This is a genomic window from Paraburkholderia sp. RL17-381-BIF-C (assembly GCF_046026435.1).
Classification (GTDB): Bacteria; Pseudomonadota; Gammaproteobacteria; order Burkholderiales; family Burkholderiaceae; genus Paraburkholderia.
Genome location: NZ_JARESX010000010.1, coordinates 1 through 56,094 on the forward strand (window position 1 = coordinate 1; position 56,094 = coordinate 56,094).

General features: G+C 63.9%; 55 protein-coding genes (1 of these 55 only partly in view). 19 read left to right on the forward strand and 36 right to left on the reverse strand.

Annotated features, from left to right (window positions below):
- Positions 1-585 precede the first annotated feature (585 nt).
- Positions 586-852: a DUF4148 domain-containing protein gene (locus P0D70_RS09010; RefSeq protein ID WP_408184176.1), complete on the reverse strand. Its 267-nt coding sequence runs from the start codon at positions 850-852 to the stop codon at positions 586-588.
- 733 nt (positions 853-1,585) lie between these two features.
- Positions 1,586-2,434: a metallophosphoesterase gene (locus P0D70_RS09015; RefSeq protein ID WP_408184177.1), complete on the reverse strand. Its 849-nt coding sequence runs from the start codon at positions 2,432-2,434 to the stop codon at positions 1,586-1,588.
- Positions 2,435-3,034: 600 nt separating this feature from the next.
- Here P0D70_RS09015 and P0D70_RS09020 point away from each other — a divergent pair.
- The 3 genes from P0D70_RS09020 (at position 3,035) to P0D70_RS09030 (ending at position 4,553) form a co-directional block, all read left to right on the forward strand.
- Complete coding sequence (locus P0D70_RS09020; protein WP_408184178.1) at positions 3,035-3,478, forward strand: hypothetical protein; 444 nt, start codon at positions 3,035-3,037, stop codon at positions 3,476-3,478.
- A 488-nt stretch (positions 3,479-3,966) separates the two neighbouring features.
- The gene (locus P0D70_RS09025) at positions 3,967-4,248 is read left to right on the forward strand and encodes an ElaB/YgaM/YqjD family protein (RefSeq protein ID WP_408184179.1); all 282 of its coding nucleotides are present in this window, start codon (positions 3,967-3,969) and stop codon (positions 4,246-4,248) included.
- A gap of 29 nt (positions 4,249-4,277) precedes the next feature.
- Positions 4,278-4,553 carry a GlsB/YeaQ/YmgE family stress response membrane protein gene (locus tag P0D70_RS09030; RefSeq protein ID WP_408184180.1) on the forward strand — a complete coding sequence of 92 codons (276 nt, stop codon included), beginning with the start codon at positions 4,278-4,280 and terminating at the stop codon, positions 4,551-4,553.
- Positions 4,554-5,238: 685 nt separating this feature from the next.
- Here P0D70_RS09030 and P0D70_RS09035 read toward each other — a convergent pair.
- A complete protein-coding gene (locus tag P0D70_RS09035; RefSeq protein ID WP_408184257.1) occupies positions 5,239-5,880 on the reverse strand; it encodes a YajG family lipoprotein in 642 nt (213 codons plus the stop codon).
- Between the two features lie 838 nt (positions 5,881-6,718).
- On the opposite strand from P0D70_RS09035, the gene P0D70_RS09040 reads away from it, so the two are divergent.
- Positions 6,719-8,311: a methyl-accepting chemotaxis protein gene (locus tag P0D70_RS09040; RefSeq protein WP_408184181.1), complete on the forward strand. Its 1,593-nt coding sequence runs from the start codon at positions 6,719-6,721 to the stop codon at positions 8,309-8,311.
- A 115-nt stretch (positions 8,312-8,426) separates the two neighbouring features.
- On the opposite strand, the gene P0D70_RS09045 is transcribed toward P0D70_RS09040, so the two are convergent.
- The gene (locus tag P0D70_RS09045; RefSeq protein ID WP_408184182.1) at positions 8,427-9,332 is read right to left on the reverse strand and encodes a LysR family transcriptional regulator; all 906 of its coding nucleotides are present in this window, start codon (positions 9,330-9,332) and stop codon (positions 8,427-8,429) included.
- A gap of 281 nt (positions 9,333-9,613) precedes the next feature.
- On the opposite strand from P0D70_RS09045, the gene P0D70_RS09050 reads away from it, so the two are divergent.
- On the forward strand, positions 9,614-9,904 hold the full coding sequence (locus P0D70_RS09050) for a DUF1330 domain-containing protein (protein WP_408184183.1): 291 nt from the start codon (positions 9,614-9,616) through the stop codon (positions 9,902-9,904).
- 173 nt (positions 9,905-10,077) lie between these two features.
- On the opposite strand, the gene gph is transcribed toward P0D70_RS09050, so the two are convergent.
- The 5 genes from gph to P0D70_RS09075 form a co-directional block, all read right to left on the reverse strand.
- Complete coding sequence (gene gph / locus P0D70_RS09055; RefSeq protein WP_408184184.1) at positions 10,078-10,806, reverse strand: phosphoglycolate phosphatase; 729 nt, start codon at positions 10,804-10,806, stop codon at positions 10,078-10,080.
- A gap of 2 nt (positions 10,807-10,808) precedes the next feature.
- Positions 10,809-11,573 carry an HAD family hydrolase gene (locus P0D70_RS09060; RefSeq protein WP_408184185.1) on the reverse strand — a complete coding sequence of 255 codons (765 nt, stop codon included), beginning with the start codon at positions 11,571-11,573 and terminating at the stop codon, positions 10,809-10,811.
- 165 nt (positions 11,574-11,738) lie between these two features.
- Positions 11,739-12,161 (reverse strand): ExbD/TolR family protein, encoded by a 423-nt coding sequence (locus P0D70_RS09065; protein ID WP_408184186.1) that lies wholly within the window; start codon positions 12,159-12,161, stop codon positions 11,739-11,741.
- Complete coding sequence (locus P0D70_RS09070; RefSeq protein ID WP_408184187.1) at positions 12,152-12,955, reverse strand: MotA/TolQ/ExbB proton channel family protein; 804 nt, start codon at positions 12,953-12,955, stop codon at positions 12,152-12,154. Before P0D70_RS09070 ends, P0D70_RS09065 begins: the two co-directional genes overlap by 10 nt.
- Before the next feature lie 27 nt (positions 12,956-12,982).
- Positions 12,983-13,747: an energy transducer TonB gene (locus P0D70_RS09075; protein ID WP_408184188.1), complete on the reverse strand. Its 765-nt coding sequence runs from the start codon at positions 13,745-13,747 to the stop codon at positions 12,983-12,985.
- Positions 13,748-13,962: 215 nt separating this feature from the next.
- Here P0D70_RS09075 and P0D70_RS09080 point away from each other — a divergent pair, with 215 nt between their 5' ends.
- Positions 13,963-15,093, forward strand: a complete 1,131-nt coding sequence (locus P0D70_RS09080) for a YVTN family beta-propeller repeat protein (RefSeq protein WP_408184189.1) — start codon at positions 13,963-13,965, stop codon at positions 15,091-15,093.
- Positions 15,094-15,146: 53 nt separating this feature from the next.
- Here P0D70_RS09080 and P0D70_RS09085 read toward each other — a convergent pair whose 3' ends face one another.
- Positions 15,147-17,513: a TonB-dependent receptor gene (locus P0D70_RS09085; protein ID WP_408184190.1), complete on the reverse strand. Its 2,367-nt coding sequence runs from the start codon at positions 17,511-17,513 to the stop codon at positions 15,147-15,149.
- 219 nt (positions 17,514-17,732) lie between these two features.
- Here P0D70_RS09085 and P0D70_RS09090 point away from each other — a divergent pair, with 219 nt between their 5' ends.
- On the forward strand, positions 17,733-18,743 hold the full coding sequence (locus P0D70_RS09090) for a histidine kinase (RefSeq protein ID WP_408184191.1): 1,011 nt from the start codon (positions 17,733-17,735) through the stop codon (positions 18,741-18,743).
- On the opposite strand, the gene P0D70_RS09095 is transcribed toward P0D70_RS09090, so the two are convergent.
- The 12 genes from P0D70_RS09095 to P0D70_RS09150 all read right to left on the reverse strand — a co-directional run bounded on the left by P0D70_RS09095 (position 18,713) and on the right by P0D70_RS09150 (position 30,226).
- Positions 18,713-19,375, reverse strand: coding sequence for a response regulator (locus P0D70_RS09095; RefSeq protein WP_091803612.1), 663 nt, complete (start codon positions 19,373-19,375; stop codon positions 18,713-18,715). The genes P0D70_RS09090 and P0D70_RS09095 overlap by 31 nt on opposite strands.
- Before the next feature lie 2 nt (positions 19,376-19,377).
- A complete protein-coding gene (pqqE, locus tag P0D70_RS09100; RefSeq protein WP_408184192.1) occupies positions 19,378-20,592 on the reverse strand; it encodes a pyrroloquinoline quinone biosynthesis protein PqqE in 1,215 nt (404 codons plus the stop codon).
- A 4-nt stretch (positions 20,593-20,596) separates the two neighbouring features.
- Complete coding sequence (pqqD, locus tag P0D70_RS09105; RefSeq protein WP_408184193.1) at positions 20,597-20,887, reverse strand: pyrroloquinoline quinone biosynthesis peptide chaperone PqqD; 291 nt, start codon at positions 20,885-20,887, stop codon at positions 20,597-20,599.
- Complete coding sequence (gene pqqC / locus P0D70_RS09110; RefSeq protein WP_408184194.1) at positions 20,884-21,636, reverse strand: pyrroloquinoline-quinone synthase PqqC; 753 nt, start codon at positions 21,634-21,636, stop codon at positions 20,884-20,886. Before pqqC ends, pqqD begins: the two co-directional genes overlap by 4 nt.
- Before the next feature lie 76 nt (positions 21,637-21,712).
- Complete coding sequence (pqqB, locus tag P0D70_RS09115) at positions 21,713-22,633, reverse strand: pyrroloquinoline quinone biosynthesis protein PqqB (RefSeq protein ID WP_091803603.1); 921 nt, start codon at positions 22,631-22,633, stop codon at positions 21,713-21,715.
- Positions 22,630-23,643, reverse strand: a complete 1,014-nt coding sequence (locus P0D70_RS09120; RefSeq protein WP_408184195.1) for an alpha/beta fold hydrolase — start codon at positions 23,641-23,643, stop codon at positions 22,630-22,632. Before P0D70_RS09120 ends, pqqB begins: the two co-directional genes overlap by 4 nt.
- Positions 23,640-24,206, reverse strand: coding sequence for a cytochrome b (locus P0D70_RS09125; RefSeq protein ID WP_408184196.1), 567 nt, complete (start codon positions 24,204-24,206; stop codon positions 23,640-23,642). The genes P0D70_RS09120 and P0D70_RS09125 overlap by 4 nt, the downstream gene beginning before the upstream one ends.
- Positions 24,207-24,284: 78 nt before the next feature.
- Positions 24,285-25,130, reverse strand: a complete 846-nt coding sequence (locus P0D70_RS09130) for a formylmethanofuran dehydrogenase subunit C (protein ID WP_408184197.1) — start codon at positions 25,128-25,130, stop codon at positions 24,285-24,287.
- Positions 25,127-26,086, reverse strand: a complete 960-nt coding sequence (gene fhcD, locus P0D70_RS09135; protein ID WP_408184198.1) for a formylmethanofuran--tetrahydromethanopterin N-formyltransferase — start codon at positions 26,084-26,086, stop codon at positions 25,127-25,129. Before fhcD ends, P0D70_RS09130 begins: the two co-directional genes overlap by 4 nt.
- 21 nt (positions 26,087-26,107) lie before the next feature.
- On the reverse strand, positions 26,108-27,808 hold the full coding sequence (locus tag P0D70_RS09140) for a formylmethanofuran dehydrogenase subunit A (RefSeq protein ID WP_408184199.1): 1,701 nt from the start codon (positions 27,806-27,808) through the stop codon (positions 26,108-26,110).
- Positions 27,805-29,181 (reverse strand): molybdopterin-binding domain-containing protein, encoded by a 1,377-nt coding sequence (locus tag P0D70_RS09145; protein WP_408184258.1) that lies wholly within the window; start codon positions 29,179-29,181, stop codon positions 27,805-27,807. The genes P0D70_RS09140 and P0D70_RS09145 overlap by 4 nt, the downstream gene beginning before the upstream one ends.
- A 286-nt stretch (positions 29,182-29,467) precedes the next feature.
- Complete coding sequence (locus P0D70_RS09150; protein ID WP_091803582.1) at positions 29,468-30,226, reverse strand: HisA/HisF-related TIM barrel protein; 759 nt, start codon at positions 30,224-30,226, stop codon at positions 29,468-29,470.
- Positions 30,227-30,240: 14 nt separating this feature from the next.
- On the opposite strand from P0D70_RS09150, the gene P0D70_RS09155 reads away from it, so the two are divergent.
- The 3 genes from P0D70_RS09155 (at position 30,241) to P0D70_RS09165 (ending at position 33,199) form a co-directional block, all read left to right on the forward strand.
- Positions 30,241-31,320 carry an ATP-grasp domain-containing protein gene (locus P0D70_RS09155; protein ID WP_408184200.1) on the forward strand — a complete coding sequence of 360 codons (1,080 nt, stop codon included), beginning with the start codon at positions 30,241-30,243 and terminating at the stop codon, positions 31,318-31,320.
- Entirely contained in the window at positions 31,317-32,456 is a 1,140-nt protein-coding gene (locus P0D70_RS09160; protein WP_408184201.1) for a hydantoinase/oxoprolinase family protein, read from the forward strand. The genes P0D70_RS09155 and P0D70_RS09160 overlap by 4 nt, the downstream gene beginning before the upstream one ends.
- A 152-nt stretch (positions 32,457-32,608) precedes the next feature.
- On the forward strand, positions 32,609-33,199 hold the full coding sequence (locus P0D70_RS09165) for an amino acid kinase family protein (protein ID WP_091803572.1): 591 nt from the start codon (positions 32,609-32,611) through the stop codon (positions 33,197-33,199).
- A gap of 90 nt (positions 33,200-33,289) precedes the next feature.
- Here the strand turns inward: P0D70_RS09165 and P0D70_RS09170 are convergent, their stop codons facing one another.
- The 3 genes from P0D70_RS09170 to pqqA form a co-directional block, all read right to left on the reverse strand.
- The gene (locus P0D70_RS09170; protein WP_408184202.1) at positions 33,290-34,033 is read right to left on the reverse strand and encodes a (5-formylfuran-3-yl)methyl phosphate synthase; all 744 of its coding nucleotides are present in this window, start codon (positions 34,031-34,033) and stop codon (positions 33,290-33,292) included.
- A gap of 26 nt (positions 34,034-34,059) precedes the next feature.
- Positions 34,060-34,659 (reverse strand): DUF447 domain-containing protein, encoded by a 600-nt coding sequence (locus P0D70_RS09175; RefSeq protein WP_408184203.1) that lies wholly within the window; start codon positions 34,657-34,659, stop codon positions 34,060-34,062.
- A 101-nt stretch (positions 34,660-34,760) separates the two neighbouring features.
- The gene (gene pqqA, locus P0D70_RS09180; protein ID WP_013342881.1) at positions 34,761-34,835 is read right to left on the reverse strand and encodes a pyrroloquinoline quinone precursor peptide PqqA; all 75 of its coding nucleotides are present in this window, start codon (positions 34,833-34,835) and stop codon (positions 34,761-34,763) included.
- Between the two features lie 473 nt (positions 34,836-35,308).
- Between pqqA and P0D70_RS09185 the strand changes: the two genes are divergently transcribed.
- From P0D70_RS09185 to rpe, 8 genes are all read left to right on the forward strand, one after another.
- On the forward strand, positions 35,309-36,808 hold the full coding sequence (locus tag P0D70_RS09185) for a form I ribulose bisphosphate carboxylase large subunit (protein ID WP_408184204.1): 1,500 nt from the start codon (positions 35,309-35,311) through the stop codon (positions 36,806-36,808).
- Positions 36,809-36,917: 109 nt separating this feature from the next.
- Positions 36,918-37,346 (forward strand): ribulose bisphosphate carboxylase small subunit, encoded by a 429-nt coding sequence (locus tag P0D70_RS09190; RefSeq protein WP_408184205.1) that lies wholly within the window; start codon positions 36,918-36,920, stop codon positions 37,344-37,346.
- Positions 37,347-37,401: 55 nt separating this feature from the next.
- Positions 37,402-38,451, forward strand: a complete 1,050-nt coding sequence (cbbX, locus tag P0D70_RS09195; RefSeq protein ID WP_408184206.1) for a CbbX protein — start codon at positions 37,402-37,404, stop codon at positions 38,449-38,451.
- A 26-nt stretch (positions 38,452-38,477) separates the two neighbouring features.
- The gene (locus P0D70_RS09200; protein ID WP_408184207.1) at positions 38,478-39,605 is read left to right on the forward strand and encodes a class 1 fructose-bisphosphatase; all 1,128 of its coding nucleotides are present in this window, start codon (positions 38,478-38,480) and stop codon (positions 39,603-39,605) included.
- Positions 39,606-39,669: 64 nt separating this feature from the next.
- Positions 39,670-40,542, forward strand: coding sequence for a phosphoribulokinase (locus P0D70_RS09205; protein ID WP_091803556.1), 873 nt, complete (start codon positions 39,670-39,672; stop codon positions 40,540-40,542).
- A gap of 46 nt (positions 40,543-40,588) precedes the next feature.
- Positions 40,589-42,640 (forward strand): transketolase, encoded by a 2,052-nt coding sequence (gene tkt / locus P0D70_RS09210; protein WP_408184208.1) that lies wholly within the window; start codon positions 40,589-40,591, stop codon positions 42,638-42,640.
- Positions 42,641-42,705: 65 nt separating this feature from the next.
- On the forward strand, positions 42,706-43,743 hold the full coding sequence (gene fba, locus P0D70_RS09215; RefSeq protein ID WP_408184209.1) for a class II fructose-bisphosphate aldolase: 1,038 nt from the start codon (positions 42,706-42,708) through the stop codon (positions 43,741-43,743).
- A 29-nt stretch (positions 43,744-43,772) separates the two neighbouring features.
- On the forward strand, positions 43,773-44,492 hold the full coding sequence (rpe, locus tag P0D70_RS09220; protein ID WP_091803552.1) for a ribulose-phosphate 3-epimerase: 720 nt from the start codon (positions 43,773-43,775) through the stop codon (positions 44,490-44,492).
- A 22-nt stretch (positions 44,493-44,514) separates the two neighbouring features.
- On the opposite strand, the gene P0D70_RS09225 is transcribed toward rpe, so the two are convergent.
- The 3 genes from P0D70_RS09225 to P0D70_RS09235 form a co-directional block, all read right to left on the reverse strand.
- On the reverse strand, positions 44,515-45,897 hold the full coding sequence (locus P0D70_RS09225; protein WP_408184210.1) for a DUF6513 domain-containing protein: 1,383 nt from the start codon (positions 45,895-45,897) through the stop codon (positions 44,515-44,517).
- An 89-nt stretch (positions 45,898-45,986) separates the two neighbouring features.
- On the reverse strand, positions 45,987-46,565 hold the full coding sequence (locus P0D70_RS09230) for a flavoprotein (RefSeq protein WP_091803545.1): 579 nt from the start codon (positions 46,563-46,565) through the stop codon (positions 45,987-45,989).
- Positions 46,562-48,652 (reverse strand): sigma-54-dependent Fis family transcriptional regulator, encoded by a 2,091-nt coding sequence (locus P0D70_RS09235; protein ID WP_408184211.1) that lies wholly within the window; start codon positions 48,650-48,652, stop codon positions 46,562-46,564. Before P0D70_RS09235 ends, P0D70_RS09230 begins: the two co-directional genes overlap by 4 nt.
- Positions 48,653-49,091: 439 nt before the next feature.
- Between P0D70_RS09235 and P0D70_RS09240 the strand changes: the two genes are divergently transcribed.
- Complete coding sequence (locus tag P0D70_RS09240; protein WP_408184212.1) at positions 49,092-49,616, forward strand: dihydroneopterin aldolase; 525 nt, start codon at positions 49,092-49,094, stop codon at positions 49,614-49,616.
- A gap of 79 nt (positions 49,617-49,695) precedes the next feature.
- On the opposite strand, the gene P0D70_RS09245 is transcribed toward P0D70_RS09240, so the two are convergent.
- The 8 genes from P0D70_RS09245 to P0D70_RS09280 all read right to left on the reverse strand — a co-directional run.
- A complete protein-coding gene (locus tag P0D70_RS09245; RefSeq protein WP_408184213.1) occupies positions 49,696-50,103 on the reverse strand; it encodes a hypothetical protein in 408 nt (135 codons plus the stop codon).
- Positions 50,104-50,190: 87 nt separating this feature from the next.
- On the reverse strand, positions 50,191-50,700 hold the full coding sequence (fae, locus tag P0D70_RS09250) for a formaldehyde-activating enzyme (protein ID WP_091803533.1): 510 nt from the start codon (positions 50,698-50,700) through the stop codon (positions 50,191-50,193).
- Positions 50,701-50,801: 101 nt separating this feature from the next.
- On the reverse strand, positions 50,802-51,740 hold the full coding sequence (locus tag P0D70_RS09255) for a triphosphoribosyl-dephospho-CoA synthase (RefSeq protein ID WP_408184214.1): 939 nt from the start codon (positions 51,738-51,740) through the stop codon (positions 50,802-50,804).
- Entirely contained in the window at positions 51,733-52,767 is a 1,035-nt protein-coding gene (locus tag P0D70_RS09260; protein ID WP_408184215.1) for an ATP-grasp domain-containing protein, read from the reverse strand. Before P0D70_RS09260 ends, P0D70_RS09255 begins: the two co-directional genes overlap by 8 nt.
- Complete coding sequence (gene mch, locus P0D70_RS09265; protein WP_408184216.1) at positions 52,764-53,813, reverse strand: methenyltetrahydromethanopterin cyclohydrolase; 1,050 nt, start codon at positions 53,811-53,813, stop codon at positions 52,764-52,766. Before mch ends, P0D70_RS09260 begins: the two co-directional genes overlap by 4 nt.
- Positions 53,788-54,990: an ATP-grasp domain-containing protein gene (locus P0D70_RS09270; protein ID WP_408184217.1), complete on the reverse strand. Its 1,203-nt coding sequence runs from the start codon at positions 54,988-54,990 to the stop codon at positions 53,788-53,790. Before P0D70_RS09270 ends, mch begins: the two co-directional genes overlap by 26 nt.
- Positions 54,991-55,033: 43 nt before the next feature.
- The gene (locus P0D70_RS09275) at positions 55,034-55,975 is read right to left on the reverse strand and encodes an NAD(P)-dependent methylenetetrahydromethanopterin dehydrogenase (protein ID WP_408184218.1); all 942 of its coding nucleotides are present in this window, start codon (positions 55,973-55,975) and stop codon (positions 55,034-55,036) included.
- 115 nt (positions 55,976-56,090) lie between these two features.
- Positions 56,091-56,094, reverse strand: partial view of a beta-ribofuranosylaminobenzene 5'-phosphate synthase family protein gene (locus P0D70_RS09280; RefSeq protein WP_408184219.1) — the 3' portion only. The gene runs 1,025 nt beyond the window's last position; only the last 4 of its 1,029 coding nucleotides appear in the window; its start codon lies off the right edge, out of view; the stop codon is at positions 56,091-56,093.

Here is a 56,094-nt window from a genome sequence, read left to right on the forward strand (position 1 = left end):
TGAGGAGCATGGGGTATGTATCGAGCGATCGCACGCCGTCCATCACAGGCGCGCATTGTGCGGTGTTGCCAACACTGGCAACCTTGTAGTCCGGACCCTGACGATTCGAAAGAGTGCCTCGCGCGGCGGGCGACGTGACACGTCGAATTGGTGTGGGATATCGTCCGGGTTAACGGCGGTGCGCGGCACGAGTTGAGCGAATTTTCAGCTGGATCGTCAGCATGGCTCCGACCACGCTGACGACTCGAACGAACTGTGCGGGCAACAAGCGGTTTAGCAAGACGGTTGTCAAAAGTCCGTGCTGTCCGGGTATTACGCCGAAGGCAGAGCAGCCTCCGCAGGTAATCCTAACTTCACGGACCGCGGACTGTCCGGCTGGCGAATTTTTAATGTGATCTGTGTGCAGGGCCGTCGGCAGATACGGACATGCTTTCAACGGCCATCGGCGGGCCAGACGAGCGCGCAGCCGATTCTTCCTCGCGCGACCCGGTTTCGTGAAGCTGGCAAAAATACAGGCGTACTTCAAACTGTGTCTGTAACTCCGCGCGGCGGTGAACGTCGCGCGGCGCCATCGAACATTCTCCGTCAGTTACCACCGCCATAGAGCGCGTTCAACCGATCCAATGTGCCGTCCTTTTGGGCACGCCATAATTCCTGATAGACCTCAGAGCGGGTCTTTCCGACGTGTGCACCGCTCTCACTGCCACCCGCGAAAACGCCGCCCACTGCGTCCGAAGTCATCGCCGCGTTGCTGTTGGTTGCCGCGCTGGACGTATCCGCGTTTTCATCCGAATAGGCGAGCGTGGCGCCAAACGTCAGGACGGCAACTGGAATGAGGGTAAGGATCTTCATCGTATTCTCCAGAGAGTACGTAGATATGCTTCGGCGCAGCCCAAAATGCGCGCGGCAGGCGCCGGGCTCGGTGCCGGGGCAAGAAAGAACGTCAGACGGTCCTGGGCGAACGGCACGCAAATGGATTACCGAATCGGGACGTTATTTATTCCCGTGCCGTCGTCCTGTTTGTGAGGTCATGGCCACCCGAGCAAGCGACCGCTGACGGTCAACTTATGTTTCAAACTGCTTACTATTTCGATTTGCTGTCGATGGTACGTTCCTCGGCACTAATGGAAACGAAGGGCGCCCACGCACAGGGAATTATTAATGGGACCTGCACGCTTTACGAATCACATGCAGAAAAGTATTCAGAATCCTTCGCTTGCATTACCGGCCCTCGTTTTCACGCACGCATGAAAGGTCTGACTATCAGATTCAAGCCTGCGGCACGTGGCGGCGATACGGCAGCGTAGAGTTAGTGGACAGGCTGTTGGCTTACCAAAGGAGCGCGAGTGAATCCCGGAATCGCGGATTTTTAGAAGCCGGGTTATTCCCGGCTCGTCATCAGATGCTCTGAGATCGCGTGCGTCCGGATGGCGGCCAGGATAACGAGGGGAGGAAACGCGATTGCCTCGCGTGCGCCGCAGGAAAAGTGAAGCCGGGCGAGTGACGCGCACCGGTTATCTGGGTGTCCGGGTCTCGCCGGTGTCGTCCGCCTCCCCGGCACGTGACCCCGACACATTTGCGGTCGTTAAAGTTGCCCGGACTCGCGAGGCGGCAAATAGTGCGATATCCGGCTGACCACAGGTGCCGTACGGGTACCTTGGCCCAGCATGGTGGGGATTTCATCGAGGCGCAGCAAGGTCAGATTGCCGCCGTAGACAACACCCGTGTCCACGTTTATCACATTGTGGCTAACTTTCGGCTCAGCTGAAGGTGTATGTCCCACGATGACAGCCGCGACCCCTTCCACCCAGCCGCACGCGTCACCTCTTCCGGACTTAAGGCCCTTGAGCACTCGGGCTGCCACGCGGCGCATCGAACCGAAGCCTTTCTCTTGTCGCAGATTCCAACGTGACCGATCCCAGATCAACTTGCGCCGGATTTTCCCGTCAATACCTTCCTGCATTAGCGCTTCGACGGTTCTGGACCACGATCGCAGAGGGACGTTGGCATGTACGATGCCGACCAGACCAAAGTCTGTCTCGATTTCTATTGCGTAGGGAAGGGCCGCCATATAGGCAACTATGGCGTCTATTGCCTCTTCGTCTCCCGTCATGTCGAGCAACCATCCGCCGCCATTGGCCCGAACGAAGCCCTCGCCAGCGTCACAAAGACGCCAGCGCACGATCGAATCCTCATGATTGCCGCGCACCGACTGGATGTCGTACCGACGCACGACGTCCAGGACCGCTGGCGATTCGAACCCTCTGTCGACCAGGTCTCCGACGGCAAAGACCCTGTCGCGCGAGCGATCGAACTGGCTAGCCTCGAGTTCCCTCCGTAGCCGCGTGAAACAACCGTGCAGGTCGCCAACGACAAAATCGCGACCTGACGTATTTTTTTTAAAGCGCCGAACAGGTACGAATGTTTGTTGCATGTCTTGCCGCCGTAATGAGGTCCACGATGAACCCTCGTGGGAAGTGACCAGGGATCGAAATGTTCAACGCTAGTTGTGAGAACGACAGGTCGGGTGTTGTGTATGACTTCCTGCGCGAGGGAGAGGCCGACTTAAAAGTAGTGTCGGGTGCCAATTGGCCGCGAGCAGTATCTGTTTGTTACCAGATGTGTACTTTGAAGAATTGTGCTTTGAGGGTCGCTGGATTGACCGAAGGTGCTTCTGCGGGCAAGGACGGGCCAGGGAGAGTCGGATTGCCCGCCAACCTTCGTTTCCGCGGCTTTAATATTTACTGTCGGTTACAACGCCTGACAAAAAGAAAGCTGAAGCACAGAGCGACGCGGAGAAGGCGCAGGCCTCTGCTTCTACTCGTCGGCCTGCGAGGTTGGAAGAAATGGCTCGCGGCCAGGCACACCGCCACAACTTCGGATAATCAATCGTTGGCTGGGATTCTCGAAGGAGCTGCGGATGTCCCCACCGCGAGTTTTTGACCGCCGCAGCCGAGGGGAAACCCGTGGGCTGACAGGCACAACGGTTGCGCGCCGATAAGGGCGTACATTTGGCGCATGTAGGGGACACATCTTGCCAGTTCTTGTTGGACTTTTTACCTCCTACCGGGACGCCGCGGAGGCACTTGGCGCGTTGGAAGCGCTCGGCTTAGACCCGGGTAATGGACACCTTTATCAGGGAAGCAGACACCGCTCACCGTTTGCCCGGTCTTCAGAAACGTTAGACGAGACTTTCCGCGCGGAAGAGCGCGCCGAGTATGCCGCGCATGGTGAATACCTGAGCGTCTGCGGCGCATCAAACCGCTTCGACGCAGGCCCGGGCTACCTCCAGCCTACGGAGACCCTCCCGGCAAGTGCTGACGCATCCATGCGCACGCTCCTGATTGTCGATCTGGGCGAGCTGGGGTGTGCGACAGCGACCGATGTGCTGTACGACTATGGCGCCGTGGCCGTAAAGGACGCGTCAGGGCACTGGCGCTTTTCGCCCTACAGAAACGTTTGCCGCAGCCAGGAGTAGCGCAACGCTGCTCACAAACGACCCGGTCATAACACGCCTTGCAAACCATCCGGTTTGCAGGCGCACCCACGCGATCTTTCGGTTGACTCGGCAGGAAGCATTTGCCTGATTGCGCATTCAGAGAAAAGGCTCCCGTGTGCTACTCGTTAGATACAGCAAATTTATTATGTCTCGGTGAATGTATCGGACATTGCCGTGGTCGATGTCGTGATGCGCTTCATCGCGGGCAATGCGCGACCGCATCGGACTGTCGACCCATCGTTTCGGCCTGATGTGATGGCCACGGTTGTGCGTACTTTTCGCCGGCCGGTTTCTCCATCGCGTGAGTTGTTTCGAGAGTCTCGGGCGTCGTTGCTGGGATCGCCTCAACTCGGCGCAAGTCCGAATTGCCGGGAACGCTCGGACTGGTGACTTAAATCGACTCCTCTTTTTTCTGAGGTACGAGACTTGCTCGACCTCTTGGCATTCAAACAAAATTGGAGGTTGGAATGACCGAGTTCGAGCAACCCACCGCTGCCGCAGCGGTATCCCCACCGGTCGCATCTGACCGGTCCAGTTCCTCTGGCGCATCCCAGCAGGGCAACGACGAAGCGCCCACCCGGACGCTATCAGACCTGAAGGACAAGATTGCCTCTGCACAGGAGGTGGTCAAAACGAAGTACCGCGTCGTCTCTGAATCAACCGACGATTACGTTCATGCAGCGCCATGGAAAGCAGTCACGATGGCACTCATCGGCGGACTCATTATCGGAATGCTTGCACGCCGCTAACGCGGATTCGACCTCACTGGAGAAGGAATATGGACCCGGTTTCTCATGGAATTATTTTCTGGCTGATTATTGGTGGCATTGCCGGCGCTTTGGCGGGTCGCATCGTCGACGGCGGCGGCTTCGGGATTGTGGTCGATATCATCGTGGGAATTGTGGGCGCATTCATCGGGGGTTGGCTGGGTGGGGCACTAGGATTACACCTGGGTAGCGGCATAATCGGGTCACTGATTACAGCTCTTATTGGGGCCGTTATTCTGCTTGCCATCTTGCGCCTTTTCAGCGGGGGTAGAGGGCGCGCCCTCTGACAGTACGAACACGGGTATCAGTTGTTTCCGGCCTATCTGTGGTTTTATGACGATAGGCTTTTGCGGAAGCTTTGGTGCCGTAAAGCGTTCCGGGCGACCTGACCCGCACTCCGATCGACTGAATGTTTTCGCCTGACCTGTCAGTCATCCGGAATTGCCGGGCGGCGAGATTTTGCCTCGTCGATACGTGTGACTCGAGAAGGCGCTGACGCTCTATCAATTTACAGTCTTATCCGAGTACGCGATGCCGGTGAAATCACCCGAACCAATATACAACCGGAGCAAACCTGTATGAGCGACGCGCGTGGCGCTCCTCTTGAGGTTTGTTCAACGCCTGCCCACACGCGTCGTCGTAAGCTCACGCGCTAGCAGACAAGCGCAGGCGTCGAACAAACCCAAACGACAAGCGTCTGTCATCGCCGTTGTCATCTGCAAAGTGACGATGTAGCGGTATTCACACGCCTTCTTGGTACTGCAGGCAACTCGCACAAGCTCGGTGGCAACGGCACAGATTACGACCTGTGCGTGCCGTCATGTCAGCATCGAACGGATCCGAAGTGGCGACGCCCGATGCTGCTCGACGCCGCCAATCTGCAGGTCCAGATACCGATTAGCACGCCCGGCTTGCGAGCCACGCGCTCCCGTCGTCTTCACGACGAGCGACGTGGCTGTCTCCTGGAGGAAGCTATTTCCCGCTTACCAGTTCCTTTGTCCGCTGGGTGATGGCAGACAGGCCTTTTTCCACGATCTCCTGCCAGTCGCTGGAGACCACGACCTGCTTGGATTCGCTAACGCGAGTCTTGACGGTCTGAGCACCATGAAGAGCACCGATATCGCCTGACAGTTGCAGTTCTGACTTCTGATTCGTTGTAATGGACCAGAAGCCGGGCTGGAACCATGCCCAGAAATCGATTAATTGTGCTGTCACCGGAGCGGCGGCGGCAAAGTTGGGGTCACCCTGCTTCACGACAATGTAACCCGCCTCCTGAAAGCCCGTGGCCAATGCGCTTTCAACGAGGCCGGAGGCCGTCTTGCCTTCGGGAAGCACCACATCGCCGAGTGCTTTGCCATAACCGTTTCTTTTCCTGCCGATCGCGCGAGCTTTCGACGCATCGCTAGAATCTTCATCAGGATCCAGTGATGCCATGTCGGCGCTGGGGGGCTTGACCGTAAAAATGCGTTTGTCCTGAACGGAATCAATTCGCACGTACTTGCCCGTCGTGGGGTTCGTGCCTTGAGGCGCGGAAACATCGACAGTTGTCCGGCCGAGCGCGCATCCGGCGAGGATGGACGCGGCGAGGCTATAGATTGCGATTCGACCCAACATCTTATTGTTTTGCTCCTGGTGGATTATTCTGGTTGCCAAGTCCAACGTTTGACGATGCCCAGCCGCAAAATGCACGCGCTGGTAATCCTGCGAGATCGGACGCATCGCTGCCAGCGCCGAGACGCTAGTTCATTTTGGCCCGGTGTCTTTTGTTGGAAATTCGCAGAGTACGCGTTCAGACCACGTCATTTGGAATAACGGCTTGTCATTGGAAATCTGAAGGTCGATATCGGGAAGGGCAGTCAGCACAAGAACCGCGGTCACGGGCCTGGGCAAGGTTGAGGCTCCTCTCCCGTACCGGCACACGTCAACGGGACTGCTGTCCCCTAAGGGTCGGTTTGGACAGCCGGAGCACTAATAAGCTGCCGCTAAAGCGCCGGTAGCGCGACCGGTGGCTGCGGGTCGGCTTCTGCCTTTCGCATACGCGCCTTGAACCTCGAACCATCAGGGCGCGCGAGGGACCGGGCGCGAGCACGAAAAGTCATTCGCCTCCACCAGAAGTCGGCCGGTTGAATCCGCCTTCCGAATGCGGCCGTTTGATCGGCATGCTCGCGGCACACACACGCCGCACGGAGCCTGAATCTCGTTCTGGCTCAGACGTTGGTCAAATGGTTGCTCGCCGTTGGAGCAATTTGGCGGCCTTCGTTTTTGCAGTGCCGCGGCGCCTTATATCAGCATGCAGCGCAAACCATAACCAACGATCCCGGGAAACATCTGTTGCTAAATCCCGCATTAATCTGAACGGCTTTGGGCCGTTAGCTAGGGAGTGACCTCGCGCACACCGTACCCTATTAGCTTGACGTGCATGCGTCGGCCCACATTCACACCTTCTATCGCCATGATCAGAAATTTAAGCATTCGTGCCCGCCTAGCGCTGGCGATGAGTTTTCTTGGAATGCTGCTAGTCACTGGTGGCATCATCGGTGTCGTTGGCGTGGCAATTGGCAACAACGATGTGAAGGAGCTGTATTCCAGCCGGCTGGCATCTTCAGAGGCTCTCGGTCAGGCAAACGTAGCACTCTCGAGAACCCGTCTGTGGCTGTATCGCGTCGCGCTCAACCCGGCCAGTCCAGATGTGCCCAAGGAAACTCAGACCGCCCGAGATCTGCTCACCGCATCGAAGAGGGCGTGGGATACGTATCGCACGCTGCCGTTTTCCAGCCCCGATGAAGCACACCGTGCGGCCGACGCGAATGCAAAGTTCGACGCATTCGTCGCAAACGGCCTCGAACCGATGTTCAGCGCCATTGCCACTCGTGATGCGGCGAAGATGCTCGAGGTCTGGCTGCATGTACCGCCGTCGTTGTTTATCGATGTGTCCGACGGCATGGATTCACTCGAACAGATTCAAGTCGCGGCTGCGAGGGCGACGTTTGATGCCGCGCAAGCACGCTTCCACCTGTTCGTTGGTATAGCAATCGCCGGTAGTGTCGTAGCGCTTGGTGCGGCGGCGCTCGCATGGTGGTCGCTGCAGCGGGCGATCGGCAGGCCGTTGACCCAGGCACTGTCCCACTTCGGGGCAATTGCCGACGGGGATCTGACCACACTGGTCGAGGTCCACTCGGGGGATGAAATGGGGCAACTGATGACTGGCCTGCAGGCGATGCAAAGCAAACTGGTTCAGACAATCAGAATCGTGCGAGAGGGATCGCGGTCGATCGACACCGCCGCACATGAAATTTCGGCCGGTAATATGAACCTGTCGCAACGTACCGAAGAACAGGCCGCGTCGCTAGAGGAGACCGCCTCGTCCATGGAAGAACTGACTTCGACGGTTCGCCAGAACGCCGACAACGCGAAGCAGGTAAACCAGGTGGTGAGCAGTACGGCAATGCTAACCGAGCAGGGCAATCAGGCGACGCAGGATGTCGTCCAGACGATGCGGGGTCTATCCGACTCTTCCGGCAAGATTGCCGAAATTACAGGCGTAATCGAAGGGATTGCCTTTCAGACCAATATCCTGTCTTTGAATGCGGCCGTGGAAGCGGCACGCGCAGGCGAGCAGGGGCGCGGGTTCGCGGTGGTCGCCAGCGAAGTGCGTTCATTGGCCCAACGCAGCGCCACGGCGTCAAGGGAGATCAAGGCGCTCATTACGGATTCGCTGAGCCGCGTTGAAACCGGTGCGCAGCAGGCGGATCGCGCAACCCGGACCATGGCAGAAATCCTGACTTCTGTGCGAAGAGTCAGCGACCTGATCGGCGAAATTGCCGCCGCGTCTGAAGAACAGTCAAAGGGTATCGAACAGGTCAATCGTGCGGTTGCGCAAATGGATCAGGTGACCCAGCAGAACGCGGCGCTGGTCGAGCAAGCATCAGCGGCGGCGCTATCGCTCAAAGAGCGGGCGGGACAGCTGGAGACTACTGTCTCAGTATTTCGTGTCGATGCCGTCAAAGATCCCGAAGGTGGTTACGCCCCTAGAGTGAGTAGCTAGAAGTCGCCGGAAGCTGGGGGTCACAAGACAATATGTCGTACCGAATGGCCTTTGTACCGCGTCGTGTCGAAAAAGTCGGGGACGCGTTTTTTACTGCCGCAAAATCGAATATCGGTTAATCAAAATAGGGCTCCAATACCCTCTCGATCCAATTCATAAAAGCCCGGACGCGTTGCGACAGGTTACGCCGATGTGCCACGACGAGCGACGCGGCAAGAGACTCAGGACGTAGGTCCGGCAGAATCTCCACTAGCGCGCCACGTTCGATGTGATGCACAAGCGCCGAATATCCCGCCTGAATCAACCCGATGCCCGCAAGCCCTGCTGCATGATAAGTCTGCACGCTGTTGACCTGCATCGCGCCCGGCAACGTAAGCGTCGCGTATCCATCGCCGTCAGGATATTCCCATCCAGCAAGCTTGCCGCCGAGCGTGCGCGTGTAATGAACCATCTGGTGCCCCTGGTCGCGCAGATCGTCGAGCGTGTGCGGTATGCCGTACCGTGCCAGATAGCTCGGACTCGCCGCATTGATCATGCGCAGCTTGCCAAGCGGTCGGGCAATCAGCGTCTCGTCGACGATCGGACCCAGCCGCACCACGCAATCGAACCCTTCCTGAACGAGATCGACACGCCGATCGGTGCTGGACACTTCCAGTTCCAACTCTGGATGCGCCGCCATCAGTTGAGGGAGTGCGGGAATCACGACGCTTTGTGCCAACTCGGTTGGCATGTCGACGCGCAACTTTCCCCGTAGTGGTGCGCCGTTACTCGCGAACATTGACTGCAATTCTTCTACTTCGGCCAGCAGGTCGCGTGCGCGTGAATAAAAGGCGCGTCCATCTTCGGTGAGTTGCACACTTCGCGTGGTCCGATGCAGGAGGGTGACTCCCACATCCCGCTCAAGCGCACTGACCACCATAGAGACACGTCCTTTCTGGATACCGAGGCTTTCGGCTGCACGCGTGAAGCTCGCCATTTCAGCGACACGTGAAAAAATCAAAAGTGCATCCAGGTTTTGCATTGTTCACCTGAGGAGTAACGGAGCGTTATGTTTGACGTCATTTATAGCTCAATTGCGACTCAGTAGACTAGCTTCTCGTGTCGTCCACAGGACAACCTGAACGAATGGGAGCGACGGCGGCTGGATGATTGATCATCAGGACGCGAGCAGAATCCCCTCCATTTCAGGGGCGACACGTCGAATTAGGACAGGCTACTGCATACCCACACCTTCTACGTGGGCGATTGCCAGCACGCACCCAGCGTTGAATTGAATGCGCTTACCACACCAGAGAGATAAACATGCCAAAAGGTTATCTGATCGCACACGTCAGCATTTCGGATGAAACCGTTTACGCCGCCTATGCAAAAGCCGCAGGCGATGCAATGAAGAATTTCAGCCCGAAGGTCATTGCGTCCTCGGGACAGTATGAAATTCTCGAAGGCGAAGCACACGAGCGGCATGTGATCTTTGAGTTCGATTCGTTCGCCGACGCCAAGCGTTTCTACGAGAGCCCCGAGTACCAGGCGGCCAAAGCGCTCCGCGCCGGAGCAGCGGCCGGGACGTTTGTCATTCTCGAAGGGACTTCATAACTTTGAGCGCGAAGCGCTCGAACACCACGCCCACCGCTTTGACCAGGCGGCAGGCATTCACACGAATCCCTGCCGCCCCTCTTTTGGGGCGACACAGTGTGCGAAAGCGGGAAATAAAGCTTGCCGACGCATTACATTAAGATGCCTAACTAATTCACCGAATCTAAATCCATTCAAGTTTCTCCCCGACGACCTTGACCCCTACCACCCAAACCCCACGACGCCAGAATCGCGGGCATCGCCATCAGCGAATCGATCAAACCATCACACTCCAGCGCCGCCGACCCCGCCGGCCCGGCATAGCCATAGCTTACGATGAACACCGGCAGACCGGCCGCTCGCGCGGCACTCACATCGACCGGCGAATCACCAACCAATACGCTGTGCTCAGGTTCCACGTCTAGCAGCCGGCACGCGTGCCACAACGGTTCGGGATCGGGCTTCATTTTGTCGATAGAATCCCCGGCAACCAGCACATCGAGGTAGCGGGCGAGCCCCGTTGCGAGCAGCAGTGGCGCGGCGAGTTCTTTCGGCTTGTTGGTGACGCAGGCGAGCCGGTATCCAAGCCGTTGCAACTCGCCGAGCCCACTCCCCACATGAGGAAAAACACGGCCGAGGCGTCCATTGGTCTGCGCGTAGTGGCGATGGAACACATTCACCGCATGTTCGGCGTCGACGCGCCGAGCCAAACCGGCTGCTTCCAGCGAGCGTCGAACCAGATTGGGCACGCCCTTGCCGATAAAGCCGCTGACAGTCGCGAACGGCAAAGGCGCCGAACGGAACTCGTCGAGCATCTGGCTGACTGCTTCGACGATGTCCGGCGCGGTGTCGACCATCGTGCCGTCGAGATCGATCAGTACGGCTTTGGGTCGCATGCCTTTCACGAGAAGTTCCTGATGCATGCTCAGGCCGACTCGGTCAGCGCGTGGCGATGCCAATGACGCAAGGTGGCCAGATCGACCCAGCGAGCCTCTTCATTCTGGACCAACGAAGGAATCGGCGCGTGCGGCTCACCCAAGTCGGGCAGCACGGCTAACGCGCCGTCGAAGTCATCCTGCGACGTGTATGCGGTCGGTGTCACGATCGTAGGAACGCCGGCCGCGCGTGCCGCGCGCAGACCATTCGATGAGTCCTCGAAGGCAACGCAGTCCGAACCTTTGAGCCCGAGTTGCCGAAGCACGTCGAGGTAGACCTCGGGCGAGGGCTTCTTCTCGTGGGTCGTGCCGGCATCGCAGATTGCGGCGAAGCGGGTCCGCCACGCGGGTCCGAACGGTGTTTGCAGTAGTGCATCGAGGTTCGCGGGGGTCGTGGTCGTGGCGATCGCCACTGGAATAGCGGCAGCATGCGCCTCGGCAATCAGACGCGCAATGCCTGGCCGCAGCGGCAAACCGCCATTGCGCACGCGCGCTGCGTAATGGCGCGTCTTGATCGCATGCACGGCGTCGATCACGTCGCTCACGCGCGTGCCGTCCGCTTCTTCCAGATCGGCGACGTGCCAGTAATGCAGCAGGCGCTCCTTACCGCCCGCCACCTTCAAAAGGCGCGTGTAAAGGGGCTCGTCCCAGAACCAGTCGAGACCCGCTTCGGCGAATGCGGCATTGAAGGCCTGCAAATGAGCGGTCTCGGTATCGGCAAGCGTGCCGTCGACGTCGAAGATCAAGGCTTGCATGGTCCGGTGCTCCTGGTTTCATGCAGCCACGATAGCGGAGCCGGATGCCGATTTGAATTCAGAGATTCTTTGGACTTCGTTAAGGCATCCTTTATGTGATCGTGGCATGCGCCGCGCGGCGGCGCGAACGCAGGACAGCGCAAGGCAGCGCAAGTGCCGTGGTCTTCACTTCTTCGCCCGGGGATCGGTCACGAAGCCGATTTTCGTCAGCCCTCCGGCCTGTGCAGCCGACATCACGTCGGCGACGCGCTCGTAGGGCACTTTGCGGTCGGCCCGTAAATGCAGTTCGGGTTGAGGTTTCGCGCGAGCAGCCTCGGCGATCCTCGCGCGTAAAACATCGTCCGCCACGGCATGGCCGTCCCAGAGAATCGAGCCATCCGCCTGCACGGCGACGTCGAGATGCGCGGGTTTGAGATTGTCCGGCTGGCTGCTCGCTTGCGGAAGATCGATTTTCACCGCGTGCTGCATGGCCGGAATGGTGACGAGAAAGATGATCAGCAGCACCAGCATCACGTCGACAAGCGGCGTCATGTTGATTTCGCTCATCAGGCCGCTTTCGTCGTCGTCGGAGAACGGGGTCATTGCCATTTGAGCGCTCCATCGCGTGTGTCGTCGCTCGTGCCGTCATTCGCTCCGCCCGCCACCAGGGGTGCACCGCGCGGCACGATGCGCATGTCAGGACCGGTACTCGACGGCAGTTGCGAACCGGTTACGAAATACGCGTGCAGTCCATGCGCGAAACGCTTGAGTCTCGTCACGATCGACTTGTTCGCGCGTGTCAGGCCGTTATATCCCAGCACCGCCGGTATCGCCACGAACAGGCCGAAGGCCGTCATGATCAGCGACTCGCCGACCGGTCCGGCGACATGATCGATCGACGTCTGTCCCGTCTCGCCAATCAGGATCAACGCGTGATAAATGCCCCAGACGGTCCCGAACAGCCCCACGAAGGGCGCGGTGCTGCCGATCGACGCCAACACCGCGAGGCCGCTTTGCATGCGTGCAATGGCGTCGTCCATCGTGTCCTGCAGGCGGCGCGTAATCCAGTCGGATACGTCGATGCGGTCGTGCAGATGCGATTGCGTCTGCTGATGGTGGGCAGCGGCTTCCTCGCCGGCGAGAGCGAGCGCGAGAAGCGGATTGTCGCGGGGAGTCGACCCCGATGCGTGCGCGCCGAGGCTGTGCAATCCGTCTTCGAAACGATCGGCTTTCCAGAATTGCGCTTCGGCCTGGCGCGTCACGCGCTTGATCCGCATGACGGTCCATAGCTTGATGAGGATCACCGTCCACGACAGGACGGACATGATCAGCAGCGCGCTCAGAATGCAGCGTGTGATGATATCGCCGTTTTCCCAGACATTCGCGAGGCCATAGTGTTGCATGGTGTTTTCCTTTGACTCGGAGACAGGCTACTCGGCCAATCCGAAGATGAACGATTCCGAATAAGCGGCACGCACCGCTTCGCCGTTTTCCCTGTAGGGTTGGCACGCTCCCGCATGGATCGCAGCGAGCGCCGCGTCGTCGAGCCGGGGATAGCCACTGCTCTTTTGAACTTGAGCGGTTTCGATGTGGCCGCTCAGGCCTACTACGAATCGGACGATCGCAGTGCCGCTTTCACCGCGGCGCTTCGATACCTCGGGATAGTCCGGCTTGGGAATAGCGCAGTCGACGTGCGACACGCTCCTTGGGGTACTCGATGCGGGCACGGTGCGCTCGGCAGCGGTTGCAGAAGCATTCGCCGCCGGTGCTGCGGGGGATGGCGCAGCGGCAATGGGCGCAGCCACCGGTGCAGGCGAGCGCGAGGAATCACCGGATGGCGACGGCACGCTCGGCGCAGGTGCTGCGCTGGTGCGCGGCGGCTTGGGATGAGGCTGCGGCAGGAGTTTGCTCCGTACTGCGGGCTGCGCGGCTTGCGGCGCGGCAACCGCAGTGGCCGCGGCGGGCACGGCAGGCTGAACAGGCGCGACAGGTTCGACAGGTGCAAGGACTTGCGGCTCATCCCTCAACAGCATCGCGACGATGGGCGTCGCTTCGACCGTTCGCTCGACTGTCCTGTCTCGCGTCGCCAACACCCACCCAAGCAAGCCCGCATGAGCGGCGATGACGGCGCCCAGCGCCATGACGATACGACGCCGCGATGCCGTATCGATCGCGGTATATCCAGCCGTCGCCATTGCACGTTCGAGCATTGCGGTCGAGGCCTCGCTTTGGCCACCTCCGCGCTCATTTTCCACCCCTACAGCGCGTTTTAGTACTGCCGCTGGTCTCACCGAGTCAATTCGGGAAAATCTCCCGCCCGATGTGCGTTGTCAAACGATCCTCCGATGAACTACTTTGCTTGAATGGCGCGAGCTTTCGCGGCGTAGCGATTTCACTACGGAGTACAACAATGCTGGAGACAAGCTTTCGTATCACAACACCAGGACGGTCCCTCGCTTTCGCTGTCACCACCCTGGCCACCGCCGTTGCGGCGCTTGCGCTCGCCGCGAGTACGGCCTACGCGGCGGCCCCAATAGCCTACGTGACCAGCGAGAAGGCCGGTGTCGGCGTGATCGATCTGGACCAGATGACGTTGACGAAGACGTTTCCGGTCGGCGCCGACGGCCCGCGCGGCCTGAGTCTGAATGCGGATGGCACACGGCTTCTCGTGGCGAACAAGAATACTGGTGACCTGGCGGTGATCGACACGGCTTCGGGTCAGGTCGTCCAGCGTGTGAAGATCGGCAAGAACCCGGAATTTGTGCGCGTGCACAACGGCTACGCATACGTGACCTACGAGCCCGGCGAAGACGGCGGCCCACCGGCCGCCAAAGGCAAGCCAGGTGCTGACGGCCCGCCCGCCGCCAACGGCAAGCCGGGCGCCGACGACGATGACGCCAACAAGCCGCCCGCTGAAATCGCGATCGTCGATATGAAGACCTGGCGCGTGATTCGTTCGGTCACGAGCGGCCATGAAACCGAGGGGATCGAATTTTCGCGCGACGGCAACACCATGCTTGTGACCAATGAGGGCGACGATACGGTCTCCGTCTATCACGTCCGCACGGGCGCGCCGGTCCGAACCGTGAAGCTCGCGGCAGGCGGCCGGCCGCGCGGCATCCGCCTGTCACCCGACGGCAAGGACTATGTCGTCACGCTCGAATCGCTGAGCAAGTTCGTGGTGATCGACGCGCGCACATTCCAGGTCGTGAAGACCGTCGATACGAAGCTCGGCCCTTACGGCGTAGCGTTCGGACCGGATGGCAAGCGTCTTTTCGTCGCCGCGGCGCGCGACAAGACGGTGCAGGTGTTCGACGGGCACAGCTACGAGCATGTCGCCGACGTGCCGGTGGGCCAGCGCTGCTGGCACTTCAGCTTTACGCCGGACGGCGCGAAACTGCTGGTGGCATGTGGCCGCTCCGATGCGGTCTATGTGCTCGACGCGCAGAATTATCAGCCGATCAAGCAGATCGGCGAACTGCCGTTGGCGTGGGGCATCGTCACGTATCCGCATAGCGACGGCTCGATCGAATCGCATTGAGCGCGTTGCCTGTGAGCCGATCGACGCGTCGGTCGGCTCACGCGCATTACGCGTTACTTCCACGCGTAGTGCAGCCCGACCCAGAAACCGCGCGGCGCGCCCGGCCCGACGAACTGCTCGTTGATCGGGTTGGCGCCGTCGAACATATGGTTCGGGCCGTTGAAGAAGTTCTCGCCGAGCGCGCCGAAGCTCGCATAGCGTTTGTCCAACAGGTTCGTGATGCTCGCGAAGACCTGAAGCTGTTTGGTCACCTGGTACGAGGTGTCCAGATCGATCAGCAGATAGCCCGCGATCTTGCCGTTCACATCCTGATTGTTCTCGTCACCCTGCGCATAGACGCTGCCGCGCCAGGTCAGGTTCGTGCCGATGTTCCACTTCGCGGTGGCCGCGTAGTCGAGTTGCAGCTTGACGGTGTTCGCCGGGATACTGGGGATATGATCGCCCGACTTGACGGTGATGTTGCCGTTCTGATCCGCACTGGAATTGCTCGGACTGCTTTCGGTCCAGCTCGACCGGTAGGTCGCGTCGACGTAGCTGTAGCTGGCCGTAACGGCGAGCGGCCCGAGCTGGCTGTGTCCTGAGAGTTCGAGGCCCTGCCGGCGCGTGCGGCCGACATTCTGAAAGAAGCCCTGGTTGCTGGTGGCGCCATTGGTGCTGATGAACTCGATATCGTTGTCGAGTGTCGTGCTGTAGACGGCGGCGCTCCAGGTCGTCGCCTGGCCTATCCGTCCACGGGCGCCGATTTCAAAGGTCTTCGAGATCACCGGCTGGAGCGACGGATCCGACACGAAGTCGTTCGGCAGTGAGCAGGGCGCGGACGGATCCGCACAGGCCAGTTCGATGGCGGTCGGCGAACGCATGCCTTCGTTATAGGTGGCATAGGCCGTGAATGCGGATGTCGGATTCCAGTTGATGCCGATCGCCGGATTGAAGCGGGAAAATGTATGGTGGCCGTCGAGCTGAGGCTGCGTGCCGCTCGAGTCGCCGATCGTGGCGTCTGCCCAGTTATAGCGGCCGGCGAGCGTCAGCGTCCATTGCTTCGTGAGCGACAAGGTATCCTGCAGATAGATGCCGTAGTTTCCGTTATGCGTTTTTGCCGCGGTTTCCTGCTCGAAATCGCCGATGCCGATGGTCGCGCGTGAAGCGGTGAACACCGCATTCTGGGAAGACTGGGTGTACCGGGAGTTGGCGATATCCGCGGACATACCCGCGACGAACTGGTTCTCCATCCCGCCGAGCTTGCCGAGCAGCGTGAGTTGCAGGCTCGCGCCATAGCTGTCGGTCGAGACGATCGATCTTTCGTTGGTCGCCTGGGTCGTATCGACGTTGCCGTCGTCGTCCACCGCGCCGAAATTCGGATTGGTGTTGCTGCTGACGTTGTCGTTGCGGAAGTGCCGGTAATAGACGTTGCCGCTCAGCTCGACATGATCGTTGAAGTAATGATCGCCCGACAGCGTCGCGTAGGCGGCGCTGTTCAGATTCTGGTCGGGATAGGTATAGGGCTGCTTTGGATTGCCGAGGAATGAGCGCGGAATGGTCTGCGTGCCGTGCAGATCGTTGTCCGCGCCGCCGCCCGAGAACGACAGCGTCGTATCAGCGTCGGTATAGCGCAGCTTGCCGAATGCCTGCCGCACGCGGCTTGCATTCTGCTCCGCCCAGCCGTTGTCGTTGGTCGCGTTGCCGGTCACGTAGTAATCGAGATTCTGACCGATGGTGCCGCCCTGTTCGATCTGGGCGGACTTGCGGCCCCAGGAGCCCACTTGCACCTCGGCCTCGCCGCCGGGGCTCGTCTTGCCGTTCTTCGTCGTGATCGCGATGGCGCCGCCCAGCGTGTTGAGACCGTAGGTCGGATTCGAACCGGGAATCAGCTGGATCGTATCGATCGCCTGTTGCGGCAGCAGGTCCCAGTTGACCACGTCGCCGAACGGCTCGTTCACGCGTACGCCGTCGACGAACACGGAAAGGCCCTGCGGCGTGCCGAGCAAAGGCGACGCGGTGAAGCCGCGATAATTGACGTTGACCTGATACGAATTGCCCTGCGCGTCGGCGATATCGACACTCGGCAGGTTCTTCGCGAAGTAATCGGTGAGCGTGCTGCGGTGCTGTTGTTCGAGATCCGGTGCGTGAACGGTCTGCACATTGGCGGGCACTTGCGAGAGCGGCGTGCCGATACCGAGGAGCGGCGTGGTGCCGACGATGACGATCGGCGCGAGCTTCACCGCATCAGCCTCCGGATTCACGCCGGCCGGCGCGGCGGCGGCCGCCGCCGCTGAGGGCGTAGCCGCTTCCGTCTGGGCCCACGCCGAAACGGACAAACTCGCGAGGGCGCCGCCGAAGCAGAGCGTGAGACCGGCCCGCCGGCGCAAACGTGGCAAGTCCGGTAAGCGAGATGCGCGGTGCGCGCTGGATGGCGTGTTCATCGTTCTGTCTCCGGCCGGATCGACGCTATCTTCATGAGCGCCACCGCGTTGCGGCGTGCGTAGCGCTTTCTTTGTGTGTGTGCAAAGCTTCGCATACGCTGGCGCGCGAAACCCGGGAGCTTTTCCCGATATCGCGGGGAAGCGTTCCCAAACGCGCTGCGACACACCGCTGTGTGCAATCGGTCTGAGTAGAATGCAAACGTGACGAATGCAAACGTGATGGCAAGCGACCCCTCGAACCCTTCTTCAGTGCGCTCCGTACCACCGCATTCGGCGGTGTGGCGCGACCTTGCGTGGGTGTTTGCGCTGTCGGTGCTCGCCGCCGTGCTGAGCGCGAGGTTCGATTTCAGCGAGCACGCGTACCGCTGGACGCGGGGCCTCGAGCGTTTCCAGCTCGACGAATTGCCGGGCACGCTGTGCGTGCTCTCCATCGGCCTCGCGTGGTTTGCATGGCGCCGTTACCGCGACGCGCGCCGCGAACTGAGCCGGCGCTGCGCACTGGAAGAGCAGGCTGAGCGGCTGCTCGCCGACAACCGGCGTCTCGCCAATCAGGCGCTGCAAGCAGAGGAACTGGAGCGCCGCCATCTGGCGCGCGAGCTGCACGATGAGCTAGGCCAGTACCTCAACGCAATCTCGCTCGACGCCGCGCGCATCCGCGATCTGTCCAGCACACGCGAGCCGGAGATACATCGCGTCGCGCTCGGCCTCATGCAGAGCGCGACCCACGTCTATCGGCAGATTGGCGGCATGATCCGGCGACTGCGGCCGATCGGCCTGGATGAGTTCGGTTTGCCGAGCGCGCTGGAGCATTGCGTCGACGGCTGGCGTGAGCGTCTGCCGGACGCGTCGTTCTCGCTGACGATCGAAGGGGACTTTGCCGGTCTGAGCGACGCGCTGACCATCACGCTTTACCGGCTCGTGCAGGAAGGGCTGACCAATGTGTCGAAGTTTGCCCGCACTGCACGCGTGGAAGTGTTCATGGTGCGTGCCCCGCGCGAGTCGCACGAAGGGCATGACGCCGGGCTCATCGATGAAATCGTCGTCACCATGGCCGACGACGGCCCCGGCGTCGACCTCGACAAGCCGCGCGGCGGGCTCGGCCTGATCGGCATGCGTGAGCGGGTCGAGGCGCTAGGCGGCGAGTTTCACGTGGCGAGCAAGCCGGAAGGCGGTTTCCTGTTCTGCGCGCGGGTGCCCGCTCACGCAGGGCTTGCCGAACCGGTGAACTGAAGCCCGAGGCGGCTTGCCATCTGGGCGAGCTGCACACCATTGTCGGCGCCGAATTTCTGCCGGATCACGGACTGATGATTGGCCACGGTCTTCTGGCTCAACCCCAGTTTCTCGGCAATGCTCGGCAGCGTATAACCTTGCACGAGCAGTCGCAGGACTTCGAACTCACGCGCCGACAACTGCCGTCCTGGCGGACCTTCGCTGAACGCGTTGCGCAGCGCGAGCGCCTGCGAGATATCCGGGCTCAGATAACCGGCGCGCCGGGCGATGGTGCGCACCGCCTCCACCAGCACGTCGGGCGCGCTGGCCTTGGTCACGTAACCGAGGGCGCCCGCATCGAGCGCGCGGCGCACGAAAATCGCGTCCTCATGCACGCTGAAGATCAGCACGCGAGCGTCCGGCTCGCGCGCGAGCATACGGCGCATCGCTTCGATGCCGCTGGCGCCCGGCAACGATACGTCCATTACCACCACGTCCGGGCGCAGCGCGCAGAAACGCTGATAGGCCTGACTGGCGTCGGCGGCCTCGCCGCACACATGCACGTCGGCATTCTGTTCGAGCAGACGCCGGTAGCCCTCGCGCACCACCGCGTGATCGTCGACGAGCAAGACGGAAATGTCTCCCGCTGTCATGGTCAGCCTCCTGTGCCGCCGTGTTCGCCGGTCTTCCCGCATGCCGCAACGGACGCCAGCTTGCGCGAGTTGGCGTCGTTGCGAAACAGGATCGGCTGCTCGCGCGGTTCAACTGCGGCGGCCGCGCGCCGCGCCACGTTCACCACCTTCAAGACCGTGTCATGCGACGGCGACTTGTCGCAGACGGGGTCGGCATTGGCCGCATCGCCGGTGAGTAGATACGCCTGGCAACGACAGCCGCCGAGGTCGCGTTCCTTTTCGTCGCAACTGCGGCACGGCTCTTTCATCCAGGCGAGGCCGCGAAAGCGGTTGAAGGCGTCGCTCTCGTACCAGATTTCGCGCAGCGGCGTGTCTTTGACATTCGGCAGCACGAGTCCGGGCAGACTGCGTGCGGCGTGGCAGGGCAGCGCCGCGCCGTCCGGCGCAACGCCGAGAAACACCGCGCCCCAGCCGTTCATGCAGCGCTTCGGGCGTCGTTCGAAATAGTCCGGCACGACGAAGAAAATTTTGCAGCGCTCGCCCTGCGTGCGGCGGTAGCGTTCGACTACCTCTTCGGCTTCGTCGAGCTGTTCCTGAGTCGGCATCAACTGCGCTTCGTTCTGATGCGCCCAGCCGTAGTACTGCGTGTTGGCGAGCTCCAGGTATTCGGCGCCCATCGCGAGCGCCATCTCGATGATCTTGTCGACGTGCGGCAGGTTATAGCGATGCAGCACGCAGTTGAGCACCATCGGAAAGCCGTGCTGTTTGATCGATGCGGCGACGCGCTGTTTCAGATCGAAGGTGCGGGTGCTGCTCAGAAAGTCGTTCAGTTCCTGCGTCGAATCCTGGAAAGACAACTGGATGTGGTCGAGGCCGGCCGCTTTCAGCTCGCCGAGCCGCTTATCGGTGAGACCGACGCCGGAGGTGATCAGATTCGTATAAAAGCCGAGCTTGCGCGCCTCGGCGACCAGCACTTCGAGATCATCCCGCACCAGCGGCTCGCCGCCTGAAAACCCCAGTTGCGCGGCGCCGAGCGCGCGTGCCTCGCGCAGCACGCCGATCCATTGTTCGGTGCTCAACTCGCGGCTGTGATCCGTATAGTCGACCGGGTTGTAGCAGAACGCGCAGTGCAGTGGGCAGCGGTAAGTCAGTTCCGCGAGCAGCCAGAGCGGCGGCGCCACACCGTCCAACGTTGCTTGAGGTTGCGCCGCGGCAGCAGGTTGTGAGAGATCGGTCATCGCGCTACTCCAGCCAGCCGCGCAACTGCGCGTCGGCAACGAACGCCCGCACGTCCGGACCCAGCCCGGTCGTGTTGAACGCCTGCTCCAGGTCGGCGATCAGAGCGTTCATATCGCGCGTGCCGTCGCAACGTTTGAGGATTTCCGCCGCGCTCTGATTGAGCTTCACCATCCCTTCCGGGTAGAGCAGAACGTGCGCGTTCTGCGCGGGCTCCCATTGCAGACGAAAGAGCTTGCTGATGGTCGGACGATCGGCGGTTTGCATGGCGCCGCCGGCGCGTGGCAGGTCGTTCATTGCGGAAAGGCCTTTTCGATCGAATCCAGCATGGTCCACAGGATATCGAGCTTGAATTGCAGGATCTCCAGCGCGCGTTCCTGTTGTTCGCGCCGTGTGAAATGATCGAGCGTGACCGCGAGCCCGTGCTCCACGTCGCGTTGCGCGAGCGAGATGCGCGAGCGGAAATACGCGAGGCCAGAAGACTCGATCCACGGATAGTGTTCCGGCCAGGTCGCGAGCCGGTCGCGATGAACCTGCGGCGCGAACATTTCCGTGAGCGACGAGCAGACCGATTCCTGCCACGGCGCGCGGCGCGCGAAATTAACATAAGCGTCAACGGCGAAGCGCACGCCGGGCGTCACCTGTTTCAGCGACCACAGGTCGTCGCGCGAGAGGCCGACCGCGTCGCCCAGGCGCGCCCATGTTTCGATGCCGCCTTCCTGATCGCCATAGCCGTCGTGGTCGAGAATGCGCAGCACCCAGCGGCGGCGTGTCTCGCGATCGGGGCAATTCGACAATACGGCCGCATCTTTGAGAGGAATATTGATCTGATAATAGAAGCGGTTGGCGACCCAGCCGCGTATCTGTTCGCGGGAGCAGCCACCGCTATTCATCTTCACATTGAACGGATGATGAATATGGTAAGCGGTGCCTTTCGCCCGCAACTGTGCTTCGAATTCTTCGCGGGTCCAGGCGGGACTGTCGCCGCGTCCGTTCGTCTGCGTGTCGTGCGGCGGCGCCGTGCCCAAGGTGTCTTTCGCGTTCATGCCGTCTCCGTTTTCTGCTTCATCGCTATGCTTTTGAATCGACGCTTCATAACTTGCTTCGCAGTCATGCTTCACGTCATATTTCGAACGTCATTCCGTCGTACGCTACCTCGATGCCGTGTTCGGTCAGCGTGCGCCGTTCCGGCCCATCCTCGACGAGAATCGGATTGGTGTTGTTGATGTGAATCAGCACCTTGCGGACATTGTGCGCGTCGAGCGAATCCAGTACCTCGATCATGCCGCCCGGCCCCGACTGCTGCAGATGGCCCATATCGGCAGCAGTCTTCTTCGAGAGACCCAGGCGGATCATTTCGTCGCCGGTCCACACCGTGCCGTCGACTAGCAGCAGGTCAGCCTCACGCATCGCGGCGAGCACGTGCGCTTCGATCGCGCCGAGTCCGGGCGCGTAGAACACGCGCTTGCCGGTCTGCCGGTTCGTGATGACGAGCCCGATATTGTCGCCGCGCTCGGGTGCGTTGCGATGCGGCGAATAGGGCGGCGCCTTGCTCGACAGCGGCAGCGCGTCGATCTGTACGCCGTTGAGTGCGTCCACGGCGAGCGGCGCGCCGTCGAGCGCGATACGGCGATGTTCGACGCCGCAATAGTGCGAGAGGATCGGCGCGACCGGAAAACCGCTGCACAGGTCCTGCCAAACGGCATCGGTTGCGTAGAGCGGCAGTGGCGTGTCGCGCTCGCGCAGCATCAGCAGGCCGGTGACGTGGTCGATCTGCGCGTCGATGACGAGCACTGCGGCAATGCCGCTATCGCGCACGCGGCGGGCCGGCTGCAATTCCGGATTGGCGGCGATCTGCGCGAGCAGATCGGGCGACGCGTTGACGAGCAGCCAGTCCTCGCCATTCGCACTGACTGCGATCGACGATTGCGTGCGGCGCGTCGCCTTCAGCGTGCCGCGCCGCACGCCGTCGCAATTGCGGCAATTGCAGTTCCATTGCGGGAAACCGCCGCCCGCCGACGAGCCGAGTACCGTGATTTTCATGCCGCGCGGCGCAGAACGCGCCCCTCGTGAGCGGTTGGAAGGAACATCGTTGCGAGTGCGTGGGCAACACGTTCGTGCAGTCTCGGGTCGCTCGCGAGATGGCCTGCGCGCACGCATTCGACGTGGGCCGCGGGAACGGCACGCACGAGACGTCGCAGATTGCCCGGCGGGCAGACTGGATCGCGCGAGCCATGCACCGCGGCGAGCGGCACGCCGGCCGCGGCAGCGTGGCGCGCCAGCGCGAGCAGACGGGTTTCGCCGAGCCAGCAGCGATGCATCAGGTAGTGGGCCTGAATGCGGTATTTGCCGACCAGCTTGCGTACGTCTCGACGCGAAGTTCTTGCGGGCGAGTGTGCGCGGCGCGAGTCGGCGCTGGCGAGCACGGCATTTTCATAGCCGCGCCATGCGAGCGCGATTGCATGTTGCGTCGTTTCGTTTGCGTCGCCACCCCGTTGCAAGCGCTCATGGCAGCGGGCCAGCAACGCCGCGGGCCGGTCGCAATGCGCGGCCGCACAGAGCTGCGTCCATGCCCGTGGTGCGTGTTTGCGCGCCGTGACGAAGAGCCCGCGGACCTCGCGCAACGAAGTGAGAAACAGCCCTCGCATCACCACACCCGTCACCGAGTGCGGATGCCGGCCGGCGTAAGCGAGCGCGAGCGCGGCGCCCCACGAGCCGCCGAGTACGCCCCAACGTTGCACGCCCAGGCGAACGCGGATCGCTTCAATGTCTTCGATCAGCCTATCCGTGCGGTTATGGCGCACGCTGCCGTGCGGCGTCGAGGCGCCGGTGCCGCGCTGATCGATCATCACGACCCTGAAGCGCGTCAGATCGAAAAGCCGCAGCGCGCCTGGCTGGCTGCCGCTGCCTGGGCCACCGTGCAATACGACCACCGGCACGCCGTCAACTGCGCCCGCCACCGTGAACGACACACGATGCCCGTCGCGCGTACGCAGCGTATCGACCTTCAGCGGTGCAGGTGCTGACGCCTGCCGTGAAGCGCGCCGCATCATGGCAACATCCTCGCGAGCAGATTGTCGCGATCGATCAACTGATGCTTGAGCGCACCCGCCACATGTAGCACGATCAATACGATCAGCGCATAGCCGATCGCCTGGTGAAGCCCGAAGAAAAGTTCGCGCAAGGCCGCGTCATCCCAGCCCCACTTTGGCAGCGCAATGCCCCAGAAGCGCGTGCCATAACGGTTGAACGACGAACCTAGATAGCCGCACACCGGCATCGCGACCATGGCTACATATAAAAGGCCCTGCGTAGTGCGCGCGGCGGCGCGTTGCCACGGTCGCATCGGCGGCAAGGGCGGCCCTTTGAAGGCCGCACGCGCCATGATGCGCAGAAGCACCAGCAGGAAAACCGTCAGTCCGACCGACTTGTGAAGGTTGAGCAGCGTCGCCTTGAGAGGCAGCCCCTTCGGCAGTCCGACCATATACAGTCCAAGCGCGAGCAGGCCGATAATGCCGACGGCAATCAGCCAGTGCAACGCGATCATCGCGCCGGCATAGCGCGGTGCGGGTGCGTCGGCACCCGCAGATAGGTGGGGAGAATGCGCCATCGTCATGCCTGTCTCCTTCGTTATCCGGTGTTTCTGCCGAACACCGTTTGCCTGGCCGCTTTGCGGGCCGACCGGTTTCGGCGGCTAGCTCACGACCAGTATTTCGCCGCGTCCGTCGACTGCGAGATCACCCGTATAGCGCGCCGGCAAGCTCGCCGTGCGCCACTGCGAGAAGGGCGCGATTTCATCGGCGAGACTGCGCACGAGGAGCGCCCAGAACACGTCGAAACCGCGACCGCCGCCGGTAAACGTCGGCGGCAAGCGCGTGGGCCGCTGGGCAAGCACGAGCGTGCCGCGTCTCATACCATACGCATAATGCGCGCCCAGTTGCCCGGCGATACCAATGGTGCCTGCCACGAGCCGCGACGCGGCAAAATCGCCCGCATTGCCGCCGACCAGCACGAGGCCGCGGCGCATGCGATCAGCAAGCCGTGCGCCCGCGTTGCCATGAATCGTCAGCGTGCCGCCTGTCATGCCTTCCATGTCGCCGGCGAGTGCGCCGGCGGCAAAATCGCCGCTATGGCCGGTCACGGTGAGGCGGCCGCCGCGCATTTCACATGCGGTGAAATGACCGGCGTCGCCGTGAATCTGCAACGTGCCGCCCGCCATCTGGAAACCGCTAAAGTCGCCGGTCGAACCGTGCACGACGATATGCCCGTCCGCCATCCGCGCACCGATACGGTCGAGCCAGGGTGCCGCGTTCTCGATCACCAGCATGGCGCCAGCGTGAGGCGCCGCGGGTTCGGTGGCGGCCTCATGGCGCGACACGTCGAATATATCGCCCACGATACACCTGTCATTGCCCGCGGGCAGGGCGAGGCGCTCGATCTGCGCCACGCTCATCGCCGCGAGCGACGCCGGCTGCAGCGCGGAAGCGTCGACGCGGAAACCCGGGGCCGTTTTCACGCGCAGCGTGGTGTGTTGACTCATGCGCGGCTCCCGTCGAGGCCTGCGGCAAGGCTGTGGAGATGAAAGTGGTAAGGCCCCAGCTTGCCGCCGTAGTTGCCCGCCGAAATCCGCAGCAGGCCGGCCGCCCGCCCGAGTCCGGTGGCCGCGGCGATCCCCGCGCTCATCGCGGCGCCGACATCCGCATCCGTGAGCCCGTCGATCACGATTTCGAGCACGCAGCCGACTTCCGCGCTCAGTTCGCTACGCGGCGAGAGACCCGTGAGGGTGGGACAGAACGCGTCGTTGGTGGAGGCGCTCGCGCCTTTGTATTTGGAGCCGACCTTCGAACCCGAGCGCACCACGCCGCCCGGGAACGGCATGATCACATTCGGCAGCTTGCGCATGGCGGCGACCGCCGCTTCCGAGGCGGCGAGCGCGGCGTCGATATCGCGCGCGAGCAGGATCAGGTTGCCGCCGCCCACGGCCTTGACGGTCAGCGCGGTGTCTTCGCAGACGAATTCGCCGTCCATTACCGGCACGCGCCAGTAACGCGTGTCGCCGAGCATCTTCGAGATTTGCCAGCCGTCGCCGAAAAAGCGCAGTCCGCTGCCGAGCGACGCCCGATCGGATAGCGGCGCGCGGCTCGTGTCAGGATCGATGCCGCCATACACGGCGGTGGTCGGACACGTGAGCACGCATTGTCCGACGCGCCGCCCGATCTGTTTGGCCAATTCCTTCGACGACACCGCGAACAGCAGCACCGTCACACCCGGCCGGCCATCGGGCGTTTCCGCGGGCGGCAGCATGCGCTCGACGCCGGCCTCGCAGCCGCAGCCGATCACCGAGGTCGCGAACCCCGTCAGCGAGTGGGCGGCATGCATCGCCCACGCCGGCGTATGGGCGGTGATGACGAGCCGGGTCGCCTTCATCGGAAAAGCTTCCGCGAAGGTGGCGTCGATCGTGGTGCCGTTGATCTGCAGGGTCGCCGGTTCGCTCATTGTGTGCGCTTCACTTTGTGCTCAGCCGTTCGCGAGACATTCGACCGGCAGCAATCTGCCGCCGCGGCAGCAATTGCAGATCTCGTCGTCGCTGATGGCCGCATGCGCGAAGTTGCTCGCGAGATTAGCGTCGCTGTAGGCGCGCAGCGTCTTCTCGATGCCGCGATCGAATTCGGGCGAGACGAAATGGATGCCGCCCGTGGGCGTGGCGACGAGCGTGCCGTCGCGCGCGACCAGTTCGCCGTCCTTGAACACATAAGCGGGCGACGTAAACATCCGCTCGCGGTCCGCGACATCGCGATAGACGGCAATATCCGCCGCGGCGCCCACGCCCAGATGGCCCCGGTCGCGCAGTCCGAGCAGGCGAGCCGGTCCGGCGCGCGTGATGATGGCGATCTCGTACAGCGAGAACTCGCGTTGCAACTGCGGCAACGCGCTCGCCACTTGCGCGTCGGCATTGAGCTTCGCGAGCTGCTCGTCGCGAAACGATTTGTCCATCAGCAGACGGATCAGATGCGGATAGCTCGTAAACGGGCCGCCGTTCGGATGATCGGTCGTCATCGCGACACGCCACGGATCGTCGACCAGCAAAAAGATTTCGAGCCCGATGATCCACTGCAATGCATTCACATAGCTCTGCTCGCGATAGCGGAACGGCACCACGCCACAGCCCGCGTCGCATTCGATATCGCCGACCACCCATTTGTGCGGCCGCGCGAGCGGCGTGTTGCGAAACTGCATCATGGTGTCACCGGAGGCCGTGACGGTCTGTCCGAAGATGATCTGGCCGACGTCGATCGACACGTTCGGCCGCGCGTTCACCGCTTCCGCGATCTGCCGCGCGCCCGACGAAAATTTTTGCGGACCCTCGGTGCCATAGCTATGAAACTGGATATGCGTGAGATGGATCGGCAGCCCGTCGGCGGCATCCATGGTGGCGATCGTCGAATCGATATTGCCGGGCACGCCGAGATTGCTCGCGTGGACATGCAGCGGATGCGGCACGCGCAGTTCGGTCAACGCGCGCGACAAAGTGTGCAGCACATCGCGCGGCGTGATGCCGTAGTGCACGTGCGGCTCGTCGACGTTGAGCGAGCGCTGGTTGAATTTGAATGCGGAGATGCCGCCCGGATTGACGACCTTCACGCCGAGCGCCTTGCTCGAGTGAATCGTCCAGCCGATGTAGTCGCGCAGACGCTCGAAGTCATTGCGTGCAGCGAGCATCTGCAGGAACAGTTCGTCGTTGCCGAGCATCACATACGCGCCGTGGTCGATGATCGGCGTATCGCCCATTTCGAGGTGCGTGTGGCGTGCGTTTGACGGCATCATGGCCGGTTCGAACGCGGCCGTGTAGCCCATCTCGGCGTAGCGGTAGCCGGTCGCGAGCGTGCCGGGCGTGCACACGCCGCACGACGGCAGCCGCAGGTAGCGGCCGTTCGCGTCCTGTACCGCTTCGTAGGCGGCGTCCCGCACAGGATCGTCGCGATGATCCTCGGGTAGCAGCAGGCGCGAAAGATTGGTCTTGCCGCCGCCGATATGCGAGTGCATGTCGATACCGCCTGCCATCACGATCATGCCGGTGGCATCGTATTCATGGTCGGCCGGCGTGGTGGCGGGCAGGTCGACAACGCGGCCGTCGCGAAAGGTCAGATCGCGGCGCTCGCCGTCGACGCCGTTCGCCGGGTCGTAGATCGTGCCGCCTTTGAGCCGGACGAGACTCATGGCTGCACCTGCGCGGCGGGCTCGGCGACGAGTCGCGCGGCCAGTTGCGAGACGATCGCCGCCACCGAGGGCAGCGCCGCGCCTCGCGCAGGAGAGAGCGGCATGACGACCGAACCGTCGACACGAAACAGATGGCCGCCGCTATCGATGCCTGGCGTCGCGACCGGAATGAAGACCGTGGCGCCGCCGCGCGCTTTGGCGGCGTCGGCTAACGCGGGATGGCCGAGCACGATCGCCGGCACGCTCTCGTCGAGCGCTTGCGGCCATGCCGGCGGTGCGAAGCTGGCGACCCACAGCAGGGCATCGATTTCGCCCTCGGCGAGCAGTCTGGCCGTGCGATAGCGATACGGATCGTAGTCGAGCGGGGCCGCGCGGGCGATGCGTGCCGGCGTCGAGACACGCGTGCGGAGTGGCAGACCCGAGAGCCAGGTCACGGTCTGGTTGACGGTCAATGCGCCGTCGTCGCCGCCGAGCGCGAGACAGACGGCGCGTACCGTGCGGTTTGCCGCTTTGACGATCCGGTTCAAGGCTTCGATCAGCAATGCGGCGTGCGGGCCGGGCAGTGCGGCAGGCTCGTAGACGAGCACGGTGTAGTGCGCGGCGGCGATGCGCGCCTGCAGCGTGGCCAGTGCTTGTGCCGCACCCGTGCCGTCGTCTTGCAACGTGCCGGCTTCACGGCCTTCGGCTAGCGCGGACCAGAGCGCGAGCGTGTCGAAAGGATCGGCGTGCGGCAGGAGCGCTTCGACGTGTGTATTCGCCAGGCCGCTCGCAGCCGGGTCGGGCGTGCAACCGACGAACACCAGCTCGCGTTGCTGCGGCGTGCCTTCCAGCGTACGCGCGAAAAATCGCGGATAACGCTGCGACGGCTGACAGCCGAAAAACACCAGCAGGTCCGCACGCGAACGCACTTCGGAAAGCGTCGTGAAAAACGAGCCGCGATCCTGCAATGACAGCGTGGCGGCGCTCGATGCATCGCCATGCAGATGGTCGAGGATCGCGCCGCAGCCGGCGGCGAGCGTGTACAGCGCGCGGGTGCCCGCAACGTCCGTGGTCAGCGCACCGAACAACGGGCGGCGTGCCGACGACAGGATCCGCGCCGCGCTCGCCACTGCGGTATCGAGATCCGCGTCGTGTCCGTCGACGCTGTTGCGGCATGCTGCGTCCGCATTGCCGAAACACGCAAGCGCTTGCGCGAGCCGCGGGCATTCGGTATCCGGCACGGCGAGCGTGGCGTCTTCTCGAGACTCGACGACGAGGTCGTCGCACAGCAGTGGGCAGAACGGGCAGGTCCAATCGCGCGTCACTGTCGAGGCGGGCACGTTGGCCGCGGCCGACGGGTTCGGGGACGATGGATCATTGGGCGAGAGATGCATGGCCGCATTTTTAGCAAGCTCCATGCCGATCTGAATACAAGCCGGTGGCGCGGGTGTGCGACGCGTCGCGCGTGGCTTATGTGGCCCTGCGCTTAAAGCAATCGATACGGTCGCGGTTTTCGCCGCATTGCGCAGTCGTGGCGCTGATTCGGCGACGCGCTTGCCGGCTGCGCCGCACAGGTTGTGTGTCAACCTGGAGCAGAGTGTCACGAACTGCCACAACAGCTTGCCGTTCGTTTACATGCACACCCCCTGCGCCGATTGGCATGGAATTTGTATGGCTCGCTTAGGTGGACTCGGTGAGTGGCATGCCGATTCGGCGATCATGCAGCGCGGACGCCACGAGCCACGCAGAAGCGCCAGTGCGGGCTGCTGCCGCCATATCGTCGCGATCACGAATGCCGCCTGCTCCGATCACGGCGGTTTGCGCGGGTGCAGCGGCACGAATGCGTTCGACGGTGGCGAGATCGGGGCCGTCGTAGCTGCCCACCTGATCGAGTGTCATCGCGATCACTCTTCGAGGCCACCATGCGGCGGTGCGTTCGAATGCGGTAGCGGTGAGCAGTTGGCCGGCGCGATGGTCGAGCGAAAGGATCGGCGAGAGTCCGGCAGCGTCGGCGGCGCAGAGCGCGTCGAGGTCGTGGAGCGACTCGGTGCCGAAGACAGGTACGAGAGTCGCAAGATCGTGCGCAGGAGGTGGATTGCCGCTGTGGCTGTTGCGCTTGCCGGTGGCTTCGATGCGTTCGAACAGCGTATGCATCGACGAGTAGTCGGCATAGCCCGCGTCGAGCCAGATGTCAGTGCCGGGCAGGGCGGCACGCAATGCAGCGAGCGTCTCGACATGAGCGCCTTGCTGAAGGATCGCGCCGAGGTCGGCGATATAGAGCGTTCGTGCGCCGCTTGCGGCAAGCAGCGCACGAGCGATGTGAAGCGGCTCGCTGGTGGCGGCGAGCGACGAGCGGATCGGCCGATAAGCCGTGCGTTCGCCGCGCACCGCGCGCACCACGTGTCCGTCGAGCAGATCGAGAACCGGTATCACCTGCATAGGGGCGCGTTCCTTTGACCAAGATCTTTGTCTTCGAGTATCTCACCGGCGGCGGTATCGACCCGGCGCATGCCGGCGCGGCGAGTCTCGCCGACCTGAGCGCGCTGATCGTCGAAGGCCGGGTGATGCGCGACGCGCTCGCGAACGACCTGCGCGAACTCGACGGTGTGCGAGTGAGCTTCGCGAGTTCGCGCTTCGAAACCGTCGACCCGGCGCTCGCTCATTGTAGGGCCGCGCAAGGGGAGTCGATGACGGCTTTCGTCGCGCGTGCGGCGCGTGAGCACGATTACGCGTGGATCATCGCGCCGGAATGCGATGGGCTGCTGCTGCGTCTGTACGATGCGGTGGGCGCGGCGCGCTGGCTCGGCTGCGCGAAAGAAGCGATCCGCGTGGCGTCGAGCAAGAGCGCGACGGCGGCGTGCCTCGCGGCGCATGGCATCGCCACCACGCCTGCGATCGAACCCGGACAGATCGAACCCGGACAGGCCGAACCGGCACAGGCCGATGAGCGGCGCGGCGAGCGTTGGGTCGTGAAACCCGACGACGGCGCGGGCGGTCTCGATACCTTCGTGTTCGACAATTTCGTCGACGCCTGCGCCGAATACGAAGCCCGCGCGGCCGCCGCACGCAAACCCGTACTGCAGTCATGGGTCGAAGGCGAACCGCTCAGCCTTTCGCTCGTCTGCCGCGCCGAGGGCGTGGAACTCGTGAGCATCAACCGTCAGCAAATCAGCTTGAGCGCAGGCGATGCGGGGCAGCAACCGCGCATCGTCGAATTCGACGGCGTGACGGTCAACCAGATCGATCCGGCCGGCGACCAGGGCCGCATGCTCGACGTGCTCGCGCAACGCGTCGCGAAGGCAATGCCGGGCTTGCGCGGCTTTGTCGGCATCGACGTGGTGTGGCATCCGCAGCGCGGGCCGGTTGTGATCGAGGTCAATCCGCGGCTGACCGTCGCGTATGCCGGCCTTTCCGAGGCGCTGGGCGGCAACCTCGCACGCACGCTGCTCGCCGCGCACGGGGTGCGCATCGAGCGATCCGGTCCGGCGGCGCGCAGCCATGGCGCGCCGTGTGCCTGCGGAGCCCAGCCATGAGCGCCGCGCATGTCACGGTTAAGCATGCAACCCCCACGACGGAACAACGCGCGCCGATATTCGGCTGGGATGTCGGCGGCGCGCACGTCAAGGTTTCGCTGACCGATGGCCACGGCGCCGTGCTCGACATCGCGCAATGGGCGTGTCCGCTGTGGCAGGGGCTCGACCATCTCGAGCGAACCATCGACCTCGTCTTCGAACGCTGGCCCGCCGCGCAGACAGCGGCCGCGCAACACGCGGTGACAATGACCGGCGAGATGGTCGACCTGTTCGAGGACCGCGCGCAAGGCGTGCGGGCGATCGCCGCCGCGCTGGCGCAGCGGCTCGGGCCGCGGCTGCGCTTCTACGCCGGCGACGCAGGCTGGCTTACGCCGCAGACCTGCGCGGCCGGCTGGCGCAGCGTCGCCTCGGCGAACTGGCTCGCGACCGCGCGCTGGGTGGCGGCACGCGTATCCGACGCGCTGCTCGTCGACATCGGCAGCACCACCACCGACATCATTCCGCTCGCGGGCGGCTGTGTCGTCGCGCGTGCCGCGACCGATGCCGGGCGGCTCGCCACGGGCGAACTCGTGTACCAGGGCGTGGTGCGCACGCCGTTGTGCGGTATCGCGCAGCGCATCGAATTCGCCGGGGCGGCCGTCAACGTGATGAACGAATGGTTTGCGACCACGGCGGACGTCTACCGGCTCACGGGTGAACTGGCGCCGCAGTACGACCTGTACCCGAGCGCCGACCAGGGACCGAAGACGCAGAGCGCAAGCCGCACACGGCTCGCGCGGATGATCGGCCGGGATGCCCATGAAGCGGACCCGGCCGAATGGCGCAGGTTCGCGCTCCGCTGGCGCGAGTTGCAGATGCGCGAAATCGGCGTGAATCTGGCGCGCGTGACGGCGGCGCACCCTGAACTCGCCGCCGCGCCGCTGGTGGGCGCCGGCTGCGGACGTTTTCTCGCGGCGGCGCTGGCGCGCGAAGAGGCGCGTGGCTACATCGATTTCGGCGCGCTGGCGGCGGTGCCGGCGAGCCGCCTGGACTGGGCCGCGACGTGCGCGCCGAGTGTGGCGGTGGCATTGCTGGCGGCGTTGCACCACAGCGAAGCCATCGACGAAAACCGCAGCGCGGCGCCGCGGGCGGCGTGAGGCGAACGACTTGAGGCGAACGACTCGGCGTGGCGCAGGTTTGCCGCGCGAGGCGGAAAAGCCGCTGCCAGACGCGGCGCAACAGGCAGACGTGTCACGCAGTTGAGCAAACAGCAGGCAAATGCAGTCAATCGGAAGCGAGGACAACGGTCATGTGGGTGGTCAAGATCGGGGGCAGCCTGAGTCACGAGCCGACGCTGCGCCACTGGCTCACCGAGCTCTGTGAAGTGGGGGGCGGGCGCGTCGTCATCGTGCCCGGTGGCGGCGATTTCGCGGACAAGGTGCGGCAATACCAGAGCGAGTGGCGCTTCGACGATCTCGCCGCCCATAACATGTGTCTGCTCGCCATGACGCAATACGCGATTCTCATGCAAGGGGTGTTGCCTGAACTCGTGCTCGCTTCGAGCGAGGCGAAGATCCGCCGAGCGCTGCGCGACGGCCATGTCGCCGTATGGGTGCCGACCGCGCTGATGCGCGACACGCCGGACGCGATGAGCAATTGGGACACCACCTCGGACAGCCTCGCCGCATGGCTCTCGACGATGCTCAACGCCGAGCGGCTGATCGTGGTGAAGTCATGCCCGATCTCCGAGGGCGAGCGGCTCGAGACGCTGGCCGCGAGCGGCGTGGTCGACCGGTGTTTCGTCGACTATGTGAACGAAGCCAACTACGTGGTCGAACTGCTCAACAAGGACAATGTCGCGTTGATGCGCGACCGGCTGCTGAATACGCCGGTGAGCTAGCGCCCGGCCGCGTTGCGTGTTGCTGTCCGTGCGGCGAAATGCGACGACTTGCAACGACTTGCAACGACATGCGCAAGCGGCAAGCGCGCCTTAGAAATGGGCCACGCCCGCGGCGCTCGCATCCGCTGCGGCAACGGCGCCGCTCACCTCGCCCGCAGGACGATGCAGCGCGGCGGCCCATTGCGCGACGCGTTGCGGATCGAGCCGCGAGCGCCGTCCATCGACACAGAGCGCCGTGCGAAAACCCGCCACATCCGGCGCGAGCGCACGAATCTGGTCGTACTGCGCCCAGCCGAGCGAACCGGCAATGCCGCTCATGGCGCCGCGCTCGCGTGTGATCCGTAGCCACTGCGCGAGCGTGTCGCTATCCACGTGGTCGAATAGCGTGCTGCCGTCCTTGCCGGACGTGTCGAACATCATGCCCACGAAGCCGAGCGTGGCCGCGTAAGCGACCAGCTCGCCGTCCATGCCGCCGTCGCACAGCAGCACGGGCACGACCGCCGCCGGCAGGCTGGCCAGTTGATCGAGGCAGTGCCGTGCGGCCGGTCCGCGCGTCACGCCCACTTTCACATAATCGACGCCCGCGTCGCTGACTTCGATGACGCGTGTGGCGATCTCGTCCAGTGCGTCCGACGGCACGTCGCCAATCGTCGCGCTGATCGGCTTGACCGGGTAATGGGCGCGCAGCCGGCGCGCGATCCGCGTGATATCGCTAATCGACACACCGCCGAGCGCGCCCGCGTTCGGCTCTTTCAGGTCGATCAGGTCGGCGCCGGCCTGGGCGGCGTCGAACGCCTCGTCGTCCGAGCGGACGCTCGCGAGCAATGCGGTCATCGAGATTCTCCGAAACACGGGAAAGGCTAGTGGGATACCAGTTCGGCGGCCGAACCGCCGGAAGCTGCGAGATTGTCGCGGTGCCGCGCGATCGCGGCCGTGAGCCAGCTCCAGGCGGTGAGTTCGACCTCGCCAGCGGTTTTGTCGATGGCGATCTGCAGGTAGGCCATTTCGCGGTCCACCTTGTCGGCGGGCAGCATGAAAAGCCGGCTGACGAGAATCGCGCCTTCCACCACCGCGGCCTGGGCGCGGTTAAAGCCGCCGAACGGCGCATGGTTTTCGCGGTGCACGCATTTCATGCGCAGCACCGGGCGCTCCTTGTCGTCGCGGAGTTCGTCGAGTTCGAGTTCCGTATGCGCGAGCGACTCGGCGAGCCTGACGCTGGCCACGCGGCTTGCCGCGAGTGTCGGCCAATCGGTGGCGCAATGCGTGACGCAGCCGGCGAAGATGCGCACGTCCGTGGTGAAGTTCAATACCGCGGCGCGCGATGCGACGATATTGTCGAGCGTCACCGAAGGACGAAAAGGGGAGAGGATGACGAAGTCGCCCTCATAACGGGCTCCCATCGGCGCGATATGAGGACGGCCATCGCACGCTGCCGTGGTGACGATCGTTTCGTGGATCATGGCTGGGAACGCGTGTCCTGGCAGCGCCGAAAGGCCGGCCGTCTAGCTAGGGATTAACCCACCAATCCGCAGAAGGGCCGCGTCTCGCGGCCCTTGCGGGCTTAACGCGTAGCGATATACATCGTGATTTCGAAACCAAAACGCATATCGGTGTAGCTCGGAGTCGTCCATTGCATATGTGCTTCCTCCATGTAGTGATACAGCGTTGCGCCGTCGGTCCGGCGTGATGCCGAACTGCATTGGCGTTCATTACCACGCAAGCTCCATGCCGGGTTTTCGACCACGCGGCATGAACCGCGCACTGACGCGCCGCAATACAGCGTTTGCCGAATTGCACCGGCGCGGCGACCGGGCGGGCGGCACGAAACTGTGACGCCGCGCACTGTTCCGGGAATGCAGCAAAGTGTTCCATGACGGGCAGACGCCTGCTGTCCTCCTGTCACGCCATGCTTGCAGTTCCCATATGAACCATTGTCCACCGTTCCGAGCGCGGGTGTTGAAAATTCGCTTCGCGTTTCCGTGATGGATAACGGATCGGTTAAGTCTGCCAAATAAAATCGTGAATTCTCAATGACTGCGTTCATGCCTACAGTGCACACAAGCGCTTCGTTCTTCCGGCAGCGCGCCTGTTCACACTCGAGGATACGTCATGAACGATTTCAGTCAACCGGTGATCGATTCCATACACAAGCCGCGCGATGCGGCGAACCCTCGCGAACGGTACGCCGCGGGCGTGATGAAGTATCGCGAGATGGGCTACTGGCAGCCGGATTACACGCCGAAAGATACCGACGTGATCGCGCTCTTTCGCATTACGCCGCAACCCGGCGTGGATCCGGAGGAGGCGGCGGCGGCCGTGGCAGGCGAATCGTCCACGGCGACCTGGACCGTGGTGTGGACCGACCGGCTGACCGCATGCGACATGTACCGCGCGAAAGCCTATCGTGTCGATCCGGTGCCGGCCTCGAACGCCGGCGAGCCGCAGTACTTCGCGTACATCGCCTATGAACTCGATCTGTTCGAAGAAGGGTCGGTCGCGAACCTGACCGCGTCGATCATCGGCAACGTGTTCGGCTTCAAACCGCTCAAGGCGCTGCGTCTCGAAGACATGCGCATACCTGTTGCTTATCTGAAGACCTTCCAGGGGCCGCCGACCGGCATCGTCGTCGAACGTGAACGACTCGACAAGTACGGACGGCCGCTGCTTGGGGCCACCGTCAAGCCGAAACTGGGACTGTCGGGCAAGAACTATGGTCGCGTGGTGTACGAAGGATTGAGTGGCGGGCTGGATTTTCTGAAGGACGACGAGAACATCAATTCGCAGGCGTTCATGCACTGGCGCGACCGTTTTCTGTTTGCGATGGAAGCAGTGAATCACGCGCAAGCGCAGACGGGTGAAGTGAAAGGGCATTACCTGAACGTGACGGCCGGCACGATGGAGGACATGTATGAGCGCGCCGAATTCGCGAAGGAACTGGGTTCATGCATCGTAATGATCGATCTGGTGATCGGCTGGACCGCGATTCAATCGATGGCGCGCTGGGCGCGCAGGAACGACATGATCCTGCACCTGCATCGCGCGGGACACAGCACCTATACGCGCCAGCGCAATCACGGCATTTCGTTTCGCGTGATCGCGAAGTGGCTGCGTATGGCGGGCGTCGATCACGCGCATGCGGGCACGGCGGTCGGCAAGCTCGAAGGCGATCCGCTGTCGGTGCAGGGCTATTACAACGTGTGCCGCGAGGCGCACAACGAGGTCGACCTGTCGCGCGGGATTTTCTTCGACCAGCCGTGGGCCGGCCTGCGCAAAGTGATGCCGGTGGCCTCGGGCGGTATTCATGCGGGACAGATGCATCAACTGCTCGATCTGTTTGGCGACGACGCGATCCTGCAGTTCGGCGGCGGCACGATCGGCCATCCGGCCGGGATTCAGGCGGGCGCGGTGGCCAATCGCGTCGCGCTCGAAGCCATGGTGAAGGCGCGCAACGAGGGCCGCGACATCGTTCACGAAGGGCCGGGCATTCTCGAAGCCGCGGCGCGCTGGTGTACGCCGCTCAAGCAGGCGCTCGATACGTGGCGGGACGTGACCTTCAACTACGCGTCCACCGACACGCCGGATTTCGCCGCCACGCCGACCGCCGCTTGAGCGGCGGGCATTTGAAGATTCTCCGCGCAGGTCTGACCGCAGTGCCGCCGCACTGCGCGGGAGACTGTCGGCGCCGTTCCGAACGCTGCATTCATCAACGAGGTACGTCATGCGTATTACACAGGGCACGTTTTCCTTCTTGCCGGAATTGACCGACGAGGAGATCAGCTTGCAGATCGACTATGCGCTGCGCCAGGGCTGGGCCTGTTCGGTCGAATTCACCGACGACCCGCATCCGCGCAACACCTATTGGGAAATGTGGGGCCTGCCGATGTTCGATCTGCACGATGCGGCGGGCGTGATGCAGGAAGTGAAGGCGTGCCGCGAGGCGCAGCCGCAGCACTACATCAAGATCAACGCATTCGACTCGGTGCGCGGCTTCGAGACGATGCGGCTTTCGTTCATCGTCAACCGTCCGGACGGGGAGCCAGGGTTCCGCCTGACGCGTCAGGACGGCCCGGGACGGGTGCAGCGTTACGGGTTGTCGGGCTACGCGGGCGACCGGCCGTCGGGTGAGCGATACGGGCCGGCGCATTAGAAGATGGCCTCGCAATGCGAGGCTCGATGAACCGCCATGAGCAGAAGGAGTGGCCATGACCGAAGCTGCCGCCATCGACACGAACGCGCCGGACACGAACGCGCCGGTTTCCGCAGAGCGGGACGCTGCCGCTGTCGCGCTGCACGACAGGCGCGCGCCAGCGCCGCAGGTCGATCTCGCCGCGCTCTATCGCGATTCCGGCATCGGCGACGTGCTCGCCGAACTCGACCGCGATCTGGTCGGGCTCGTTCCGGTGAAGACGCGCATTCGCGAGATCGCGGCGCATCTGCTGGTTGAGCGCGGGCGCGATTCGCTCGGTCTCGCGAGCGGTGCGCCCACCTTGCATATGTGCTTCTCGGGCAATCCCGGCACGGGCAAGACCACCGTCGCGCTGCGCATGGCCGAAGTGCTGCACCGGCTCGGCTACATTCGCCGCAATCATCTGGTTTCAGTTACGCGCGACGATCTGGTCGGCCAGTACATCGGCCATACCGCGCCGAAAACGCGCGACGTACTGAAACGCGCGATGGGCGGCGTGCTGTTTATCGACGAAGCCTATTACCTGTACCGCCCGGAAAACGAACGCGATTACGGTCAGGAGGCGATCGAAATCCTGCTTCAGACCATGGAAAACCAGCGCGACGATCTGGTGGTGATTCTGGCCGGTTACGCGGATCGCATGGAAGTGTTCTTCGAGAGCAATCCGGGCTTTCGCTCGCGCATTGCGCATCACATCACGTTTCCCGACTACGACGGCGCGGAACTGCTCGACATCGCCGAGCGCATGCTCGCGACGATGCACTACCGTTTCGACGCCGATTCGCGGCGTGCTTTCGCGGACTATCTCGCCCTGCGCACCCGCCAGGCGAATTTCGCCAACGCCCGCTCGGTACGCAATGCACTCGATCGCTCACGGCTGCGCCAGGCCAATCGTCTGTTCGCCACGGCGATGCAAGGCGGCGCGCCGATCGACGCAGCCGCGCTCACCCTGATCGCCGCCGCCGACGTGCGTGCGAGCCGCGTGTTCACTGAACCGCTCGCCGCAACCGCCGGGGCGCCTGCGTCCTCTCATGCAACGCGCGCCGTGCCGGCGCCGCCAGGCTAAACGAAAACAATCCTCAGGAGATCGCCATGCAAGACGGACGTACGACGCTTTCGAAGTTTCTGATCGACACCCTCGACCGCCAGCCCAGTTCGGCGGGGACGGTACGTAACGCCGGCCTCTCGGCGCTCCTGATCGACGTCGCCGCCGCGATCAAGTCGATCTCCGCGATGCTCACCAAAGGCGCGCTCGGCGGCAACTACGGTTCCGCGCAAAGTCTCAACACGCACGGCGAAGAGCAGAAGAAACTCGATGTCGCGACCAACGAAATCTTCGTGCAGCAATGCGAATGGGACGGACTGCTGGCGGCGATGGCGTCCGAGGAAATGGAGAGCGTCTATTCGATTCCGCCTGGCTACCCGCGCGGCGACTATCTGCTCGCCTTCGATCCGCTCGACGGTTCGTCGAATATCGACATCAACGGTGTGGTGGGGTCGATCTTTTCGGTGCTGCGCAATGGCGACGGCAACGTGGACGGCAACGCGGGCGAGCCGCGCGGCACGATCGGCGAGTCCGCGTTTTTGCGGCCGGGCCGCGAACAGGTGGCGGCGGGTTACGCCGTCTACGGCCCATCGACCATGCTCGTGCTCTCGGTCGGCAACGGTACGCATGGCTTCACACTGGAGCGCGACATCGGCAACTTCGTGCTCACGCATTCGAATATCCGCATTCCCGAAGACACCGTCGAGTTCGCGATCAACGCGTCCAACGAACGGTTCTGGGAACCGCCGGTGCGCCGCTATGTGCAGGAATGCAAGGACGGGCGCAGCGGATGTCGCGCGAGCGACTTCAACATGCGCTGGATCGCCTCGATGGTCGCCGAGGTGCATCGCATCCTGATGCGCGGCGGCGTGTTCATGTACCCGCGCGACTCGAAGACGGCGGCTATGGAAGGGCGCTTGCGGCTTCTGTATGAAGCCAGCCCGATGAGCTTTCTCGTCGAACAGGCGGGCGGTCTGTCGATCACCGGGCGCGAGCGCATTCTCGACGTGGTGCCGCGCGCGCTGCATGGACGCGTGCCGGTGATTCTCGGCTCGAAGAACGAGGTGGAGCGCATCGGCCGCTATCACGGTGAATACGACCGTGGCGAGGATCAGCCCTTCAGCTCACCGCTTTTCAGCCGGCGCTCGCTGTTCCTGCCGGGTTTCACCGCCTAGCGGTCCGAATACCCAGGCTCGCGAAGCGCGGCCGACCAGAACATTACTATCCGGAGACAAGCGCATGTCAGTCAAACACCCGATCATCGCGGTAACCGGTTCGAGCGGCGCCGGCACCACGACCGTGATGAAGAGCTTCACCCATATTTTCCGGCGCGAAAAGATCAACGCGCAGATCGTGGAAGGCGATGCTTTTCATCGTTATGACCGCAACGGCATGCGCGAGGCCATGAAAGAGCACGAGCGGGATGGCGCGCCGAATTTCAGCCATTTTGGACCGCAAGCGAATCTCCTCGAAGAACTCGAGTCTCTGTTCGCCAGTTACGGCGAGAACGGCACCGGAAGGTTGCGCCACTACGTGCATGACGAACCCGAAACGCGGCTCTACAAGCAGGATGCCGGAACTTTCACGCCGTGGGAGGACGTGACGCCCGACACGGACCTGATGTTCTATGAAGGGCTGCACGGCGCGGTGGTGACCGACGATATCGACATTGCGCGGCACGCGGATCTGCTGATCGGCGTCGTGCCGATCATCAACCTCGAATGGATCCAGAAACTGCATCGCGACCAGACCATGCGCGGTTACTCGCACGAGGCCGTGGTCGATACGATCCTGCGGCGCATGCCTGACTACGTGAACTACATTTGCCCGCAGTTCTCGCGCACACATGTGAACTTCCAGCGCGTGCCGACGGTGGATACATCGAATCCGTTTATCGCCCGTGAGATTCCGCAGCCAGACGAGAGCTTCGTCGTGATCCGTTTCGCTCGCTCGAAGGGAATCGACTTCCAGTATCTGCTGACCATGCTGCACGACTCGTTCATGTCGCGCCCGAATGTGATCGTCGTGCCGGGCGGCAAGATGGGTCTGGCGATGCAACTGATTTTCACGCCGATGATTCTGCAACTGGTCGACCGTCGGGCGCGCGCCTGAGGCGCCGCGCAACACGGTCCGTCCATTTCGAGCAAGGAGACATTCGATGAGTGCTGTCGCAGAATCCGTCGCAACACCCGCAACCCGGCTGATGGCCGACGCGCTGCGCATGCTCGCGATCGATGCGGTCGAAGCCGCGAAGTCCGGTCATCCCGGCATGCCGCTCGGCATGGCCGAGATTGCCGTCGCGCTGTGGGACCGGCATCTGAAACACAATCCGCGTCATCCGGCGTGGCCCGACCGCGACCGCTTCGTGTTGTCGAACGGGCACGGCTCCATGCTGTTGTATGGGTTGCTGCATCTCACCGGCTACGACCTGCCGATCGAGGAACTCAAGCGGTTCAGGCAATTGCACAGCAAGACGCCCGGGCATCCTGAAGTGGGCGTGACCCCCGGCGTCGAAACGACCACTGGCCCGCTCGGGCAGGGATTGGCGAACGCTGTCGGCATGGCGCTCGCCGAGGCGCTGCTCGCGCGCGAATTCAACCGGCCCGGCCATTCCATCGTCGATCATCGCACGTATGTATTTGCCGGCGACGGCTGCATGATGGAGGGCATTTCGCACGAGGCGGCCTCGCTCGCCGGCACCTTGAAGCTCGACAAGCTCACGGTGCTGTACGACGACAATGGCATCTCGATCGACGGCCACGTCGCGCAGTGGTTCGGCGACGACACCCCGGCGCGTTTCGCGGCGTACGGCTGGCATGTCGTGCGCGAAGTGGACGGACACGACGTGGACGCGGTCGACCAGGCCTTGGCGCGCGCACGCGCAACGGACCGGCCGACGCTGATCTGCTGCCGCACGGTGATCGGCAAGGGGGCGCCGTCAAAAGCGGGTACGCACGATGTACACGGCGCACCGCTCGGCGCCGACGAAGTCGCGAACATGCGGCGCATGCTCGGTTGGCCGCATGCGCCGTTCGCGATGCCGGCAGAGGTTCGCGCGCTGTGGGACGCGAGCGAGCGGGGCGCGAGCGCTGAAGGCGACTGGAACACGCGTTTCGCAGCCTATCGCCAGCACTATCCGCATGAAGCGGCCGAGTTCGAGCGCCGCACGCAAGGCACGCTGCCCGCGCAGTGGCGCGATGCGGTCCGCGCGATGGTGCGCGACGCGGACCACGCGGCCGAATCGATTGCAACCCGCAAGGCCTCGCAGCAGGCAATCACCGTGCTGGCTCGCGCATTGCCCGAACTGTTGGGCGGTTCGGCCGACCTGACCGGCTCGAACCTCACCAACTGGAAAACCTCGGTCGACGTGCACGCCGACGACAACGGACTGCGAGGCGGCAACTATCTGCACTACGGCGTGCGCGAATTCGGCATGAGCGCGGTGATGAACGGCATCGCGCTGCATCGCGGGCATATTCCGTTCGGCGGCACCTTCCTCACGTTCTCCGATTATTCGCGCAGCGCGTTACGCATGGCCGCGTTAATGAAGACCCGTTCGATCTTCGTGTTCACGCACGACTCGATCGGCCTCGGCGAAGACGGGCCGACGCATCAGTCGGTAGAGCACGCGGCGAGTTTGCGGCTGATTCCCGGACTCGATGTCTGGCGTCCGTGCGACACCGTCGAAACCGCTCGCGCGTGGGCGAGCGCGGTGGAACGCGACGGCCCGTCGTGCCTGCTGTTGAGCCGCCAGAATCTGCCGTTCGCCGCACGCAGCGGCGAACAGATCGACGCGATCGAGCGCGGCGGCTATGTGTTGCGCGACTGGCCGGCGCAGGCGGGCCAAGCTGGGCAAGCGCGGGTCGTGCTGATCGCCACCGGCTCGGAAGTCTCACTTGCGCTCGATGCTGTCGTGCTGCTCGCCGAAGCGGGCATCGCCGCGCGGGTCGTGTCGATGCCGTCCACCAGCGTGTTCGACCGGCAGCCCGGCGCATGGCGCGACGCGGTCCTGCCGCCGGGTGTGCCGCGCGTCGCGGTCGAAGCGGGCGTGCGGGCGTTCTGGCGGCAATACGTGGGACTCGAAGGCGGCGTGGTGGGTATCGATACCTTCGGCGAATCCGCCCCCGCTGCCGCGCTGTTCGAGCATTTCGACCTGACCGCGCGGGCCGTGGTGGATGAAGCCCGCCGCGTCGCGCAACGCGCGCGATAACGCCGCCGTGCGGGACGCCGCGACCCAATACGTTCAGATCCGATTCGACTTTGAGGAGTTTTGCGATGCCCTTCATAGCACTGCGGCAACTATTGGACCACGCGGCCGAGCACGGCTACGGCGTGCCCGCCTTCAACGTGAATAACATGGAGCAGATCCACGCGATCATGCAGGCCGCCGAAGCGACCGCCAGTCCGGTGATCCTGCAGGCGTCGGCGGGCGCGCGCAAGTACGCGGGCGAACCGTACCTGCGCCATCTCGTGCTGGCTGCGCTGGAGGCGCATCCGGATATCCCGCTCGTGCTGCACCAGGATCACGGCGCGAGCCCGGCGGTGTGTCAGCAGGCAATCCGCTCGGGCTTCACGTCGGTGATGATGGACGGCTCCTTGCTGCCCGACCAGAAGACGCCCGCAGCCTACGAGTACAACGTCGACGTGAGTCGCCGGGTCGTCGAGGCGGCGCACGCGGTGGGCGTTTCCGTCGAAGGCGAACTCGGTTGTCTCGGTTCGCTCGAGACCGGCACGACGGGTGACGAGGACGGTGTGGGCGCCGAAGGCCAGCTCTCGCGCGACGAGTTGCTCACCGATCCGCGCGAGGCGCAGATTTTCGTGGAGGCGACCGGCGTGGACGCGTTGGCGATTGCGATCGGCACGTCGCATGGCGCATACAAATTCAGCCGCCAGCCGACCGGCGATATTCTCGCGATCGACCGGATCGTCGAAATTCATGAACGGATTCCGAACACGCATCTCGTCATGCACGGTTCCTCGTCGGTGCCGCAGGAGTGGCTCGCGGTGATCCGCGAATACGGCGGCGAGATTCCCACCACATACGGCGTGCCCGTCGAGGAAATCCAGCGCGGCATTGCGCATGGCGTGCGCAAGGTCAATATCGACACCGACATCCGGCTCGCGATGAGCGGTGCGATGCGCAAGTCGATGGCGAATGCACGCACCGAATTCGACCCGCGCGCCGCGTTGAAGGCGGCGACGGCGGCGGCGAGCGCGATCTGCGTCGAACGTTTCGAGGCGTTCGGCTGCGCGGGCCAGGCGTCGCGCATCAAGCCCTTGCCGCTCGATGCGATGGCGCGCCGTTACCACTAAACCACTGACCTGTTTCCAAGGAGACGCCCATGCGTGATTTCCTGATCGCCCCATCGCTGCTGTCGGCGGATTTTGCCCGCCTGGCCGACGAGATTCGCGACGTGACCGCGGCCGGCGCGGATTGGATTCATCTGGACGTGATGGACAATCATTACGTGCCGAACCTCACGGTCGGGCCGCTCGTGTGCTCGGCCATTCGCCCGCATACGTCGGTGCCGATCGACGTGCATCTGATGACGATGCCCGTCGATTCGCTCGTGACCAGCTTTGCCGAAGCGGGCGCGAATACCATCAGCTTTCATCCGGAAGCGTCGCTGCACGTACACCGCACCATCGAGCTCATCAAGACGAGCGGCGCGCGCGCGGGACTGGCGCTCAATCCGGCCACGCCGCTCACGGTGCTCGACCATGTGATCGAGCGGCTCGACGTGGTGCTCGTGATGTCGGTGAATCCGGGTTTTGGCGGGCAGGCGTTCATTCCGCAAACGCTGGATAAACTGCGGGCGTTGCGCGAACGGGTCGATGCGGCGATGCAGCGGACCGGGCGGCGCTTGCTGATCGAGGTGGACGGCGGGGTGAAGGCGGCCAATATCGCGCAGATCGCGGCGGCGGGCGCGGATGTATTCGTGGCGGGTTCCGCGGTGTTCGGCGCCGGCGACTACGCGCGGGCGATCGCCGCGATGCGCGACGAACTGGAGCAGGTAAACGAAGACAGCGAAGGCGCCGGCGCGTTGGCGATGGCGCAATGAATGGACGCTCGGGCGCCGGCCTTCAGCGCTTTTTCATCGTCTCGCCCGGCGCGTGCCATGCCGTGAGGTCCTGCTCGGGACGCTCGATCGCGCAGCCCCAGTCGAGCGGCTGGTCCTGATCGAAACGCTTGCCGAGCCGCCATGCGATCTCCGCGCGCGCGAGCTGGACGCCCATATAGAATGCGTGGCCGCCGTCGGCTTCGAGATGCAGGTCAGGGTAGAGCGCGAATGGGTCGCCTGCCTGGCGATGGCCGTCGCGGTTGTAGACATGAATGCCGTCGGCGCTGACCTGGACACGGAAGTTGGGGTCGCGCACGTCGCGGGCAAACTCGTCGATTTCGGCGGCGCTGTACGGAAACGGGCGTTTGGCATGAACGGTCGCGAGATCGCTGTTGATGCCTTTGGGCAGCACCTGCGCCTCGCGGGCGGCGTGCATCACCCGGCGGGCTACGTCGGCTTCGCGCACCGCGCGCCGCGCATGCAGGCTGACTGACGTGGTGAGCACCGCGCTCACGCGAAGCTCCGCGGCCATGCCGAGCAGGACGGCGTTGATGCCGCTGGTGTCGGCCTCGGTCAACTCGGTGACATTGCCGATGCCCATCATGATGGCAATATCCGGGTAACGCTCGCGCAGCCGGACATAACGCGCAATCGACGCGGCAAGGCCGAATGGAATCGGATCGAGAATCGGGTCGGCGAGAAACGCGCGTCCGCGTGCGGCGAGCAGCTCGATCGCGGCGTCGAGCGAGGCCGGATCGCCCGGTTCGCGGGCGACGAGGATCGGCGTGGACGGCACCTCGTCGGCGATCCATAGCGTATCGACGTTCAGGCTCATCAGATAGTCGGCGCCGGCCCGGCCGCCGCGCAACAGTTCTTCGCTACGCATCGAATCGACGCTCACACGATACCCTTGGCCTTTCAGCAGGCGCACCGCGTCTTCCAGATGCGGAAACGGCGTTTCGGGCAGGCAACCAATGTCGATCACATCGGCGCCCTGTGCGGCGTACTCGCGCGCCCGCGCGGCGATGCCGTCCAGGTCGAGCCGAGGCGCATCGACGATCTCGGCAAAAATGTCGGTCTCGTAGCGCGTCAGGTCGAAAGGCTGCGCCTCGCGGCCGAAGAATTGCGGCAGATCCTTGACCTCCTCCGGGCCGCGCTCGAATGGCACGCCGTAGTGTTCGGCCAGCGCGGCGAGATCGCCACGGCAGCGACCCGGCACGATCACGCGCTGTGCCGCGAGCGGAACAGGCACCCGGCGGCGGATCATGTCGGCCGTCATAAGGGCGGCGACCTGCAGGCCGATTTCGCGAATCTCCCAACTGAACGGCGTCGGCGCCATGCTTTCGAGCACGCGGATCAGGCTCTTTTCGGCGAGCCGGCCAGTCAGGAAGACAATGTGGTCCATGTCAGTACGCGTCGGTCCGCGCAAGGCGTATTGATTCCCACTCGGCGAGCCGCGACCGCAAGGCGCGTGGGGGCTGTTTCATGCGAGATTTATGCGAGATCGAGAGTCGACAAGCGTTCAGCGAGCGCCGCTTTCAGTTCATCCAGCGAGCGGACGAGCGTCGTGTATTCGAAGCGCGACAGGCGCTCAACGTTGTCGAGTTCGATCGCCCGCGGACGCAGTTCGACCCATTCGTTCGGGCTTTGCGTGACCACGGTCGGTTCCGTGTCGCATGCAAAGACAATGCCCGGAATGCATTGCTTGCCCGCCTGCGCGTACATATTGGTCGGCAGCGTATCGGAGATGCCGAACGCGCATTTGGCCACCGTATTGCTGGTGGCCGGCGCGATCACGACCGTGTGATACATACCGTGATAGAGCATGCCGACCGGCACGCCGCTCGCGCTATTGTCGCGAAACACGCGGAAGTGCTTGCGCAAGGTCGGCAGCGGCCAGCCGTAAAGCGGCAGCACTTCTTCCGCGGCTGCGGAAAGGAAGAGGTCGACGCGCGGCAACTCGAGTGCGAGCGCAATCGACTCGTCGAGCAAGTGGCCGGAGCCGGTTACGCACCATGCGAAGCGCGCATCGGGCTTGAAGTCCGCGAGATTGCGAGCGGGCGCCTGGGTCATGCGTTACAGGGCGGCGATTCTTCGGAGGGCGAATCGTCGGGTGACAGTCCGTCGGGCGGCGCGCCGTCGAGCGCCGAGCCGTCGTGCGACAGACGGATGTGCAGCCGGCGCATCTTCCGGTACAGCGTGTTGCGGCTGATGCCGAGCGCCTTGGCGACGTTGCTGACATTCCAGCGATGCTCGTCGAGCAGCGTGAGAACGGTTCCGCGTTCGTTCAACTGGATCGCATTGAGCGCGGAAAGATCCGCTTCGTCGGCGAGATGCGGTTCGGGGTCCACTACCGCCGTGCGGGAAGCCGCCACCAGTCCGGTTTCCGACCCACGTTGCGTGACTTCGGCAGGCAGGTCTTCGCAGCGGATCGGCTGCCCGTCGCACAGCGCGATAGCCATCTGCAACACGTGACGCAACTGGCGGATATTGCCGGGCCACGCATAGGTCAGCAACGCGTGTTCGGCTTCCGGGGTCAACTCGGGTGGTTCATCGTCGGATTCGTTTTCGAGCAGATGATGAATTAGCGCGAGCTTGTCGATCCGTTCCGCGAGCGGCGGCAGATTCAGTTCGACGCCTTTGAGCCGGTAATACAGATCCTCGCGGAATTGCCCGCTATGCACGAGTTCGAGCAGATTGCGGTGACTCGCGCTAATGAGCTGAAAATCGACCTTGATGGTCGTTTCGGCGCCGAGCGGCGTGACCTCGTGTTCCTCGATCACGCGCAGAAGCCGCGCCTGCAACGAGAGCGGCATGTCGCCGATTTCGTCGAGAAAGAGCGTGCCGCCGTTGGCCTGCACGATCTTGCCGCGCCGCCCTTCGCGCTGAGCGCCGGTAAACGCGCCGGCACGATAGCCGAACAGTTCGCTTTCGATCAGGTTTTCGGGCAGCGACGCGCAGTTCACCGGCACGAACGGGCCCGCCGCGTGCGGGCTGATGCTGTGCAGCGCCTGCGCGAAAACTTCCTTGCCGGTGCCCGTTTGCCCGCGGATGATCACCGGGATTTTGCGCTGGACCACGCGCGCCGCAAGCTGGATTTGCGAAGCCATGCGCGGGTCGCCGAATTCGAGGTGCGCGATTTCGTCGAGCCGGGCCGGCGCCGGCCGTTTGTCGACGGCGCTGGCGCGCGCGGCCGGCGCTGTCATCGCCACCCTGGTGCCGCGCCCCGCGCTGCTTTGCGGCGTTTGCGCGACGAGAAAGAAGCGGTTGGTCGCGTTCGCGCTATACACGGTGACAGGATGAAACGACCCGCGAATGCTGCGCGCGATCATGTCTTCGAGCGATGCATTGAAGGCTTCCTCGATGCGCCGGCCGCGCAATTCGCCGAGCGTGCGGAAACCGAGCTGAAAGAGGGCGCTGCGATTCGCGGCGAGCACCGTGCTGTCGTCCGCGACCGCCAGTTTGCCGCCGTGCAGCGTACCGACGAATTCCGGGCGGCTGTGAAAGTGGATCATGTTCGCGTGCCGGTAACGCGCATCCAGCAGGCGGTTTTCGATCATTTGCCGCGACATGCCCACGAGCACCAGAGAATGCTGCTGGAGCAGCTTCGAGCGGCTCGTCACGTCCAGCACGGCGGCAATCTCGCCGCGGTCGTCGAAAATCGGCGCGGCGGAGCAGGTGAGCGACGTATAGCGCGGATAGAAATGTTCGTGCTGGCACACGGCGATGCAGTCGCGTTCGGCCAGACACGTGCCCATGCCGTTCGTGCCGGCTTCGCGCTCGCTCCACAAGGCGCCGACGCGAAAGCCGTCTGCCGCCACGGCTTCAGCGAAAGGCACCGACGAAACCTGATGGACGATCATCCCACCCGCATCGACCAGCACGACCGCCAGTTCGGGATCGGCCAGTTGCTGATAAAGCGTGGTCATTTCGAGCTTCGAGCACGCGATCAGATCGCCCATGGCATCGCGGCGCGAGCTTAGTTCGTAGTCCGTCAGGACCGGGGGCGTGACAAAACGGGAAGGGTCGAGCTGGAATTCGTTCATGCAGCGCGCCCACGATTGAGCGACGGGTTCGCTCGTCGGTCGCGTTGCCAACTGATGGTTGACGACGTTCAGAACTTCGCGGACGTGCAGCGTGCTGTCAGCAAGCAACGACATAGGGCCTGTCTCCGTTGCGTCAGTTCGTGCGCGCCGGTCCGCATTGCGTTGCATGAGTTCTGCTTCGCGATGTGCGCCACGAGTGCCGCTTTATCGATACTGTCTTCCCCTTGCGCCGCGGCTTCTGCGGTCCGTATGCGCACCGAGTGATTCGCCGTTATGTCAGGCGTCGGCTTAAAACTGTACGCCGGATGTCGCTCCCGTTCAATAAGAAGTCGCCATAAGCCTACATGGCGTGCCCGATTTTTGCTTTTCCCGAAGCCATGCCGTGAAGAGCGTTTCCGGCCCGCCGGCAGCAGGGAGAGTGTTGCAGGTTCGGCGCAGAGTGCTGCGCGTGCTGTCACCTGACCTGCTTTATGTTTACCCGTTTGCGTTTACCCGAATCACTTCTGCTAACTCGTCTTGCTGAATTTTTTGCCGCACTGCGGCGGAGTACACCATGGACCGTATCGATGCCGTTCGCCTTGCCAGTTTCTCCGCTGCCGGCGCGCCGGGCGCCGCTGTCCCATCCGATTCGCCCGCTACCGGCGCGCGGTCCGGGCGGATGGACATCGTTTTTATCGAGGAATTCATCGGTCAGACGATTATCGGTATCGACAGCAGCGAGCAACATGTGCTGCAGCCGGTGAGGATGAACCTCGCGATCGGGGTTCCCGCGATCCGTGCATGCACGACGGATCGTATCGAGGACACGATCAACTATGCGGCGGTACGCAATGCGCTGCATGCGCTGCTCGCCTCGCACGGCGTGCGCCTGCTCGAAGCGCTTGCCGAAGCGGTGGCGCGCCTGCTGATCAACGACTTCGGCGCTCATTGGGTGCGTGTGGCGCTCGCCAAACCCGCCAAGTTCGATGACGTGGCGGCCGTCGGCGTGCAGATCGAGCGGCAGCGCAGCGATATGGCCCAACCGGCCACGAGTCTCGTGGGGTATGCGTCGCTTGGAGCAGGGTTGATTCCGAACTGAGCGCGACAGAGCGGCGCGGCGCCGTTGCCGGCTCCGCGCGCCAAGGCCCTCACACGCCTCACACGCGTCACACGCTCGGCTATTTCGCCGACGCCGTTTTGTCGGAGCCTATTCCGCAACTGTGATAGGCCTCCGTCTGCAACGTGCGGAATTTCTTCGTCTGCGCCTTCGCGTGGTCGACCCGAAATTCCGAGCCGCCTTCGCCGCCCAACGTTGCGTACTTCGAGAACGTCGCCTGAGCGACGAAGTCATCGTAGGACAGCTTGGCGGCCATCTTGTCGATCACGCACGAGCATTTATAGACGTTCACGAAATCGTGCCCGTTGTCGTCCATGCAACTCAACACGTATTCGACGCGGCCCTGCGTCGGGTAGTTGTAGCCCCCCGCCGGGGCAGGCGCCGTGGGCGTGTCGCCGTCCGCCCAGGCGAGCGGTACCGCGAGCGCGATGCAGGCACAGGCCGCCAGCGCACGACATCGTATGGTCATCTCATGCCTCTATCAAAGAGTTCGCGCTTCAGCCCGGGGCCCGCGTAACGGCGGGCGCCCGTCGCATTCACGCGAACTCGCGCACACTCAGTTCGGGGCAAACGGGTGCGCGACGCTGCCCTTCTTCGCCACGACTTCCGCGGCAGTCGGTTCACCGGCAACCGCGCGCTGGATCGCCTCACGCGTTGCCTTGTAGTTGAACTCCTGAATCTTCTTGTCGTCTTCCGCCTGCCAGTGAATGAAGACGCCGACGCACAGGAACAGATCGTCCGCCTCGTCCTTCGGGATCGTGCCGTCCTCGACGCTGTCTGCGACAGCGAGCGCAACGGCGTGCTGCGCGGGGCCGAACATCTGCACGGCCTGTTTGGCGCCCTTGATGGTCACCTTGTTGAACAGAATCGTGTTCGGCTTGGTGAGGAGGTTTGGCGCGATGACGGCAAGTAGCGATGTAAAGCCATCCTTATTATTGGTGAGCGCATTGCAGAATGCGGTTTCCGCAGCCGAACCCCGCGGTCCGATCAGCAAGTCGATGTGTGCGACCTCGTTGCCGTCGCCGACGAGCGACTCTCCTATCAGCACGCGATTGATCTTGGCCATTCTGTTCCTCCGATGAGTGGAATACGGACTTGCTGACTGACATGCCGCCGGTGGCGATCGTATTGCCCGATCGCCGGGCGGCTGGTTGATGCACGGTGGCACTAACTAACAGGATCCGTGCCAGTGCGCGGTTCGCGCCGCTCGCGTGGCGATGCGCCAGCGCTGCAGGCGCAGGCGAGGCAGCCGGCGACGAACAGCGTCGCCACGGTCAGGTCCGCGCTGGTGCCGGGGTTGATCGCGCTCGCCTTCAGTTCGGCATCCCATGCATTGAGCGGTTGAGCCGCCGCGTCAGGGTGCTTTTGCGCGAGCGCGAGGCGCCATTGCGCGTGCCGTTCGCGTGCCGCAAGCGTGACACTCTGCGCCACGGCGCGACCTTGCTTACGCACAATGTGAGAGTCGGGCCAGTGGCCGAGAAAGGTGAGAAACACATTGAGGGTCGCGACGTGCGGCTGATCGGCGGGCATCTCGCGATACGCGGCGAGCCCGGTTTCGAAGATGTCGCGAAAGCCCTCCGCGTATTGACGGGCGATGCTGTCGCGTCCGGCGGCGAGCGTCATCGCCTCGCGCAGGTTGACCGTGGGCGGCTCGTGGACCGATTGCTCGGGGGCTTCGCCGAGACCGCCGGGGTTGGCGAGCGCAATTGCGCGGTACGTGAGGCGCGCGTCGTCGATATCGAGCCGCGCGAGCACGCGTGTGGTCGCCGTGCGCCAGGCGTTGGCCGACAGCGGGCGCACGGTGTCCTCCAGCGCCGCGGCGAGCGGGGCGACGAGCAGCAGGATGCCGAGGTTCGTGTTGCAGCCGACCGCGTCGCGCGTGCGGGTCAGCGCATCGAGCACGCGCTGGCCGACCGGCGCGCCGCGGTTGAGCAGCGCATCGGCGGCGGCCTGCGCGCTAGTGATGAACTGGGCTGCGCGCATGCCGTGGCCGGCGCTTTGCACGCTGACGTTGCCGGGCTTGGGCGTTTCCACATCGAGCCGGCAGGCCGCGAGGAAAGCGGCGTGAACCTCGTCGACTGCGACGGAACAGGGAGGCTCAGCCATGACGTCCATGCAACGCCACGACGGCGGCCTCGCCGGTTTGCGCGGGCTCACTGACGGCGCGGCGCTGCGCGGGCAGCTTGCGCTGCAGCAGGTCGTCGGCGAGCGCCGCGGCGAGATCGACCGGCGTGACCGACTGCAGGCCGCGCCATGCCGCCACGCCGTTCACTTCCAGCACGAGCGGCCGGGCAGCGTCTTGGGGATCGGGAATCAGGTCGACGCCCGCATAGTCGAGTCCGAGTGCCTCGGTGGCGCGCACCGCGGTTTGCGCGAGCGGCAGATCGAGTTCGGCCGCCTCGCATGTCGCGCCTTGCGCGAAGTTATGAATCCAGCCCTTGCCGCCGACCCGCCGCATCGCCGCCACGGCGCGGCCGCCGATCACCAGCACGCGCCAGTCGAAACCCGGGCGGCCGCCATCGATATAGCGCTGTAGATACGCAACCTGCTGATACGGTTTGAGCGAGGGCAGAGGGGCCAGCGCGCCAGCATGGGGGCCGCCCGCGCCGAGCCGTTTGAGTCCGTGGCCTTGCGAGCCGAACAGCGGTTTGAGCACGACGTGGCGTCCGGCCGCCGCTTCGCGCATCAGCACGCGCTGCGCGAATGCCGCCGATTCGCCGGCCCATGTCGCGGGCGTCGGTACGCCGTTGCGGTGCAGCAGAAAACTCGTCATCGATTTATCGACGCTGCGCTCGATCGCGCGCGCGTCGTTGTAGACCGGCACGCCGGACTCGCGCAGCGCATGCAGGATGCCCAGCCGCAACGTGACCTGCTCGAAGGTGCCGCCGGCAATGCCGCGCACGAAAACCGCGTCCGGCAGCGTGTGACCGAAGCCCGGCAGCACCAGGCCATGCGGTTCCCACGTCGTGTCGATCCGGCAATCCGCCAGATCGATGCAGCGTGCTTCCGCGCCGCGCGCGCGGAAGGCTTTTTTCAGGCGTCCGGTATGCCAGCCCGTTTCGTCGGTCATGATCGCGATGCGCAGAGTCGCTCGCGGGGTGACGGATTCGGCGTGAGGCTCGGGGAAGCTCATGGCTTGCCGCCCCATTGGTCGTGCAGCAATGCCGCGTCGACGCGCCCGCCGTGATACGTCGCGCCGCTCTCGAGACTGCTCACCCACACTTCGGCGGGCGCGAACAGCGCGGGATCGATCTGATAGAAGTCGTAATTGAACGACGTGAAGATGTCCGCGAAAGGGCGGCCGTAATCGCGTGAAGTGGAAGCGGGCAATTCCTCGGCGAGCTGTATGGCCACGGCATCGTGCTTTACGGTGAGATGCACGCGGCCGCCGTACAGGATCGCGTCGTTGGTTCGCCCCATTGCCTGAATGCCGTCCGGCGCGGGAGGCGGCAGCGGCGCCGAGCCGCCGCCTTCCACCACCTCGTCCAGCGCGACGCCGAGCACATGCGTTTTGTGCAACGCAACCTCGACGACACGCGCCACCACCTGTACCGTTCCCGCGACAGAGTGTGTCGGCGTGGTAATGAGCGTCAACCGCTCAGGTGCGAGGCCGCAGTCGTGCAGCACCTTGTCGATCACGACCTGCGGCGGCAGGCGATCGACCTCGAGCACCAGCACGCCGCGCTCGTGCCGGTCGCGATAGCCGAGTTCGGCGAACAGCGGCTCCTTCACCGCCAGCGCGCGCGCCGGACCCGAACCGAGCGAGAAGAACTTCTTGCCGCCGGTCTGTTCCTTCGTCGCCGACAGGCTCCAGCCGGCGTACTGGCTGCCGAGGCAGGCGAGCACCGGCCACGAGGTGCGCACTTCGATCATGCTGGGCCACAGCGGCTGCGCGTCCAGGCTTTCGCGCACCGTGACGTGGCCGAGGCCGCCCATGCAGATGCGCGCAATCAGCACGCCGGCCGCGACGCTGCCGGGCGCCGTGACGCCCGCGTCGACCAGCACGGTGCCGTGTTCCGTGTGGGTGATGGCCGCGCCGAAGCGCACGGCGTCCTCGACCAGACGGCTGACGAGACGCTCGCTCAGCGCGTTGACGCTTAGCGCGGCAGCACCGGCGAGCGGCGGCTGCGGAGGTTGCGGCGGTTGCGGCGCGTCAGGAGTGGCATTGGATGAAGGCATAGTCGGGTTCATGACAGGTTTCGATTCGTTGCAGAACGAGCGCATGCTGCGCGGCGAGCGCGTACCGCACGGCGTCCACCGAAGTTGCGCGCACGAGCAGCGTGCAGACCGGGTCGCCGGCGTCGATCCGCATGCCGGGCATGGGCACGTCGCGGCAGAGCGGGTCGCGCAGGCAGGCGTCGCTGAAGGACTGGGAGACGGCGAGCGGACGCGGCGCGAATAGCACCTGTTGACCCGCCCGCCACGGTGACGCAGCGGGCGCGGCCGGGAGGCGGCCGTGGCGCCAGGCTTCGATATGACAGGCGAGCAGGCCGTGCGGCCACGCGTGCGGCGACGCGGTCTCGTAGAGCGTCATCGTCGACGAGGGGCGGGTGTTGATTTCGAGCAGTTCGAACGCGTCGCCGTCGAGCAGAAAGTCGCAGCTATTGATGCCGGTGAGGCCGGTCTGCGCGCTAAGCGCGGCGATGGCCGCGTGCACGCGTGCCACCACGCTCGGCGGCAGATCGATCGGACCGATCGATCCGGTATGAACGAAAGGCAGATGCCCCATTGCGCAGGTGAGTTGCTCCGCGAAGCCAAGCACGCGCGCACTGCCGCGAGCGGCAATGAATAGTGCCGATAGCGAGCGCCCGTCACGTCGGCGCTGGAAATAGGCTTGCGCGGGCACGCGCGCATCGCCGAACGCCGAGGCCGGCTCGATATGGGTGCCGCCGCAACCGTCCGCGCGTTTGACCAGCCATCCTTGCGTGGTAGCGGGCGGCGCGAAGGCGACCGGCGGATGCGGAATATCCAGCGCGTCCAGCAGCGCGAAAAACCGCTGCGGTTCGCGCACCGCGGCGCTCGCTTCCACAGGATTGCCAATGAAGCGGGGCAGGCCGGGTATCGCGCACAAGTGCGCGACGAACGGCTCGAGCCCGCTGCCGTCGATCCAGCCGATGAGGCCCGGCAAACGCGCGGTGCGTTCGAGCGCTGCGGCGAGTTGCTGCCCGTCGATCGCCAATGGCCCGCCGCCAATGTCGAACCACAACTCGGACGCCTCACGGGTATCGCGGTCGCCGAACACATCGAGCGCGGCGACGCGCAGGCCGGCGCGCGCGGCGGACTGCGCGAGCATGCGGGCGGACAGTCCCGCCACGACGACGAACGGCGCGTGCGGGAGCAATGGGCGCGGCTTCATGGCGACTCGGGTCGTGGTAACGCGCGGGTGCGACGCAGCACGCTCAACCGAGGCCAGCCGCGACGGCGCGGGCCTCGTCGAAGGCTTGCGGGAAACCCAGGTAGACCGGCTTGCCGCCGGTGCGCATGCGGATGAAGAGACGATGCTCCACCTGGTATTTGACATTGCCGATCGCCAGCGCGCCGATGCCAATGGCGCCGCCCGCCGTCGGCACGCCTCCGATCGGTTTGCCGTCGTTCATCACGTTGACGCCCGCAATGCCTTCCGGCGGCACGGCGTTCACATCCGCGGCAATCAGCAGATGCCGGGCATGCGCGAGATCCTCGGTGCCGACCACCTGCACGCCGGCGATGGCCGTGGCGAGCACGATTTCGGCCTCGCCCAACGCGGCGCGCAGTTCTGCCGGGGTTGCCGTGCCCACGCCCTTGGTGACGATGCCAAAACGCTGATTGATGTCGTCGCTGACATGCATCGCGCGCGCCGGGTCGCTGTGGCTTGCAATCGACACGTCGGCGCCGAGCGAGGCCGCCATGGCCGCGGCCACACGTCCCACCGCGCCGGTGCCGCCGAGAATCAGCACGCGCTTGCCGCCCAGTTCCATGCCGAAGGCCTTGGCCAGATGCCGCTCTACCAACGCGACGAGCGCGGCGGCGGTCGTGTACGAGCCGCTCGGATCGGCGAACACGGAGACTTCGAACGGCGGCACCATGGCTTTGCGCGCGCTGTCGAGCATGTCGGCCGCGAGCATGACGTCACGCCCGCCGATGAAGATGCCGGTGCGCGACACACCCTTCGGACCACGCGAGAAAATCGCGTCCTGAGTGAGGTTCGCGACCATCCCCGCATCGACGCCGCAGTACGGCACGATGATCTGGTAGCCGGCGTCGGCGGCCATGTTCACGTCGAATGGACTCATCTGCGGCGTGGCCGTGAACATGTGCAGGATATAAGGTCTTTCAGCGGGCTTTTCAGTGGTGTCGGACATGGCGGGCGGCTCGTTTCAGTGACATTTCTCATGCAAGGCGCAAGGGAGGCTCGTGGCGGCGCGGGGTTGTCCGCGGCTGGCGGATCGGCGGGCCGGAACGCGGGACCGAGGCGCATCAT

Excerpts from the sequence above, each read along its gene's own strand:
- P0D70_RS09240 (WP_408184212.1), top strand. The coding sequence starts at position 49,092 with ATGGACCGTATCGATGCCGTTCGCCTTGCCAGTTTCTCCGCTGCCGGC.
- P0D70_RS09010 (WP_408184176.1), bottom strand. The coding sequence starts at position 852 with ATGAAGATCCTTACCCTCATTCCAGTTGCCGTCCTGACGTTTGGCGCC.
- P0D70_RS09060 (WP_408184185.1), bottom strand. The coding sequence starts at position 11,573 with ATGCAAGCCTTGATCTTCGACGTCGACGGCACGCTTGCCGATACCGAG.
- P0D70_RS09050 (WP_408184183.1), top strand. The coding sequence starts at position 9,614 with ATGCCAAAAGGTTATCTGATCGCACACGTCAGCATTTCGGATGAAACC.
- P0D70_RS09045 (WP_408184182.1), bottom strand. The coding sequence starts at position 9,332 with ATGCAAAACCTGGATGCACTTTTGATTTTTTCACGTGTCGCTGAAATG.
- P0D70_RS09145 (WP_408184258.1), bottom strand. The coding sequence starts at position 29,181 with ATGCATCTCTCGCCCAATGATCCATCGTCCCCGAACCCGTCGGCCGCG.
- P0D70_RS09275 (WP_408184218.1), bottom strand. The coding sequence starts at position 55,975 with ATGTCCGACACCACTGAAAAGCCCGCTGAAAGACCTTATATCCTGCAC.
- P0D70_RS09230 (WP_091803545.1), bottom strand. The coding sequence starts at position 46,565 with ATGACCCAGGCGCCCGCTCGCAATCTCGCGGACTTCAAGCCCGATGCG.
- P0D70_RS09165 (WP_091803572.1), top strand. The coding sequence starts at position 32,609 with ATGTGGGTGGTCAAGATCGGGGGCAGCCTGAGTCACGAGCCGACGCTG.
- pqqC (WP_408184194.1), bottom strand. The coding sequence starts at position 21,636 with ATGAACGCGAAAGACACCTTGGGCACGGCGCCGCCGCACGACACGCAG.
- P0D70_RS09270 (WP_408184217.1), bottom strand. The coding sequence starts at position 54,990 with ATGAAGCCGCGCCCATTGCTCCCGCACGCGCCGTTCGTCGTCGTGGCG.
- P0D70_RS09085 (WP_408184190.1), bottom strand. The coding sequence starts at position 17,513 with ATGAACACGCCATCCAGCGCGCACCGCGCATCTCGCTTACCGGACTTG.
- mch (WP_408184216.1), bottom strand. The coding sequence starts at position 53,813 with ATGCCTTCATCCAATGCCACTCCTGACGCGCCGCAACCGCCGCAACCT.
- P0D70_RS09225 (WP_408184210.1), bottom strand. The coding sequence starts at position 45,897 with ATGGACCACATTGTCTTCCTGACTGGCCGGCTCGCCGAAAAGAGCCTG.
- gph (WP_408184184.1), bottom strand. The coding sequence starts at position 10,806 with ATGCATCAGGAACTTCTCGTGAAAGGCATGCGACCCAAAGCCGTACTG.
- P0D70_RS09150 (WP_091803582.1), bottom strand. The coding sequence starts at position 30,226 with ATGCAGGTGATACCGGTTCTCGATCTGCTCGACGGACACGTGGTGCGC.
- P0D70_RS09065 (WP_408184186.1), bottom strand. The coding sequence starts at position 12,161 with ATGGCAATGACCCCGTTCTCCGACGACGACGAAAGCGGCCTGATGAGC.
- P0D70_RS09205 (WP_091803556.1), top strand. The coding sequence starts at position 39,670 with ATGTCAGTCAAACACCCGATCATCGCGGTAACCGGTTCGAGCGGCGCC.
- P0D70_RS09070 (WP_408184187.1), bottom strand. The coding sequence starts at position 12,955 with ATGCAACACTATGGCCTCGCGAATGTCTGGGAAAACGGCGATATCATC.
- fba (WP_408184209.1), top strand. The coding sequence starts at position 42,706 with ATGCCCTTCATAGCACTGCGGCAACTATTGGACCACGCGGCCGAGCAC.
- P0D70_RS09140 (WP_408184199.1), bottom strand. The coding sequence starts at position 27,808 with ATGAGTCTCGTCCGGCTCAAAGGCGGCACGATCTACGACCCGGCGAAC.
- P0D70_RS09090 (WP_408184191.1), top strand. The coding sequence starts at position 17,733 with ATGGCAAGCGACCCCTCGAACCCTTCTTCAGTGCGCTCCGTACCACCG.
- P0D70_RS09260 (WP_408184215.1), bottom strand. The coding sequence starts at position 52,767 with ATGAGCTTCCCCGAGCCTCACGCCGAATCCGTCACCCCGCGAGCGACT.
- P0D70_RS09185 (WP_408184204.1), top strand. The coding sequence starts at position 35,309 with ATGAACGATTTCAGTCAACCGGTGATCGATTCCATACACAAGCCGCGC.
- P0D70_RS09175 (WP_408184203.1), bottom strand. The coding sequence starts at position 34,659 with ATGATCCACGAAACGATCGTCACCACGGCAGCGTGCGATGGCCGTCCT.
- P0D70_RS09130 (WP_408184197.1), bottom strand. The coding sequence starts at position 25,130 with ATGAGTCAACACACCACGCTGCGCGTGAAAACGGCCCCGGGTTTCCGC.
- P0D70_RS09235 (WP_408184211.1), bottom strand. The coding sequence starts at position 48,652 with ATGTCGTTGCTTGCTGACAGCACGCTGCACGTCCGCGAAGTTCTGAAC.
- P0D70_RS09040 (WP_408184181.1), top strand. The coding sequence starts at position 6,719 with ATGATCAGAAATTTAAGCATTCGTGCCCGCCTAGCGCTGGCGATGAGT.
- cbbX (WP_408184206.1), top strand. The coding sequence starts at position 37,402 with ATGACCGAAGCTGCCGCCATCGACACGAACGCGCCGGACACGAACGCG.
- P0D70_RS09025 (WP_408184179.1), top strand. The coding sequence starts at position 3,967 with ATGACCGAGTTCGAGCAACCCACCGCTGCCGCAGCGGTATCCCCACCG.
- pqqB (WP_091803603.1), bottom strand. The coding sequence starts at position 22,633 with ATGAAAATCACGGTACTCGGCTCGTCGGCGGGCGGCGGTTTCCCGCAA.
- fhcD (WP_408184198.1), bottom strand. The coding sequence starts at position 26,086 with ATGAGCGAACCGGCGACCCTGCAGATCAACGGCACCACGATCGACGCC.
- P0D70_RS09160 (WP_408184201.1), top strand. The coding sequence starts at position 31,317 with ATGAGCGCCGCGCATGTCACGGTTAAGCATGCAACCCCCACGACGGAA.
- fae (WP_091803533.1), bottom strand. The coding sequence starts at position 50,700 with ATGGCCAAGATCAATCGCGTGCTGATAGGAGAGTCGCTCGTCGGCGAC.
- P0D70_RS09245 (WP_408184213.1), bottom strand. The coding sequence starts at position 50,103 with ATGACCATACGATGTCGTGCGCTGGCGGCCTGTGCCTGCATCGCGCTC.
- P0D70_RS09120 (WP_408184195.1), bottom strand. The coding sequence starts at position 23,643 with ATGATGCGGCGCGCTTCACGGCAGGCGTCAGCACCTGCACCGCTGAAG.
- P0D70_RS09015 (WP_408184177.1), bottom strand. The coding sequence starts at position 2,434 with ATGCAACAAACATTCGTACCTGTTCGGCGCTTTAAAAAAAATACGTCA.
- tkt (WP_408184208.1), top strand. The coding sequence starts at position 40,589 with ATGAGTGCTGTCGCAGAATCCGTCGCAACACCCGCAACCCGGCTGATG.
- P0D70_RS09255 (WP_408184214.1), bottom strand. The coding sequence starts at position 51,740 with ATGGCTGAGCCTCCCTGTTCCGTCGCAGTCGACGAGGTTCACGCCGCT.
- P0D70_RS09170 (WP_408184202.1), bottom strand. The coding sequence starts at position 34,033 with ATGACCGCATTGCTCGCGAGCGTCCGCTCGGACGACGAGGCGTTCGAC.
- P0D70_RS09030 (WP_408184180.1), top strand. The coding sequence starts at position 4,278 with ATGGACCCGGTTTCTCATGGAATTATTTTCTGGCTGATTATTGGTGGC.
- P0D70_RS09080 (WP_408184189.1), top strand. The coding sequence starts at position 13,963 with ATGCTGGAGACAAGCTTTCGTATCACAACACCAGGACGGTCCCTCGCT.
- P0D70_RS09200 (WP_408184207.1), top strand. The coding sequence starts at position 38,478 with ATGCAAGACGGACGTACGACGCTTTCGAAGTTTCTGATCGACACCCTC.
- P0D70_RS09190 (WP_408184205.1), top strand. The coding sequence starts at position 36,918 with ATGCGTATTACACAGGGCACGTTTTCCTTCTTGCCGGAATTGACCGAC.
- rpe (WP_091803552.1), top strand. The coding sequence starts at position 43,773 with ATGCGTGATTTCCTGATCGCCCCATCGCTGCTGTCGGCGGATTTTGCC.
- P0D70_RS09125 (WP_408184196.1), bottom strand. The coding sequence starts at position 24,206 with ATGACGATGGCGCATTCTCCCCACCTATCTGCGGGTGCCGACGCACCC.
- P0D70_RS09095 (WP_091803612.1), bottom strand. The coding sequence starts at position 19,375 with ATGACAGCGGGAGACATTTCCGTCTTGCTCGTCGACGATCACGCGGTG.
- P0D70_RS09075 (WP_408184188.1), bottom strand. The coding sequence starts at position 13,747 with ATGGCGACGGCTGGATATACCGCGATCGATACGGCATCGCGGCGTCGT.
- P0D70_RS09035 (WP_408184257.1), bottom strand. The coding sequence starts at position 5,880 with ATGTTGGGTCGAATCGCAATCTATAGCCTCGCCGCGTCCATCCTCGCC.
- pqqD (WP_408184193.1), bottom strand. The coding sequence starts at position 20,887 with ATGAACGACCTGCCACGCGCCGGCGGCGCCATGCAAACCGCCGATCGT.
- pqqE (WP_408184192.1), bottom strand. The coding sequence starts at position 20,592 with ATGACCGATCTCTCACAACCTGCTGCCGCGGCGCAACCTCAAGCAACG.